At 60.3% G+C, this 56,487-nt stretch carries 55 protein-coding genes (2 of these 55 only partly in view); 23 read left to right on the forward strand and 32 right to left on the reverse strand.

Annotated features, from left to right (window positions below):
- From J3P92_RS20675 to J3P92_RS20710, 8 genes are all read right to left on the reverse strand, one after another.
- Window positions 1-1,029, reverse strand: the 5' portion of a protein-coding gene (locus tag J3P92_RS20675; RefSeq protein WP_434560537.1) for an aspartate aminotransferase family protein. The gene continues 357 nt to the left of window position 1, outside the view; 1,029 of the gene's 1,386 nt are visible here — the first part of the coding sequence; its start codon is at window positions 1,027-1,029; its stop codon lies beyond the left edge, outside the window.
- On the reverse strand, window positions 1,026-2,513 hold the full coding sequence (locus J3P92_RS20680; protein ID WP_434648886.1) for an NAD-dependent succinate-semialdehyde dehydrogenase: 1,488 nt from the start codon (window positions 2,511-2,513) through the stop codon (window positions 1,026-1,028). The genes J3P92_RS20675 and J3P92_RS20680 overlap by 4 nt, the downstream gene beginning before the upstream one ends.
- A 130-nt stretch (window positions 2,514-2,643) precedes the next feature.
- Window positions 2,644-3,123, reverse strand: coding sequence for an Lrp/AsnC family transcriptional regulator (locus J3P92_RS20685; RefSeq protein WP_420765442.1), 480 nt, complete (start codon window positions 3,121-3,123; stop codon window positions 2,644-2,646).
- Between the two features lie 185 nt (window positions 3,124-3,308).
- A complete protein-coding gene (gene doeB / locus J3P92_RS20690) occupies window positions 3,309-4,310 on the reverse strand; it encodes a N(2)-acetyl-L-2,4-diaminobutanoate deacetylase DoeB (protein ID WP_434648888.1) in 1,002 nt (333 codons plus the stop codon).
- A 3-nt stretch (window positions 4,311-4,313) separates the two neighbouring features.
- The gene (doeA, locus tag J3P92_RS20695; protein WP_434648890.1) at window positions 4,314-5,504 is read right to left on the reverse strand and encodes an ectoine hydrolase DoeA; all 1,191 of its coding nucleotides are present in this window, start codon (window positions 5,502-5,504) and stop codon (window positions 4,314-4,316) included.
- Between the two features lie 39 nt (window positions 5,505-5,543).
- Window positions 5,544-6,536 carry an ectoine utilization protein EutC gene (gene eutC, locus J3P92_RS20700; protein WP_434648892.1) on the reverse strand — a complete coding sequence of 331 codons (993 nt, stop codon included), beginning with the start codon at window positions 6,534-6,536 and terminating at the stop codon, window positions 5,544-5,546.
- Window positions 6,537-6,557: 21 nt separating this feature from the next.
- On the reverse strand, window positions 6,558-7,529 hold the full coding sequence (eutB, locus tag J3P92_RS20705) for a hydroxyectoine utilization dehydratase EutB (RefSeq protein WP_434648894.1): 972 nt from the start codon (window positions 7,527-7,529) through the stop codon (window positions 6,558-6,560).
- 307 nt (window positions 7,530-7,836) lie between these two features.
- Complete coding sequence (locus tag J3P92_RS20710) at window positions 7,837-9,231, reverse strand: PLP-dependent aminotransferase family protein (RefSeq protein WP_434607672.1); 1,395 nt, start codon at window positions 9,229-9,231, stop codon at window positions 7,837-7,839.
- Between the two features lie 290 nt (window positions 9,232-9,521).
- Between J3P92_RS20710 and ehuB the strand changes: the two genes are divergently transcribed.
- From ehuB to ehuA, 4 genes are all read left to right on the forward strand, one after another.
- Window positions 9,522-10,379 (forward strand): ectoine/hydroxyectoine ABC transporter substrate-binding protein EhuB, encoded by an 858-nt coding sequence (gene ehuB / locus J3P92_RS20715; RefSeq protein WP_434648896.1) that lies wholly within the window; start codon window positions 9,522-9,524, stop codon window positions 10,377-10,379.
- A 73-nt stretch (window positions 10,380-10,452) separates the two neighbouring features.
- On the forward strand, window positions 10,453-11,112 hold the full coding sequence (ehuC, locus tag J3P92_RS20720; protein WP_434648898.1) for an ectoine/hydroxyectoine ABC transporter permease subunit EhuC: 660 nt from the start codon (window positions 10,453-10,455) through the stop codon (window positions 11,110-11,112).
- Window positions 11,109-11,765 carry an ectoine/hydroxyectoine ABC transporter permease subunit EhuD gene (gene ehuD / locus J3P92_RS20725; RefSeq protein WP_420765449.1) on the forward strand — a complete coding sequence of 219 codons (657 nt, stop codon included), beginning with the start codon at window positions 11,109-11,111 and terminating at the stop codon, window positions 11,763-11,765. The genes ehuC and ehuD overlap by 4 nt, the downstream gene beginning before the upstream one ends.
- Entirely contained in the window at window positions 11,765-12,634 is an 870-nt protein-coding gene (gene ehuA / locus J3P92_RS20730) for an ectoine/hydroxyectoine ABC transporter ATP-binding protein EhuA (RefSeq protein ID WP_420765450.1), read from the forward strand. Before ehuD ends, ehuA begins: the two co-directional genes overlap by 1 nt.
- A gap of 129 nt (window positions 12,635-12,763) precedes the next feature.
- Here ehuA and J3P92_RS20735 read toward each other — a convergent pair whose 3' ends face one another.
- Window positions 12,764-13,498 carry an OmpA family protein gene (locus tag J3P92_RS20735; protein WP_420765451.1) on the reverse strand — a complete coding sequence of 245 codons (735 nt, stop codon included), beginning with the start codon at window positions 13,496-13,498 and terminating at the stop codon, window positions 12,764-12,766.
- Between the two features lie 152 nt (window positions 13,499-13,650).
- Window positions 13,651-14,826, reverse strand: coding sequence for an aspartate aminotransferase family protein (locus tag J3P92_RS20740; RefSeq protein ID WP_434648900.1), 1,176 nt, complete (start codon window positions 14,824-14,826; stop codon window positions 13,651-13,653).
- Between the two features lie 98 nt (window positions 14,827-14,924).
- Here J3P92_RS20740 and J3P92_RS20745 point away from each other — a divergent pair, with 98 nt between their 5' ends.
- The 6 genes from J3P92_RS20745 to J3P92_RS20770 all read left to right on the forward strand — a co-directional run bounded on the left by J3P92_RS20745 (window position 14,925) and on the right by J3P92_RS20770 (window position 20,079).
- Window positions 14,925-15,833, forward strand: coding sequence for a LysR family transcriptional regulator (locus J3P92_RS20745; protein ID WP_434560553.1), 909 nt, complete (start codon window positions 14,925-14,927; stop codon window positions 15,831-15,833).
- An 85-nt stretch (window positions 15,834-15,918) separates the two neighbouring features.
- Complete coding sequence (locus J3P92_RS20750) at window positions 15,919-16,536, forward strand: hypothetical protein (RefSeq protein ID WP_420765454.1); 618 nt, start codon at window positions 15,919-15,921, stop codon at window positions 16,534-16,536.
- The gene (locus tag J3P92_RS20755) at window positions 16,529-17,278 is read left to right on the forward strand and encodes a hypothetical protein (protein ID WP_434648902.1); all 750 of its coding nucleotides are present in this window, start codon (window positions 16,529-16,531) and stop codon (window positions 17,276-17,278) included. The genes J3P92_RS20750 and J3P92_RS20755 overlap by 8 nt, the downstream gene beginning before the upstream one ends.
- A 141-nt stretch (window positions 17,279-17,419) precedes the next feature.
- A complete protein-coding gene (locus J3P92_RS20760; protein WP_434651174.1) occupies window positions 17,420-18,433 on the forward strand; it encodes a sensor domain-containing diguanylate cyclase in 1,014 nt (337 codons plus the stop codon).
- 133 nt (window positions 18,434-18,566) lie between these two features.
- Complete coding sequence (locus tag J3P92_RS20765; RefSeq protein WP_434648904.1) at window positions 18,567-19,253, forward strand: DUF72 domain-containing protein; 687 nt, start codon at window positions 18,567-18,569, stop codon at window positions 19,251-19,253.
- A gap of 121 nt (window positions 19,254-19,374) precedes the next feature.
- A complete protein-coding gene (locus J3P92_RS20770) occupies window positions 19,375-20,079 on the forward strand; it encodes a hypothetical protein (RefSeq protein WP_420765457.1) in 705 nt (234 codons plus the stop codon).
- Between the two features lie 191 nt (window positions 20,080-20,270).
- Here J3P92_RS20770 and cyoE read toward each other — a convergent pair whose 3' ends face one another.
- The 7 genes from cyoE to hmpA form a co-directional block, all read right to left on the reverse strand.
- A complete protein-coding gene (cyoE, locus tag J3P92_RS20775) occupies window positions 20,271-21,158 on the reverse strand; it encodes a heme o synthase (RefSeq protein WP_434607686.1) in 888 nt (295 codons plus the stop codon).
- An 11-nt stretch (window positions 21,159-21,169) separates the two neighbouring features.
- Window positions 21,170-21,505, reverse strand: coding sequence for a cytochrome o ubiquinol oxidase subunit IV (cyoD, locus tag J3P92_RS20780; RefSeq protein ID WP_039591596.1), 336 nt, complete (start codon window positions 21,503-21,505; stop codon window positions 21,170-21,172).
- A complete protein-coding gene (locus J3P92_RS20785) occupies window positions 21,506-22,132 on the reverse strand; it encodes a cytochrome o ubiquinol oxidase subunit III (protein WP_039591598.1) in 627 nt (208 codons plus the stop codon).
- Between the two features lie 3 nt (window positions 22,133-22,135).
- Window positions 22,136-24,166, reverse strand: a complete 2,031-nt coding sequence (gene cyoB / locus J3P92_RS20790) for a cytochrome o ubiquinol oxidase subunit I (protein ID WP_420765459.1) — start codon at window positions 24,164-24,166, stop codon at window positions 22,136-22,138.
- Between the two features lie 3 nt (window positions 24,167-24,169).
- The gene (gene cyoA / locus J3P92_RS20795) at window positions 24,170-25,117 is read right to left on the reverse strand and encodes a ubiquinol oxidase subunit II (protein WP_420765460.1); all 948 of its coding nucleotides are present in this window, start codon (window positions 25,115-25,117) and stop codon (window positions 24,170-24,172) included.
- A gap of 787 nt (window positions 25,118-25,904) precedes the next feature.
- The gene (locus J3P92_RS20800) at window positions 25,905-26,414 is read right to left on the reverse strand and encodes a disulfide bond formation protein B (RefSeq protein WP_434648906.1); all 510 of its coding nucleotides are present in this window, start codon (window positions 26,412-26,414) and stop codon (window positions 25,905-25,907) included.
- Between the two features lie 274 nt (window positions 26,415-26,688).
- Complete coding sequence (gene hmpA / locus J3P92_RS20805; protein ID WP_434648908.1) at window positions 26,689-27,870, reverse strand: NO-inducible flavohemoprotein; 1,182 nt, start codon at window positions 27,868-27,870, stop codon at window positions 26,689-26,691.
- A 150-nt stretch (window positions 27,871-28,020) separates the two neighbouring features.
- Between hmpA and norR the strand changes: the two genes are divergently transcribed.
- The 5 genes from norR (at window position 28,021) to J3P92_RS20830 (ending at window position 33,066) form a co-directional block, all read left to right on the forward strand.
- Window positions 28,021-29,574: a nitric oxide reductase transcriptional regulator NorR gene (norR, locus tag J3P92_RS20810; protein ID WP_434607694.1), complete on the forward strand. Its 1,554-nt coding sequence runs from the start codon at window positions 28,021-28,023 to the stop codon at window positions 29,572-29,574.
- Between the two features lie 134 nt (window positions 29,575-29,708).
- Complete coding sequence (locus tag J3P92_RS20815; RefSeq protein WP_420765465.1) at window positions 29,709-30,611, forward strand: chemotaxis protein CheV; 903 nt, start codon at window positions 29,709-29,711, stop codon at window positions 30,609-30,611.
- A 133-nt stretch (window positions 30,612-30,744) separates the two neighbouring features.
- On the forward strand, window positions 30,745-31,071 hold the full coding sequence (locus tag J3P92_RS20820) for a hypothetical protein (RefSeq protein WP_420765466.1): 327 nt from the start codon (window positions 30,745-30,747) through the stop codon (window positions 31,069-31,071).
- Between the two features lie 76 nt (window positions 31,072-31,147).
- Window positions 31,148-31,894, forward strand: a complete 747-nt coding sequence (locus J3P92_RS20825) for a YkgJ family cysteine cluster protein (protein ID WP_434648910.1) — start codon at window positions 31,148-31,150, stop codon at window positions 31,892-31,894.
- A 200-nt stretch (window positions 31,895-32,094) separates the two neighbouring features.
- On the forward strand, window positions 32,095-33,066 hold the full coding sequence (locus J3P92_RS20830) for a 2-hydroxyacid dehydrogenase (RefSeq protein WP_434648912.1): 972 nt from the start codon (window positions 32,095-32,097) through the stop codon (window positions 33,064-33,066).
- A gap of 44 nt (window positions 33,067-33,110) precedes the next feature.
- Here J3P92_RS20830 and J3P92_RS20835 read toward each other — a convergent pair whose 3' ends face one another.
- Window positions 33,111-34,013: a DMT family transporter gene (locus tag J3P92_RS20835; RefSeq protein ID WP_420765469.1), complete on the reverse strand. Its 903-nt coding sequence runs from the start codon at window positions 34,011-34,013 to the stop codon at window positions 33,111-33,113.
- 136 nt (window positions 34,014-34,149) lie between these two features.
- On the opposite strand from J3P92_RS20835, the gene J3P92_RS20840 reads away from it, so the two are divergent.
- Entirely contained in the window at window positions 34,150-35,025 is an 876-nt protein-coding gene (locus tag J3P92_RS20840; protein WP_434607705.1) for a helix-turn-helix domain-containing protein, read from the forward strand.
- A gap of 61 nt (window positions 35,026-35,086) precedes the next feature.
- Here the strand turns inward: J3P92_RS20840 and J3P92_RS20845 are convergent, their stop codons facing one another.
- Complete coding sequence (locus tag J3P92_RS20845; RefSeq protein WP_039591615.1) at window positions 35,087-35,497, reverse strand: HPF/RaiA family ribosome-associated protein; 411 nt, start codon at window positions 35,495-35,497, stop codon at window positions 35,087-35,089.
- Window positions 35,498-36,004: 507 nt separating this feature from the next.
- On the opposite strand from J3P92_RS20845, the gene J3P92_RS20850 reads away from it, so the two are divergent.
- Window positions 36,005-36,322: a DUF3509 domain-containing protein gene (locus J3P92_RS20850; RefSeq protein WP_420765471.1), complete on the forward strand. Its 318-nt coding sequence runs from the start codon at window positions 36,005-36,007 to the stop codon at window positions 36,320-36,322.
- On the opposite strand, the gene J3P92_RS20855 is transcribed toward J3P92_RS20850, so the two are convergent.
- Entirely contained in the window at window positions 36,319-36,819 is a 501-nt protein-coding gene (locus J3P92_RS20855; protein WP_434560577.1) for a phosphate-starvation-inducible protein PsiE, read from the reverse strand. The genes J3P92_RS20850 and J3P92_RS20855 overlap by 4 nt on opposite strands.
- Window positions 36,820-37,110: 291 nt before the next feature.
- On the opposite strand from J3P92_RS20855, the gene J3P92_RS20860 reads away from it, so the two are divergent.
- Complete coding sequence (locus J3P92_RS20860) at window positions 37,111-37,371, forward strand: YebG family protein (RefSeq protein ID WP_003205410.1); 261 nt, start codon at window positions 37,111-37,113, stop codon at window positions 37,369-37,371.
- Window positions 37,372-37,447: 76 nt separating this feature from the next.
- On the opposite strand, the gene J3P92_RS20865 is transcribed toward J3P92_RS20860, so the two are convergent.
- Entirely contained in the window at window positions 37,448-38,467 is a 1,020-nt protein-coding gene (locus J3P92_RS20865; protein WP_434560579.1) for a Glu/Leu/Phe/Val dehydrogenase dimerization domain-containing protein, read from the reverse strand.
- A 185-nt stretch (window positions 38,468-38,652) separates the two neighbouring features.
- Here J3P92_RS20865 and J3P92_RS20870 point away from each other — a divergent pair, with 185 nt between their 5' ends.
- Window positions 38,653-39,456: a SirB1 family protein gene (locus J3P92_RS20870; RefSeq protein WP_434648914.1), complete on the forward strand. Its 804-nt coding sequence runs from the start codon at window positions 38,653-38,655 to the stop codon at window positions 39,454-39,456.
- Between the two features lie 125 nt (window positions 39,457-39,581).
- Here the strand turns inward: J3P92_RS20870 and maiA are convergent, their stop codons facing one another.
- From maiA to hmgA, 3 genes are read right to left on the reverse strand one after another with little or no spacing between them, the layout of a single operon-like run.
- Window positions 39,582-40,220, reverse strand: coding sequence for a maleylacetoacetate isomerase (gene maiA, locus J3P92_RS20875; protein ID WP_434648916.1), 639 nt, complete (start codon window positions 40,218-40,220; stop codon window positions 39,582-39,584).
- Between the two features lie 9 nt (window positions 40,221-40,229).
- Window positions 40,230-41,534: a fumarylacetoacetase gene (gene fahA, locus J3P92_RS20880; RefSeq protein WP_434648917.1), complete on the reverse strand. Its 1,305-nt coding sequence runs from the start codon at window positions 41,532-41,534 to the stop codon at window positions 40,230-40,232.
- A gap of 3 nt (window positions 41,535-41,537) precedes the next feature.
- Window positions 41,538-42,842, reverse strand: a complete 1,305-nt coding sequence (gene hmgA, locus J3P92_RS20885; RefSeq protein WP_434648919.1) for a homogentisate 1,2-dioxygenase — start codon at window positions 42,840-42,842, stop codon at window positions 41,538-41,540.
- Window positions 42,843-42,993: 151 nt separating this feature from the next.
- On the opposite strand from hmgA, the gene J3P92_RS20890 reads away from it, so the two are divergent.
- Complete coding sequence (locus J3P92_RS20890) at window positions 42,994-43,815, forward strand: IclR family transcriptional regulator (RefSeq protein ID WP_434648921.1); 822 nt, start codon at window positions 42,994-42,996, stop codon at window positions 43,813-43,815.
- Here J3P92_RS20890 and J3P92_RS20895 read toward each other — a convergent pair.
- From J3P92_RS20895 to J3P92_RS20910, 4 genes are all read right to left on the reverse strand, one after another.
- Entirely contained in the window at window positions 43,780-44,481 is a 702-nt protein-coding gene (locus tag J3P92_RS20895) for a hypothetical protein (RefSeq protein WP_434648923.1), read from the reverse strand. The genes J3P92_RS20890 and J3P92_RS20895 overlap by 36 nt on opposite strands.
- Before the next feature lie 174 nt (window positions 44,482-44,655).
- Window positions 44,656-47,208: a LuxR C-terminal-related transcriptional regulator gene (locus J3P92_RS20900; RefSeq protein ID WP_434648925.1), complete on the reverse strand. Its 2,553-nt coding sequence runs from the start codon at window positions 47,206-47,208 to the stop codon at window positions 44,656-44,658.
- 145 nt (window positions 47,209-47,353) lie between these two features.
- Complete coding sequence (locus J3P92_RS20905; RefSeq protein WP_420765481.1) at window positions 47,354-48,721, reverse strand: DUF1329 domain-containing protein; 1,368 nt, start codon at window positions 48,719-48,721, stop codon at window positions 47,354-47,356.
- A 22-nt stretch (window positions 48,722-48,743) separates the two neighbouring features.
- Window positions 48,744-50,537 (reverse strand): DUF1302 domain-containing protein, encoded by a 1,794-nt coding sequence (locus tag J3P92_RS20910; protein ID WP_420765482.1) that lies wholly within the window; start codon window positions 50,535-50,537, stop codon window positions 48,744-48,746.
- Window positions 50,538-51,279: 742 nt separating this feature from the next.
- Here J3P92_RS20910 and J3P92_RS20915 point away from each other — a divergent pair.
- Window positions 51,280-52,044 carry an N-acetylmuramoyl-L-alanine amidase gene (locus tag J3P92_RS20915; protein WP_434560595.1) on the forward strand — a complete coding sequence of 255 codons (765 nt, stop codon included), beginning with the start codon at window positions 51,280-51,282 and terminating at the stop codon, window positions 52,042-52,044.
- 42 nt (window positions 52,045-52,086) lie between these two features.
- Here the strand turns inward: J3P92_RS20915 and J3P92_RS20920 are convergent, their stop codons facing one another.
- The 4 genes from J3P92_RS20920 to J3P92_RS20935 all read right to left on the reverse strand — a co-directional run bounded on the left by J3P92_RS20920 (window position 52,087) and on the right by J3P92_RS20935 (window position 55,422).
- Window positions 52,087-52,998, reverse strand: coding sequence for an SDR family oxidoreductase (locus J3P92_RS20920; RefSeq protein ID WP_420765484.1), 912 nt, complete (start codon window positions 52,996-52,998; stop codon window positions 52,087-52,089).
- Between the two features lie 148 nt (window positions 52,999-53,146).
- Window positions 53,147-54,049 carry an alpha/beta fold hydrolase gene (locus tag J3P92_RS20925; protein ID WP_434648927.1) on the reverse strand — a complete coding sequence of 301 codons (903 nt, stop codon included), beginning with the start codon at window positions 54,047-54,049 and terminating at the stop codon, window positions 53,147-53,149.
- Window positions 54,049-54,831, reverse strand: a complete 783-nt coding sequence (locus J3P92_RS20930; protein WP_434648929.1) for a class II aldolase/adducin family protein — start codon at window positions 54,829-54,831, stop codon at window positions 54,049-54,051. The genes J3P92_RS20925 and J3P92_RS20930 overlap by 1 nt, the downstream gene beginning before the upstream one ends.
- Window positions 54,832-54,963: 132 nt before the next feature.
- Window positions 54,964-55,422 (reverse strand): flavodoxin, encoded by a 459-nt coding sequence (locus tag J3P92_RS20935; protein ID WP_420765487.1) that lies wholly within the window; start codon window positions 55,420-55,422, stop codon window positions 54,964-54,966.
- A 154-nt stretch (window positions 55,423-55,576) separates the two neighbouring features.
- Here J3P92_RS20935 and J3P92_RS20940 point away from each other — a divergent pair, with 154 nt between their 5' ends.
- The gene (locus J3P92_RS20940) at window positions 55,577-56,050 is read left to right on the forward strand and encodes a PAS domain-containing protein (protein ID WP_434560601.1); all 474 of its coding nucleotides are present in this window, start codon (window positions 55,577-55,579) and stop codon (window positions 56,048-56,050) included.
- A gap of 49 nt (window positions 56,051-56,099) precedes the next feature.
- Window positions 56,100-56,487, forward strand: partial view of a hypothetical protein gene (locus tag J3P92_RS20945; RefSeq protein WP_420765489.1) — the 5' portion only. It continues 218 nt past the right edge of the window; only the first 388 of its 606 coding nucleotides appear in the window; its start codon is at window positions 56,100-56,102; its stop codon lies beyond the right edge, outside the window.

The raw sequence follows: 56,487 nt of genomic DNA on the forward strand, positions 1-56,487 counted from the left end.
GATGTCGAGGTTGGCCAACGCCGCCGCCGCGCAGATCGGATGCCCGGAATACGTCCAGCCATGGCCCATGGCGCCTTCGGCCTGGGAGGCTTTTTCAATCACGCTCCAGACCTTATCGCCGATGATCACCGCCGACAACGGTGCATAAGCACTGGTCAGCCCCTTGGCCGTAGTGATCAGGTCCGGCTTCATGCCGTAGCGCTGGCTGCCCATCTTCGAACCCAGGCGACCGAACGCGCAAACCACCTCGTCGGCAATCAACAGCACGTCGTATTTTTTCAGTACGGCCTGGATCGCCTCCCAGTAACCGGCGGGCGGGACAATGATGCCGCCAGTGCCCATCAGCGGTTCGCCGATGAGTGCCGCCACGGTGTCCGGGCCTTCGGCGAGGATCATTTTTTCCAGTTCATCGGCGCAATAACGCACGAACGTCGCTTCGTCCATCCCCGCCGGTGCCTTGCGATACCAATGCGGGCAAACTGTGTGCTTGATCCCCTCTGCCGGCAGGTCGAAATGTTGGTGAAAGGCGGGCAACCCGGTCAGGCTGCCGGTCATGATGCCCGAGCCATGGTAGCCACGGTCGCGGGAAATGATTTTCTTCTTTTGGGGCCGGCCCAGCACGTTGTTGTAGTAACGCACCAGTTTGATCTGGGTTTCATTGGCATCGGAGCCGGACAAGCCGTAATAAACCTTCTTCATCCCCTCCGGCGCCCAGTCCATGATGCGGCTGGACAGCTCGATGATCGCCTCGCTCGAATGGCCTACATAGGTGTGGTAATAGGCCAGTTCCTTGGCCTGCTTGTAGATGGCATCGGCCACTTCGGTACGCCCGTAGCCGATATTCACGCAGTAGAGGCCGGCAAAGGCATCGATGAACTCGCGGCCTTCATGATCGCGAATGCGGATGCCCGACGCGCTCTTGATGATCCGCCCCTTGAGCGCGCCGCTGGCATGGTCATGGGCGTGGGTTGACGGGTGCATGAAATGCGCACGGTCTTGTTCGAACAGCGTGTTGAGTTCTTGGCTCATGCGGACTCTCCTGGGAACTGGCCTTGATGGTGCAGGCAAAAGTATTTGGTTTCGACAAAGGGCTCGAAGCCCTCGCTGCCACCCTCGCGACCGAGGCCCGAGGCTTTCATGCCACCGAAGGGGATCGGGTGGCCGGTGAACTTGACGCCGTTGACCGCAACCATGGCGTGGTCGAGACGGCGGATCAGTGGGTAAATGACATCCAGGCGGTTGGAGCAAATATAGGCGGCCAGTCCGTACTCGGTGTCGTTGGCCATTTCGATGGCTTCGTCCAAGGTGTCGAACGGCAGCACCCCGGCGATCGGCGCGAAGTTTTCTTCACGGTAGATGCGCATCTGCGGCGTGACATCGGCCAGCACGGTGGGTTGGTAGAACAACCCGCCCAAGGCATGGGCCTCGCCACCCACCAGGCGTTGAGCGCCCAACGCCAGGGCGTCGGCCACACGATCGGAGGTCGCATCGAACGCGGCCTGATGCATCAGCGGACCGACGTCCACTTCCTGTTCCTGCTGATCGACCATGGCCGGCCCGACCCGCAAGGCGCGCACCGCTGCGGCGAAGCGAGTGAGAAATGCCTGGTAGACCGGGCGCTGCACCATGATCCGGTTGGCCGCGCAACAATCCTGGCCCGACGTCTGGAATTTCGTCTCGACGGCAACTTTCACCGCCAGCGTCAGGTCGGCATCGGCGCAGACAATGAACGGCGCGTTGCCGCCCAGCTCCAACGCGACTTTCTTCACATCATGGGCCGCCGCTTGCAGCACCAGTTTGCCGACCCGGGTCGAGCCGGTAAAACTCACCGAGCGTACGCGGCGGTCCTTGACCAAGGTCTCCATGACCATTTGCGGCTCGCCCAACACCACGTTGAAAACTCCGGCGGGAAAGCCGGCCTCTTCGGCCAGTTGGGCCAGGGCCAGGGCTGAATACGGGGTTTCGTGGGCCGGTTTGATCACCACGGTGCAACCGGCAGCCAGCGCGGCGGCGGCCTTGCGGGTGATCATTGCCGAGGGGAAGTTCCACGGCGTGAGCAGCGCGCAGACGCCCACCGGTTCCTTGATCGTGCCCAGGTGCGCGTTGGGGATATGGCTGGGGATGTTCTGGCCGTAGAGGCGTCGGGCTTCTTCGGCGAACCAAGGGATAAAGCTGGCGGCATAGGCGATTTCGCCGCGGGACTCGGCCAACGGCTTGCCCTGCTCCAGGCTCAGGATGCGCGCCAGATCCTCGCGGTGCTCGGTGATCAACTGCGCCCAGCGCCGCAGCAACGCGCCACGGCTATCCAGGCCCTGTTCGCGCCACGCTGGGAATGCGCGATGCGCCGCGTCCACCGCCGCGACGATCTGCGGCGGGTCGAGCATCGGCACATGGCCGACGACCGTGCGGTTGGCCGGGTTGTGGACGGCGACGCTGTGGCCGCTGTCGCTGTGGACCCAATGGCCGTCGACGTAGCAAAGCGCTTTGAACAACAGCGGATGTTGGTAAGGCATGGCGTTCACTCCAGAGCGTGTGCGTGAACCCATGCTAGGGCAGCGACGCTTGGGTTTTCGGGTGTTTGAGCAGCGTCAGACCTTGGTTTTTTTCTGGAAAGAACCGGGCGTAAAGTGGTTTCTGCGGTGCTCAGGAGGACGATGCCAGCTCCGCCGGCAACGCACCGGCGGTCTTGATGGTCTTGGTGACGATGTAGGTGAAGTAGCGTTCGATGCCAAGGTCTTCGAGCAGCAATTGGTCGACGAAACGTTGATAGGCATCGACGTCGGGCGCCTGGATCATTGCCAGGTAATCCACCCCGCCGCCGGTGGCATAACAGAACGCAACTTCGGGCGCGGCGACCATGCGCTGTTCGAAACGACGCATGTCCTGGGCGGTGTGCCGGGCCAGGGAAATCTCCACCAACACTTGTTGACGCTTGAACACCGCGCCCCAATCGATCTGCGCCCGATAGCCAACGATCAGGCCCGCCGCTTCCAACTTGCGCACCCGCTCCCAGGCCGGCGTCACCGACAGGTTGATGGCTTCGGCCAGGCTCGACTTGGTGATCCGTCCGTCGTCGGCGAGGATTTGCAGGATCTTCAAGTCGTAGCGATCGAGCTTGTGCATGGGGCAGGGCTCTCCAGACAATTCAAATTTCACACCGTCCCTGTGGCGAGGGAGCTTGCTCCCGCTGGGCCGCGCAGCGGCCCCAATAGCAGCTTCGTAATCGCTCAGATCAAAAAGCGACGACTGCTTCGCAGCCGAGCGGGAGCAAGCTCCCTCGCCACAGTGTGTGTGTCAGTTGAGGTGCATTACGCCAATACATCCGCAATCACCACCAACGTATCGCCACACTGCACCAGCCCGGGAAAATGCCGGGCCGCGAGCAGGCCGCTGCGGGCGGCGCGGTATTCGACCGGGGCGACGCCGCTGCGGGTGGTGTCATGGATGCGCGCCACCACCTCGCCTCTGCTCACGTTTTCACCGAGGTCGCGGCACATCTCCAGCAAACCGTTGTGCTCGCTGGCGATGAAACAACTGGCGTCCGGCATGTCGAGCACCAACGACGGCTGTAACTCGATAGAGCCCCGCAGGATGCCGGCGTGGATCAGCACGTTGCGCACCCCACGCTCGGCAATCGCCACGCTGCGGGCGGTGGACGAACCGCCGCCGCCCAGCTCGGTGGTGACGAACACCTTGCCCTGAGACTCGGCGGCGGTGTCGTACATCGACCCTGCGTCCAGCTCCAGCATGCGCATGCAATACGGCGCGTTGAAGGCCAGCATCCCGGCCTCGCAGCGGGCCTGTTGCTGTTTGTCCGGCAAAACGTGGCAGGCGGCGAATGGCAGGAAATCCAGGGTCCGGCCACCGGAATGAATGTCCAGGACAATGTCGGCCAGGGGCAGCAAGGTGCGGTTGAAGTAGTCGGCGATTTTCTCCGTGACGGTGCCGTCTGGCCTACCGGGAAAGCTGCGGTTGAGGTTGCCCTTGTCGATGGGCGAAGTCCGGCGCCCGGCATGGAACGCCGGGGTGTTCATGAACGGCACGATGATCACGCGTCCGCTGATTTCATCGGCGGTCAATTGCTGGGCCAGTTTGCTCAGGGCCACCGGGCCTTCGTATTCATCGCCGTGGTTGCCACCACTGAGCAGCGCGGTCGGGCCGCTGCCGCGCTGGATCACGGTGATGGGAATCATCACCGCGCCCCAGGCCGAATCGTCCCGGGAATACGGCAGCTTGAGGAAGCCGTGTTGCACGCCTTCGCGGGTGAAATCCACCGTGGCGCTAATGGGGTTGATCGGCAATTCAGTCATGGGTCAGTCCTTCACGAACAATTGACGAGGCACATTGCACAGCGTCTCGACGCCAGTCTCGGTGATCAGGATGCTCTCGGTGATCTCCAGGCCCCAATCGTCCATCCACAGCCCGGGCATGAAGTGAAACGTCATGCCCGGTTGCAACACGCTGTTGTCGCCGGGACGCAGGCTCATGGTGCGCTCGCCCCAATCCGGCGGATAACTGATGCCGATGGGGTAGCCGCAACGGCTGTCCTTATGGATGCCAAACTTCTCCAGCACCTTGAAAAACGCCACGGCGATGTCGCCCGTGGTGTTGCCCGGCTTGGCTGCGTCCAGGCCGGCGGCGATGCCCTCGACCACGGCTTTTTCACCGTCGAGGAAATGTTGCGGCGGCTTGCCCAGGTAAATGGTGCGCGACAGCGGGCAGTGGTAACGCTTGTAGCAACCGGCGATCTCAAAGAAGGTGCCGGCGCCCTTTTCGAACGGCGAATCGTCCCAGGTCAGGTGCGGCGCGCTGGCGTCGGCGCCGGTGGGCAGCAGCGGCACGATGGCCGGGTAGTCGCCGCCATGGCCGTCGGCACCGAGGATGCCGCTGCTGTAGATCTCGGCCACCAGTTCGTTCTTGCGCATGCCCGGCTCGATCCGTTCCAGGATCCGCCCATGCATGTTCTCGACGATGCGCGCGGCGATGCGCATGTAGGCGATTTCCTGAGGCGACTTGACGGCGCGCTGCCAGTTCACCAACCCCGCCGCATCCACCAGCGTCGCGTCGGGCAGATGCTTTTGCAGGGACAGGTAGGCGGCGGCGCTGAAGTAATAGTTGTCCATCTCCACGCCGATGTTCAGGGCGCCCCAGCCACGGGCAATGATCACCTCGCGGGACAGATAGTCCATGGGGTGGCGCTCGCGGGACTGCACGTAGATGTCCGGGTAACCGACGATGTTGTCGGCCTGCATGAACACCGTGCGCCTGGCACCGTTGGCATCCTGGCCGCGACCGAACCACACGGGCTCGCCGTCCAGCGCCAGCAGCACGCACTGATGCACATAGAACGACCAACCGTCATAGCCGGTGAGCCAGGCCATGTTCGACGGATCGGTGACCAGCAACAGCTCCAGACCATGGGCCTGCATGGCCGCGCGAACCTTTGCCAGGCGCTGGGCGTATTCCTCCCGCTGGAACGGAAGATTGACGACTATCTCTGACATCCACCTGCCCTCTGTTGAATGACTCATGAACAAAATGATCTAGCGACCGAACGCAAAGCCCTTGCCCGCCACCCGCGCCCGCTCGAACGCCAGGTTGGCGATGGCGGTGTCCTGGGCGCCGGTGCCGGTGAGATCGCACAGCGTCACTTGCGCGGCATCGGAGCGCCCCAGCCGTTGCCCCGCCAGCACTTGTCCCAGCTCTGTCAACGCCAGCTCATCGCGAACGGTGCCGGCGGCCAAGGCGTGGTGCAGCTCGCCGAGCACGCGGGTCTGGCTCAGGCGATCGGCGACATAGCAATCGACGGCCGCCAACGCTTGCGGGGAGATTTCGTTTTTGTGTTCGGCGTCCGAGCCCATCGCTGTGATGTGCAGGCCGGGATGCAAATGACGGGCTTCGATCAACGGCTCGCGACTGGGGGTGCAGGTGATGGCGATGTCCACGCCTTCCAGGGCGGCGTCAATGGCGTCGCACGGCGTGACGGCAAGCCCGGTGTCACGCGCCAGCGCAAGGCCGAACGCCTGGGCTTTTTGTGCATCACGCGCCCAGATCCGCACCTCGTCGATGGGCCTCACCAGCCGCAACGCCTGAAGCTGCAACGCCGCCTGTTCGCCCGCACCGATCAGCGCCACGCTGCGGCTGTCCTCGCGGGACAGACAACGCGCCGCCACCGCCCCAGCCGCCGCCGTACGGACGGCGGTGAGGTAACCGTTGTCCAACAGCAGCGCTTCCAGCAGGCCGGTGCGCGCCGAAAGCAGCATCATCATGCCGTTCAGGCTGGGCAGGCCGAGCTTGGGGTTGTCGAAAAAGCCCGGGCTGACCTTGATGGCGAAGCGTTCAAGGCCTGGCAGGTAAGCGGTCTTCACATCCACCTCGCCGTTGTGCTCGGGAATGTCCAGCCGCAGGATCGGCGGCATCGCCACGGCGGCGGTGGCCAGCAGCACAAAAGCCTGCTCGACGGCGTCGACGCTGGCCAGGTCGAGGGCCACGCACCTGCGCAGGTCAGCTTCGCTCAATAGGGTGACTTCACTCATGGCAGGCTCCGTTAAAGGGGATCAGGCGTTGGCGCCAGCGATGACGCGGGCATGTTGTTCGGTGTCGACGTTGCGCCCGCTGACCACCAGGACAATGGGTCCACGCGGCTCGACCAGGCCGTCGAGCAGCGCCGCGATGCCCACCACCGCGGCCCCTTCGAGCACCAGGCGTTCATGGTGATAGGCGTGGCGGATGGCATGGGCGATGGACGCTTCCGAGAGCAGGTGCAGATCATCGATCAACTGCCGGGTCATGGCGAAGGTGTAGCGGTTGTCCAGCCCGATACCGCCGCCGAGGGAATCGGCCAGGGTCGACAGTTCTTCGACATCCACGGGCTGCCCAGCGGCAAGGCTGGCGTGCATCGCCGCGCCTCGGGCCATGCTGATGCCGTGGACCTGGGTCGCTGGATTGGCGCTTTTGAGGGCCAGGGCAACGCCGGCGAACAGACCGCCGCCGGACAATGGAACGAGGACCTGGGCCACGTCCGGTTGCTGTTCCAGGATTTCCAGGCCGAGGGTGCCTTGGCCGGCGATGATCGCCGGGTGATCGAAGGGCGGCAGGAAGGTCGCGCCCTGCTCGTTCGCGATGCGCTCGGCTTCGCGCTGGGCATCGTCCTGGGACTGGCCGACGATGCAGACCTCGGCGCCGAGGTCACGAATCGCTTGCACCTTGTTGGATGGCACCAGGTGAGACAGGCAGACAATCGCCCGCACGCCTTGTTGCGACGCGGCGTGCGCCAGCGCCCGGCCATGGTTGCCAGTCGACGCCGTGACCACGCCGCGCGCCTTCTGCTCGACGCTGAGCTGCGCCACCGCATTGCTCGCGCCACGCAGCTTGAAGCTGCCGGTGATCTGAAGGGATTCCAGCTTGAGGTATACGGGCACGCCCATTAGTCGCGACAGGCTAGGGGAATGCTCCATGGGCGTGCGCCTGACCTGCGACTCGATGCGCTGGCGAGCGAGGTAAATGTCCTGAAGCTGCAACCCTGTCATGACCGCGTCCCGAGCAGATGTGTTGGGCGCAGTCTAAGAGGGCCGGATTGTCGTGATGAATGTACTAGGGCAATTTAGTTTGCATTCACTATCGACCAAAAGAGATGACCACAATCCTCAAAGAACACCTCGCTCCCTGTGGCGAGGGAGCTTGCTCCCGCTGGTCTGCGCAGCAGACCCAACTCCTTTCAACCAGACGCACCTGGAGACGTTTAACTGTTTTTACGACTGCTTCGCAGCCGAGCGGGAGCAAGCTCCCTCGCCACAAAAGCACCTGCAACTTTGGAGTAAGCCCACCGCTTGCCCATCAGAAATCATGAATCTGCGGATACTGGTTGAAGATCTCCCGCATGCCGATCAACGCATGGCGCATTTCTTCATCGCTGCATTCGGCACCGACGCACACCCGCACCGCGCGCGGCCTGGGGGTGCCGCGTACAGTGAACGGATCGGGGGACGTGACGGCGATGTGCTTGTGGCGCAACGCCCGCACCAGGCTGTCCACTTCCCAGTGCGGCGGGATGCCGATCCAGGCATTCAAGGCATGAGGATGCTGGGCCAATACATGCTCACCCATGTATTCGGTGACCATCGCCTGGCGTCCGGCCAACAGGCGCCGTTGAAGATGCAGCAGCGAATCGGCGCGGCCGTCGCGGATCCAGCGGGCGGCGATTTCCGAGACCATCGGCGTGGCCATCCAACTGTTGACGCGCAGAATGCTTTCGGTGCGCAGCGCCAGGCGCTTGGGCACCACCAGATAACCGATCCGCAACCCCGTGAGCACGGACTTGGTCATGCTCGTGCAATAGAACGACAGCTCCGGCAGGTAGTGGCTGATGGGCGGCGCGCGGCGTTCGTCCAGCAGCGGACCGTACACATCGTCTTCGATGATATGCACGCCAAACCGTCGGGCGATCTCGGCGATTTCCCGGCGGCGGGCGTCGGGCATCAGGCTGGTGGTGGGGTTGTTCAAGTTTGGCGTGCACACCAGGGCGGTGATGCGCTCGTTGCTGCACATGTCCTCGAAGTGTTCGGGATCGATGCCATGGCGGTCAGTGTCCAGACCCTTGAGGGTAAAGCCCAGCACCTGGGAGTTGCCGATCACGCCGTGGTCGGTCAGCCCTTCGCAGAGCACCACATCGTCGGGCCCGGCGAGGGATGCCAGGGCGAGAAAAATGCCATGGGCGGCGCCATTGGTGATCAGCACATCGTTGCGATCGACCTTCAGGCCTTGGCGCCCGATCCATTGCACCGCCGCTTCGCGATGGGATTCAAAACCGGCTATCGGACGAAACGCATGGATCCAGGGCTGGTCTTCTTCAGTGCTCAGCTCGGCGCAGGTGTCGCGCCATAACTGGTCGTGCTCGCGGGTGTGGAGAATGCGCGTGATGGAAAAATCCACCAGCGCCCGCTCGGGGCTGTCGAGTATGTAAGTGGCGACCCGGTCGCTCATGCGCCGCGAGACGAAACTGCCGCGCCCTACTTCGCAACGTACCAGCCCTTGGCGCTCCAATTCTTTGTAGGCATTGGTGACGGTCTGCACGCTGATGCCCATGGCGTCGGCTACCTGCCGTTGCGGCGGCAGGCGCTGGTCGTTGGCCAAGGCGCCCTGTTCGATGTCATCGGCGATCGCCTGCACCAGGATCTTGTATTTGGATTCACCGCTGCGGGCGAGGTCCAGGGCTGACTTCCATTTATCCATAACGGCTGCGACCGGCGTGAGAACGGGTGCGCACAGCATTGCGCGGCCATCGCGCCAAAGCAATTGTCCTAGTGCAATACAATCCGCGCCGGGGCTTTTGTATGCTCGGTCCAAGGTCATCGTCCAGGCGGGTTCATTACCCCGACAAAAAGCCGGATCGACCTGTACCGGCGCCGCTACCGATTCCAGGCCTCGCCCGGATCCGCCGCCGTACGCTTTGCTCTTGTCACACTGCCTCCTAACACAGAACCGTCCGCTGACGGATCCACAAGAAACAGGAGATTTTATCGATGAGCAATTTTCTTCCCGGCACCTGCGCACCCTTGCGTCGGATGTTGTTGACCTGTGCCGCACTGGGCCTGGCCGGCAGCGTCCAGGCCGCCACGCTGGACACCATCAAAAGCGACAGCAGCATCCGCATCGGCTACGCCAACGAAACCCCGTTTGCCTTCACCGAAACCGACGGCACCGTCACGGGTGAATCGCCGGAGATTGCCAAGATCATCTTCGCCAAAATGGGCATCAAGCAGGTCAACGGCGTGCTCACCGAATGGGGCTCGCTGATCCCTGGGCTGCGCGCGGGTCGCTTCGATGTGATTGCCGCCGGCATGTACATCACCCCGGCACGCTGCAAGCAAGTGTTGTTCACCGATCCGCAATACCAGCTGCCCGATGCCTTGCTGGTGGCCAAGGGCAACCCGAAAAAACTTCACAGTTATGAAGACATCGCCAAGCAACCGGATGTGAAGCTGGCAATCATGGCCGGCACGGTGAACCTGGCGTACGCTCGTGATTCCGGGGTCAAGGATGAACAGATTCTCCAGGTGCCCGACACCACCGCGCAATTGCAAGCCGTACGCGCCGGTCGCGCCGACGCCGCTGTCGGCACCCAACTGACCATGAAAGGCCTGGCCGCCAAGGGCGGTGACAAGGTCGAGGCGATGACTGAATTCAAGGACGACCCGTTCCACATCGGCTATGGCGCCCTGGCCTTCCGTCCCGAAGACAAGGACCTGCGCGACGCGGTCAACGCCGAGCTGAAAAAATGGCTCGGGTCGGAAGAACACCTCAAGGCCGTCGCGCCGTTCGGTTTCGACAAATCCAACGTCACCAGCAAGACCGCGGCCGAGCTCTGCGCTCAGCCCTAATGGCACGCCGAAACGGGCATGACGCGCGGTGCGTGATGCCCGTTCCCTGCTTCATCGGACATCGGGTTGAACCATGGGCGAATTACTTCCGTTATTGATTCAAGGGGCCTGGGTCACACTCCAGGTGACTTTCTTCGGCTCGCTGCTGGCGATTGTCGCGGCGGTACTCGCAGCCCTCGGACGGCTGTCGCCGTGGCCCGCGTTGCGCTGGTTTTCCATCACCTACATCGAAGTGTTCCGAGGCACGTCGCTGCTGGTGCAATTGTTCTGGCTGTTCTTCGTGCTGCCGCTGCCGCCGTTCAACATCGAGCTGAGCCCCTACGCCGTGGCGATTGTCGGCCTGGGCCTGCACATTGGCGCGTACGGGGCCGAGGTGATGCGCGGCGCCATCAGCTCAGTCGCCAAGGGCCAATACGAGGCCTGCACGGCGCTGAACTTCAGCGGTTTCACGCGCTTCAAGCGAATCATCCTGCCCCAGGCGTTGCTGGCGGCCATTCCACCCGGCACCAATTTGTTGATCGAGTTGCTGAAGAACACGTCGCTGGTATCGCTGATTACCTTGTCGGACCTGAGTTTCCGGGCGCGCCAGTTGGATCAGGCAACGTTCCAGACCCTGGAGATCTTCAGCCTGGCGCTGGTGATGTATTTCATCCTCGCCCAGGCCATCAACTTCGGCATGCGCAACATCGAGCGGCGGCTGAGCCGGGGCCGGATGCGTGGAGGTCTGTCATGACACTGTTCGACTGGTCTTACGCCGCGCAAATCCTCCCGGACCTGCTGCGCGCCTCCCTCAACACCGTGGGCATCACCTTGATCGGCTTTGTGATTGCAATCGTGCTGGGGCTGTTCCTTGCGATTGGCCGGCGCAGCCGCCGATTCTGGCTGTCGTGGCCGGCCACGGCGGTGATCGAATTCATCCGCAGCACGCCGTTGCTGATCCAGGTGTACTTCCTCTACTACGTGCTGCCCAACTACGGCCTGAGCCTGACGGCCATGCAGGTTGGCATCGTGGGCATCGGCCTGCACTACGCCTGCTACATTGCCGAGGTCTATCGCAGCGGCCTCGACGCGGTGCCTCGGGCGCAGTGGGAAGCGGTGACAGCATTGAACATCGCGCCATACGACGCGTACCGCAACATCATCCTGCCCCAGGCATTGCGCCCCATCGTGCCGCCGCTGGGCAACTACCTGGTGGCAATGCTCAAGGACACGCCGGTGCTGTCGGCGATCACCGTGGTGGAAATCATGCAGCAGGCCAAGAATATCGGCTCCGAGCACTTCCGCTACCTGGAACCGATCACCCTGGTCGGCCTGTTCTTCCTCGCCCTGAGCCTCGCCTTGGCTTATCTGGTACGGCGCCTTGAAACGCGCATGGAGCTACGCTAATGACTTTACCTCTGTCCACGCCCACCGATCTGTCCCGGCGCAGCACGCTGGCATCGCAGCAGGAGGCCCCGGCCATGAACGTCCCGACACCGTCCCGGCCAATTGTGAGTTTCCAGGACGTGACCAAAAGCTACGGCAGCTTCACAGTGCTCGACCATTTGAACCTGGATGTCGCGCCCGGTGAAAAAGTCGCGATCATCGGCCCCAGTGGTTCCGGCAAATCGACGCTGTTGCGGGTGTTGATGACCCTGGAGGGTATCGACCAGGGCCAGATCCGCATCGAGGATGATTCGCTGACTCACATGCCCAACCGCAACGGCGTGCTGGTGCCCGCGAACGACCGACACATCCGCCGGGTGCGCGGCAAGATCGGCATGGTATTCCAGAGCTTCAACCTGTTTCCCCACATGACCGCGCTGCAGAACGTCATCGAGGCGCCCGTGCAAGTGCTGGGCATGAACCCGAAAGAAGCCCGCGAGCGTGCCGCCGACCTGCTGGAGCTGGTGGGCCTGGGCAACAAGCTAGACCATTACCCGTCGCAGCTGTCTGGCGGCCAGCAACAGCGGGTAGCGATTGCCCGGGCGCTGGCGATGCGGCCCAAGGTGATGCTGTTTGACGAAGTGACCTCGGCCCTGGATCCGGAGCTGTGCGGCGAAGTCTTGAACGTTATCCGCAAACTCGGCGCCGAACACAACCTGACGATGCTGATGGTGACTCACCAGATGGGCTTTGCCCGGGAGTTCGCAGACCGGGTGTGCTTCTTCTACAAGGGCCAGATTCACGAACAGGGCACCCCGGCGCAGATTTTCGAAAACCCGCAGCAGGAGCGTACGTGTGCGTTCTTGAGTGCGGTGAAAGAGGCGAATTGACCCCTAATTACTCAAGTGAACACCTCCGTGGCGAGGGAGCTTGCTCCCTCGCCACAAAAGCCCAAACGCCAGTCGCAAAAAAAGAGGGACCCCATTTTCGGGGTCCCCCTTTCGTTTACAGCCCAGCGATCAAGGATACTGCTGGTAAGTCTGCCCCTGCTGCTCCGGCGCCTGGTACTGCTGCCCCGGAATAGCCTTGAGGTTGACCTCGACGCGACGGTTCTGCGCACGGCCGTTGACGTCGCTGTTGCTCGCCACCGGGTTGTCCGGGCCGGCGCCACGGGCCGAGAGGTTGGCACCGCTCACGCCCTGGGACGTCAGGTAGGTCGCCACGCTCTGGGCGCGGCGCTGGGACAGGTCCATGTTGTGCTGACGGCTGCCAGTACTGTCGGTGTAGCCGACGATTTCGATCTGGTTCTGGTTGAATTCCTTGAGGGAGTTGGCCAGGTTGTTCAGCGGCTGGTAGAAACTGGAGGCGATGTTCGCCGAGTCGGTGGCGAAGGTGATGTTGCCCGGCATGATCAGCTTGATCTGGTCGCCCTGGCGCTGCACCTCAACGCCGGTATTGGCCATGCTCGCACGCAACTTCTTTTCCTGCTGGTCGGCGTAGTAGCCGTAGCCGGCCGCCGAGGCGCCAACCACCGCAGCGCCGATCAACGCACCCTTGCCCCGGTTATCGTGACCGATGGCCGCACCGGCCAGTGCCCCGGCCAGCGCACCGAGGCCACCGTACTTGGCGGTTTTGCTCATGCCCGACGAGTCGGTAGAGGCCTGGCCCTGATTGTCATAGGGGTTGGGCGACGCACAGCCGGACAACAGGGCCACGGCGGTAGCGACAACGATCAAGCGACGCGAGGTGAACATGAAGATGCTCCTGGGATTTTCAGTCTGGTTGCCAAAGTGTAGGCAATCGACTCTGGCGGGCGTTGGAACGCGGCAATCGTTAAAAATTCCGTCCCGTTGCGCTGCGTTTCGCCCTGACTGAACAACACCCGCCGTCGCCAGACCTTGAGCATTCACTCCTGCGCAAGGCTGCGGCTCACACCCCTGGCGATCATCTCCACTTCCCGCCCGTCAATCGTCAGCGGCGGCAACAGGCGGATGGTCTTGCCCCGGATGACGTTGATCAGCAGGCCATGGTCCCGGGCAGCACGAAGGGTCAGGTCACGGACCGGTTGCTTGAGTTCGATGCCAATCATCAACCCTTGGCCTCGGACCTCCAACACGTTCGGGTTATCCGCCAACTCAGCCCGCAGCCGGCTGAGCAACTGTGCGCCCTGACGCCCGGCGTTCACCACCAGGCCTTGCTCCTCAATGATGTCAAGCACCGTGCAACCCACACGGCAGGCCAGGGGATTGCCGCCAAACGTACTCCCATGACTGCCGGGCGTGAACAGCTCGGCGGCTTTGCCCCGGGCCAGGCAGGCACCGATGGGGACGCCATTGCCCAAGCCTTTGGCAAGAGTCATGACGTCCGGCACGATGCCTTCGTGCTGGAACGCAAACCATTGGCCGGTGCGGCCGATGCCGGTCTGGATCTCGTCGAGCATCAGCAACCAGGCGCGCCGGCTGCACAGGTCCCGCAGCGCCCGCAGGTAACCCGGCGGCGCGACTTGCACGCCACTTTCCCCTTGGATCGGCTCCACCAGAATCGCGACGATACGCTCGCCATGGGTTTGCTGGATTTTTTCCAACGCCGCGAGATCGCCAAACGGCACCTTGATGAAATCCCCCGGCAACCGATTGAATCCCAGCCGCACCGATGGGCCGTCGCTGGCGGACATCGTGCCCAGCGTGCGCCCATGGAAGGCGTTGTCCATGACCACCACCAGCGGCTGCTCGACGCCTTTGTGCCAGCCGTGCAGACGCGCCAGTTTCAGTGCGGTTTCGTTGGCCTCGGCTCCGGAGTTGTTGAAAAATGCCCGGTCCATTCCCGACAACTGCGTGAGTTTGCCGGCCAACCGTTGTTGCCAGTCGATGCTGTACAGGTTGGAGGTGTGCAGCAACAGGCCGGCCTGCTCACTGATGGCCGCCACCAGCCGGGGATGGGAGTGCCCGACGTTGGTCACCGCCACACCCGCCACCGCATCGAGGTACTCGCGGCCGTCCTGGTCCCACAGGCGGGTCCCCAGGCCATGGGTGAAACTCAATGCCAGAGGTTGGTAAGTGCTCATCAGGCAAGCGGCGGTCATGACATCTAGCTCCATCGGGTGGTTTTTTCCAGTATGGTTAGCCACTCTCGATGGATAAACGCTGCTTCACTTCAATCATTTATAAGCCGAGCTTGATAATGGACTTGTTCCAGGCAATGACTGTTTACGTAAAAGTCGTGGAGACGGGCAGCCTGACAGCGGCAGCCCTGGCGTGCGAAATGTCCACCACCATGGTAGGCAATCATCTTCGTGCGCTGGAACAACGCCTCGGCGTGCGCCTGATCAATCGTACGACTCGTCGTCAACGCTTGACGGAATTCGGCTCAGCCTATTACCAACGTTGCCTGGAGGTGCTCGGGCTGGTCGCCGACTCAGAGCGCCTGGCGGAACAGACCCAAGGCGACCCCACCGGCACCTTGCGCATCACCGCGCCGCTGACCTTCGGCACGGAGCGCCTGGCGCCAGCACTGGCCGAGTTCAGCCAGCGCTACCCACAGGTCAAGCTCGATGTGGTACTGACCAACCAGCGCCTCGATCTGCTCGACCATGGCTTCGATGTCGCCATCCGACTGGGGCTCCCCGATCCGAAGCTGATCGCCCGCCCCTTGGTGGACTACACCCTGACCATCTGCGCGTCTCCCGTTTACCTTGCTCGGCGAGGCACACCGCGCAAGCCCGACGATTTGCGACACCATGATTGCCTGTCGTTTGCCTATTCCGCCGGCGATGAATGGCGCTTCGCCCAGGAACACTGGCCAATCAACGGCCCGGAAGGCGAAATCAAAATCCCGGTGACCGGCCCGATGCTGATCAATAGCTCTTCGGGCCTGCACCGTGCCGCGCTCGCCGGCATGGGCGTGGTAATGCTGCCCGACGCGCTGGTGGCAAAGGATCTGCAGGAAGGGCATCTGGTGGCGCTGCTCCAGGACTATCAACTGCCTCATCGCCCGATGAGCCTGATGTACGCCCAGGATCGCTACCGTTTGCCGAAGCTGCGCAGTTTTGTCGAGTTTGCCCTGGAGTACTGGGCGAGGCCCGTCGGATAGAGAAATTTGCCTTTTAAGGCTACTATTGTAGAAGTAGCTTTTAAAGGCTACTTTTTAGATTCTAACGACTGAGCACATTCAATCAATGAAGCCAGAAGCGGTATTGACCGGTGACCTGATTCACTCGCAGAGCGCAGGGAATACCCTTGCGTACATCGCACGCCTGGAAAAGGTGTTGGGACAGCAGGAAAAACGCTACCAAGCGAAAGCGGACATTTTTAGAGGTGACGGTTTTCAACTTTTGATGAGCCAGCCCGAACAAGCTTTCCACTGTGCCATCGCCTTGCGAGCCGCCTTGATCGAGGCCAGCCCCGAAGGCGAGCGTTGGGATGCGCGCATCGCCGTGGGCATTGGCTCGGCACGCAAATCGCAAACCTATGGTGAAGCTTTCGTCCTTTCCGGCCAAGGGCTCGATAGCATGAAAAAAAATACGCTGGCCGTGTTCTGCAATCACCAGGAATTCCAAGAGCGCGCAGGATTGGTAACAGAGTTCGTTGCAGCCGTACTGGAGGAATGGACAGTGGTCGAAGCCCAGACCTATGCGCTGCACCTGATAGAGGAAACCAACCAACAAACCATCGCCCACAGCCTAGGCAAGTCCCGGGTCACCATCAACAAAGCTCTGCAGCGCGCCCAAGCGCGTTTACTGGACAAATACCTGGCAAGCACCAGCCGGTGGATCAAGGAGCTGGGCAGTGATTGAATCGTCAAGATTGCTCGTAATCCTGTTATTCGCGCATGTGCTTCTGGACTTCTGGATATCCGGTTATTTCACATCAAAAACCTCCGCCAGCCGTACCCGACAAATCGCCTGCAACCTGATCATGCTAGGTATCTATTTCGCAGTTTTTTCCCTGCTGCTGATACTGGCGGGGCAAACCGGTGCTTTAGCCACTAAAGCCGGATTGTTGATGGCAGCCGCCAAACTGATTACCCTCATCTTTATTCATGACCCTACCAAATCACCGCTATGGGCTCTGCTTGCCCGACAAACTGTTCTAGTTGCCAGCCTGGCCACGATCTGCCTGCTCTCTGACAGCAGTGCTGCGAGTGTTCAAGGCGCTCTGGCAAAACTAATGACCACGACAAATCTTACGGTTGGCCTCGCCTATCTCGCGATGCTACGACCCGCTTCAGCATTGATTGGCACAGTACTCAGTCCATGGATTAAAGAAATCGACACTGTAGGCTCCTTGACCAACGCAGGGACATTGATCGGCTATCTGGAGCGATTACTCATATTGACATTTGTCTTGCTGGAGCAATGGGAGGCCGTCGGTTTTCTTCTCACCGCAAAAAGCATCCTTCGCTTCAATGAAATCCAGAATGCCAAAGTACGGTCCATCAGCGAATACGTATTATTAGGCACCCTACTCAGCTTTGCCTTGAGCATAGGAACAGGGCTGCTCGTCATGAATGCATTAAAGTTGATCGCCGACCAGTAGCCTGAAAAGGCTACTTCTTGATTTGTAGCCTTAAGGCGCTACTTCAGATGCACCATGTCACCCCTAGTGACCCCTAAGCCCATCGGCTACTCTTCACCCTCGGAGAGCATTTTGATATCAGGGCTGATTGAGGGAACAATGATGGACGACGCCTCGAAGATCGATTTGCTGCGGTTCGATTTGTCCGATCTGGACGAAAGCGTGCTGCACACCATCATGGAACTGGTCAGCGATGGCATCTGGGACTGGAACGCCAATACCGGGTTCGTTTATCGCAACCCCGGTTGGTACACCATGCTCGGCTACTCGCCTCATTCGCTGAGCAACACCGTGTTGACTTGGGAGAGCGTGATCCATCCGCAGGATTACTCCCAGGTGATGTCACTGTTCGATGACTACCTTCAACAACGCTCGGCAAAATACCAAGCCGAATACCGCTGTCGCACGCATGACGGCTCGTATATCTGGATCGAAGACCGCGGCTACGTCATCGCTCGCAACCCCGACGGCAGCGTGGCCCGAATGATCGGCGCCCATCGCAGCATCGACGACAAGAAGCGTCTGTTCGAGCAACTTGAACGGCGCAACAAATCCCTGGAAGCGGTCATCGAAGAGCGCACCCGTGAGTTGTCGCGGGTCAACCATCAATTGCAGATCCAACTCGACGAAAACCGCAGGCTCGCCGAAACCGACGCATTGACCCTGGTCGCTAATCGGTATCGCCTGGAGCAGACGCTGCCTCAGGCTTGCGAACGCGCCCAGCGCTTTCGCGAACCGTTGTCGCTGATCGCCATGGACATCGACGATTTCAAGGACATCAACGATCGATACGGCCATGCATTCGGTGATGCGGCGCTGGTGCAAGTGGTGCAGGCGGTCAAGCGTTGTGAGCGCGACAGCGACCTGTTGGTGCGTTGGGGGGGCGATGAATTCATCATGATTTTGCCAAATACATCCTTGGCCGATGCGGTCTTGATGGCCGAAACCATACGCCGCGGCCTGTCCGACCTGCTCCCGGTAGGGGATTTCCAGATCACCATGAGTTTTGGTGTGGTGCAGCGGATCGAAGACGAAACCCAAGAGGTATTGATGGATCGGGCGGACCAGGCGCTGTATCGCTCGAAGATGGCCGGCAAGAACGTGATATGCGACTGACCTCTGCTTGCGAAGAATGAATCCATGAGGCGTTTGTTGCGGTCATAGCTTTGTCCCCGCAATCAGGCCTCCCACATTGGCAACTCGACTCTCACGCTCTTCAATCCTTTTCCTGGGCTGCGCGGGCTGGTCATTGCCCAAGGCGCAATGGCCGTCCTTTCCCGATGAAGGCACCCATCTGCAGCGCTACAGCGCACGCTTTCCAGCCGTGGAGATCAACAGTTCGTTCTATCGCCCGCACCGCCCCGCCACGTATGCAAAATGGGCGGACAGCGTGGCCGCAGAATTTCGCTTCTCGGTGAAAATGCCAAAGCAGATCACTCACGAACGACGCTTGGTCGATTGCGAGGGGCTTGTGGAAGAATTCCTCGGGCAGTGCTCGCAACTGGGGGAAAAACTCGGCTGCCTGCTGATTCAACTGTCACCATCGCTGGCCTTTGACGACGCCCAGGCCGAGACCTTCTTCAAGGTTTTGCGTGATCGTTACCAAGGCGATGCGGTGCTTGAACCTCGACACCCGAGCTGGCTCGCACCACCCGCCATGGCGATGCTGCAGACCCAGCGAATCGGTCGCGTGGCCGCCGATCCCTCGCCGCTGCCGGGGGGCGACCAACCGGCGGGGTGGCCCGGCATTCGTTATTACCGTATGCACGGCTCGCCGAAGATTTATTACACCCCTTACGATGATGTCCGGCTCAAGCAAATCGCCCAAGCCTTGAAAGCCGCCCCGGACACACCGACCTGGTGCATATTCGATAACACGGCCAGCGGCGCAGCGACCCCGGACGCGTTGCGGTTGATGGCGCTGTTGCGCGGATGAAATGCGTACCGGCGACCGGTCCGACCGTGACAACGCCGCCCGCGTCCAATAGATTAGGCGGCCGGAAAAAAGCTCAACCCCTTTCTCGCCATATCCCGCTAACAGAAGTAGTGAAATTTCAATGTCCGATTCCAATACCGCTGAATCCGTAATCACCCTGTCGTCCAAAGCGGAATACGAAAACTCCATCAATCTTTCACAGCATCTGCCCCAGGCCAAAACCATCAGCGAGATGGTCCTGGATGCGTTCCAGTCGAACCGCGAAAGCGACCAGATCCGCGAACTGCGCACCGCCATCCGCCAGGCTCACGACGCGTTCGATGACGACAAGGCCTACGAACTGATGGGCCAGCTCAAGCAACTCAAGGACGCCGAAGCTGCGGATTTTGCTGCTTTGGAAGACCTGAGCAGCCGCTTCCCCATCAGCCGCATTCTCTCCAGCTACAAGGATGATGCGGATTTCCAGGAACTGGTCTACGGCCTGGCCTTGAAAGTGCTGAACCAGACCCACCAGGCGATCAGCAACCCAAGCGGTAGCAAAGGCAAGGCCTCGCGGCCCAAAAAGGAAGCCGAGGTGTTCGTCATCAGCAAGGACGGCATCAGCGTCACCCTGCCCCTGCGCACCCCGCGCTCCAAGCCGAACGTCGACCGCGAGGCCTTCGAGTTCCTGGGTTTCAACTTTGTTGGTGAAGGCGACGAAGCCGAACTGGAAAGCGAGACCTTCCTGGACAATGACGGCACCGAACAACCAGTTACCCGTAAAAGCATCGTCACTGCCCTGCAACAGCAGAAAGCGTTCGACGGCTACAGCATCGCCCAGCAATAAAATAAGCCCGCGTCGAGTCGAGTCCCTTGTGGGAGCGAGCCTGCTCGCGAATGCGGTGGATCATTTGAGGTGATGTTGGCTGAACGGGCGCATTCGCGAGCAGGCTCGCTCCCACAGAAGTCCCAAGTAACACCCAAGAAAAAGCCCCGCACTTCTCTCGAAGGCGGGGCTTTTTTTACTGCCTCTGTCGCTTAAGGCGCGTAAGTCAGCAACAACTCACTCGGCACCTTGAAATCCAGGGACATCATCACGCTCAGGGCAGTGATGGTGAAGATCGAGAACACGAACAGCTTGCGTGCCCAGACCGTGTCATCCACCGCCTTGTAGCCGGTCCAGGCCATGTACAGCCAGTACATGCCCATGGCAGCGGCGACGGCGAGGTAGCTCATGCCGGCGTAGCCGCTGAAGGTCAGCATCAAGGTCGCCACGAGGAAGGCCAGGATGTAGAGCAGGATGTGTTTCTTGGCCACCTGGATACCGCGCTTGACGGGCAATACCGGGATCGAGGCCGCCAGGTAATCATTGAAGCGGAAGATCGCGATGGCATAGGAATGCGGCATCTGCCACAGGCTGAACATCACCAGCAGCGTCACCGCCGCCATGTCGAAGCTGTTGCTGACCGCGACATAACCGATCACCGGCGGCATCGCCCCCGACAGACTGCCCACCAGCGTGCCGTGAACCGACTTGCGCTTGAGGTACAGGCTGTAGAGGCCGACGTAGATGACAAAGCCGATCACCGCGAACAACGCCGCCAGCGGGTTGGCGACCCAGTACAGCAGCGCCACGCCGGCCACACCCAGCACCGTGGCAAACGCCAGGGCCAGTTGCACCGGAATCAGGCCTTGGACCAGCGCCCGGTTCTTGGTGCGTTCCATCTTGATGTCGATGTCACGGTCGATGCAGTTGTTGAACACGCAACCGGACGCCACCACCAGGGAAGTGCCGATCATCGCCGCCAGGAAGATGGCCAGATCGACATGCCCTTTCGAGGCCAGGAAAAACCCGCCCGCCACAGAAAGCACGTTACCGAAAATGATCCCCGGCTTGGTGATTTGGATAAAGTGCTTCAGTGACATCCGGACTTTCCTCAGTGCGCCATCATGTTGGTGTGGATGCTGAACATGATCCACAGCGACAAGCCGACCAGCAGTACGATCACCAGCGCAGCGAAGACAAACGCAATCACGTTGTTACGCTGGGCGGCCGAACGGTCCAGGTGCAGGAAGTACACCAGGTGGACCAATACTTGGACCACGGCGAAGATCAGAATGATCCAAAGCGTCAGGCTCTTGGGCAGCGATGGGTACATCACCAGGCCGAACGGAATGACGGTCAGGATCACCGACAGGATGAAACCGATGGCGTAGGACTTGACGCTGCCGTGGCCGGCGTCGTGGCCATCATGGGAATGAGCGTTAGCCATTTACAGGGTCCCCATCAGATAAACAACGGTGAATACGCAGATCCACACCACGTCCAGGAAGTGCCAGAACAGGCTCAGGCAGCTCAGGCGCGTCTTGTTGGTGGCGGTCAGGCCGTTTTTCTGGACCTGGTACATCATGATCGCCATCCAGATCAGACCGCTGGTCACGTGCAGACCGTGGGTGCCGACCAGGGTGAAGAACCCGGACAGGAAACCGCTGCGGCTCGGGCCGTAGCCTTCGGCGATCAGGATATGGAACTCATTGATCTCCATGGCGATAAAGCCGGCGCCCAGCAGGAAGGTCATCGCCAACCAGCCCAGGACCTGGGTTTTCTTGCCCTTGTACAACGCCAGCATGGCGAAGCCGTAGGTGATCGAACTGAACAGCAGCAGCGCGGTTTCGCCCAGTACATAAGGCAGTTCGAAGATGTCGTGGCCCGACGGGCCACCGGCGACGTTGTTAACCAGCACCGCGTACACCGCGAAGATCGACGCAAACAGAATGCAGTCGGTCATCAGGTAGAGCCAGAAACCGAATACGGTCATCTCGCCCGAGTCGTGGTGATGGTCATCGTGCCCATGGTCATGACCATGGGCGTGTCCAACATTGGTCACTAAGTTCGACATGGTTTAAGCCTGTTCCAACGAGGTTTCAACACGGGTGGCGGTGGCAGGGACTTTCCCGGCCGCGACCAGACGCTTGTGCTGCTCGGCTTCGATGCGTTCGATGACATCCACCGGCACCATGTAGCCCTGATCGTCACGGGCGGCATGGATGGCGAAATACACCACGGTGCCGACCAGGCTGGCGATGGCCAGCCACCAGATGTGCCAGATCATCGCGAAACCGAACACGGTCAACAGCCCGCCCATGACCACACCGGTGGCGGTGTTGTTGGGCATGTGGATCGGCGAGTACTTGGCCGGAGCCTGGTACGCGGTGCCGTTTTCCTTGGCTTCGGTGAACGGGTCGATGACGTCCGCTTTCGGCAGCACGGCAAAGTTGTAGAACGGTGGTGGCGAAGAAGTCGACCATTCCAGGGTATGGGCATTCCACGGGTCACCGTGTTCGCACATGTTTTCCGGCTTCTTGCGGTCACGCACGCTGACGTACAACTGGATCAGCTGGCAGGCGATACCCACGGCAATCATCACCGCGCCGAACATGGCGACGTACAGGTACGGCACCCACTCAGGGTTGGTGGTGGCGTTCAGGCGACGGGTCATGCCCATGAAGCCCAATGCATAGAGCGGCATGAACGCGACGAAGAAGCCCGAGATCCAGAACCAGAACGCTGCCTTGCCCCAGCCTTCGTGCAGCTTGAAGCCGAACGCTTTCGGGAAATAGAACGCAAAGCCCGCGATGTAGCCGAACACGGCGCCGCCGATGATCACGTTATGGAAGTGCGCGATCACGAACAGGCTGTTGTGCAGCACAAAGTCAGCACCCGGAATGGCCAGCAGTACGCCGGTCATACCGCCGATGGCGAAGGTCACCATGAAGCCCAGAGTCCACAGCACATGGCTGGTGAAACGCAGGCGGCCCTGGTAGATGGTGAACAGCCAGTTGAACAGCTTCACACCCGTCGGGATCGAGATCAGCATGGTCGCCAGGCCGAAGAAGGCGTTGACGCTTGCACCCGAACCCATGGTGAAGAAGTGGTGCAGCCAGACCATGAAGCCCAGTACCGAGATCGCGCCCGAAGCGTAGATCATCGAGTGGTGGCCAAACAGTTTCTTGCCGGAGAAGGTCGAGATGACTTCGGAGAAGATACCGAACGCCGGCAGGATCAGGATGTACACCTCAGGGTGACCCCAAGCCCAGAACAGGTTGACGTACATCATCGGATTTCCACCCAGTTCATTGGTGAAAATGTGGAAATCCATGTAGCGGTCAAGCGTCAGCAGAGCCAGTGTAGCGGTGAGGATCGGGAACGAAGCGACGATCAGCACGTTGGCCCAGGTGCAGGTCCAGGTGAAGATCGGCATGTCCATCAGCTTCATGCCAGGGGTACGCATCTTCAGCACGGTGGCCAGGAAGTTGACCCCTGTCAGCGTTGTCCCCAACCCGGATAGCTGTAGCGCCCAGATGTAGTAGTCCACCCCCACGCCCGGACTGTATTGCAGCCCCGACAACGGCGGATAGGCAACCCAACCGGTCTTGGCGAATTCGCCGACACCCAGGGAAACGTTGATCAGCACGACGCCGGAAACCAGCAGCCAGAAGCTCAAGGAGTTCAGGAACGGATAGGCAACGTCACGGGCGCCGATCTGCAGCGGCACTGCGAGGTTCATCAGGCCGGTGAAGAATGGCATCGCCATGAAAATGATCATGATCACACCGTGGGCGGTGAAGATCTGGTCATAGTGTTCAGGCGGCAGGTAGCCGGGCGAGCCCTCGGTGGCCATGGCCAACTGGGTACGCATCATGATCGCGTCGGCAAAACCGCGCAGCAACATGACCATGGCGACGATGATGTACATCACGCCGATCTTCTTGTGGTCGACCGAGGTCAACCATTCAGTCCACAGGTACGTCCACTTCTTGAAATAAGTAATACCCGCAAACAGCGCCAGGCCACCGAGCCCGATGATGGCGAGGGTCACCATGACAATCGGCTCGTGGAACGGGATCGCTTCCCAACTTAATTTACCAAACATCGTTTACTCCTCTGCCCCGGCAGCTGAATGCGAGCTCATGTCCATCCCTTCCATGTTGTGGGCCACTTCCTTCTCTTTCTTCTCGTGATGCATCGGCTTGCCCGGATTCATCCCTTCATACTTATCGATGATGGTCTGGAACAGGTTCGGCGTGACCGACGAGTAGAGTTCGACTGGGTTGTTCTGGCTCGGCTTGGAAAGGGCTTCGTATTCAGCTTTTTCAAGCTGTTTAGGTGCCTTCTTCACTTCGTTTACCCAGGCGTCGAATTCTTCCTGGGTGGTGGCGGTCGCCTTGAACTTCATGCCGGTGAAACCCGCGCCGCTGTAGTTGGCGGAGATACCTTCAAGTTCGGTGTTCTGGTTGGCGATCAGGTGCAGCTTGGTCTGCATGCCCGCCATCGCGTAGATCTGGCCGCCCAGGCCCGGGATGAAGAACGAGTTCATCACGGTGTCGGAGGTGACCTTGAAGTTGATCGGCGTGTGGGCCGGGAACACGATCTTGTTGACCGTGGCGATACCTTGTTCCGGATAGATGAACAGCCACTTCCAGTCCATCGAGACCACTTCAATGGTGATTGGCTTGACGTCGGAATCCAGCGGACGGTACGGGTCCAGTGCGTGGGTCGACTTGTAGGTGATGTAACCCAGGGCAATGATGATCAATACCGGAATGGTCCACACCGCGACTTCGATCTTGGTCGAGTGGGACCATTTCGGGGTGTAGGTGGCACTGGTGTTGGACGCGCGGTATTTCCAGGCGAACAAGAACGTCATGACGATAACCGGCACAACGACCAGCAACATCAGCAGCGTGGCGGTGATGATCAGGTTTCGTTCATCCAGGCCGACCTGGCCCTTGGGATCGAGCAGGGTCATGTTGCAGCCTCCCAGCAGCAACGTGCCGAGCAGCGGCAACAAGCCTAGTAATCGGGGGTACCTGTTTTTACTCATCTCACGACCTCTAAAGCAGCTTGCGCAATGCAGTTGGGTTTTGATCGCCAACACTTCACCCTGCCAAGGGTTGGCATTTTCTTGGATTGAATAAGGGCTGCCCGTCGAACGTCAGCGGCTGTTCGACACATCCCGGGCCAGCAGTGAGTTCTTATTCGTTGGTCAAAGGCCTAGTTCTCAAGCCCAATTCCATTTGGTGCGGGTAGTTGGAGGCACCGACACCTGGGGTCGCATGGGGCGCTGGCGCCCTTCGACCACTCTCGTGCTCAAGCCTGAGCCGGGTCGGAAAATCGGTGCGGGCGATTGTAGTGAGCTGCGGCGTTGGAGACCATGTCTTAACCCGAAATAATTTTTATCCGATCCGGCAACAATCTATCGCCGATATTGCAACGGGCCAGCATGTTATCGAAATACATTCTCAACAAGAACCCCAAAAAACGTAAGGCTACTACGCCCGATTTAGACAGCTGCGTACGTTTTCGCCGGGCTTGCATGACCCGTCAGCGCCCGTTTTACGGGGCCTAGGCGTCACGGCGCTTCGCTGTTAAAAATGCCTGCATGGAAGATGACAATATTGCGGTCGGGGAGGATATCAGGCCGTTTTTTTATTACAGGTTGCAGCGTCAATTCACCGCTTGAAAGGAACGCAGAGGCACGATGTGTGACAACGTGTCGCACATCGTCGCAGGGCATTCCTGCTTCGGATCAAGGCGGGTCCCAAACGGCGCCGAAATAAAAAACGCCCCGGGTCTTGGTGAAAAAACCGGGGCGTCTGTGCAGATCGACTCTAGCGTAGGGCTTTGCGATTACGGGACACCAACAAGGGCACCAGCACGGCGGTCAACACGAATGCCACCAACGCCCACTGCGCCAGCGACAATCCCAGGACAGGGGGATACGGCGTGGAGCAGAAACCATCAACCTGAAAACCCAGCGGGAAGATCTTCGCCAGTGGCAGGTCATCGACAATCGGCTGCAAGACGTCGACGCCACAACTGACCGCCGGAAAGAACTGCGTGTAGACGTGATGCCCCGCCACGCCCGCGCCGGCCAACGCACACAGCACGACCAACCCTTCGAAAATCGTCAGGCTGCGGCGGGTGCGCATGGCCGCACCGATGAAGGCAAAGAGGGCGATCAGCAACAACGCATAGCGTTGCAGGATGCACAGTGGGCATGGCGCCTCACCCAGCACGACCTGCATATACAGCGCGCCGCCGATCAGTGCGAGGCAGATCACCCCCAGCAACACCAGGTAGCGCCGCTCACGGCCCAGGCGCATTATTTGTTCACTCATTGCGTTTCCCTTCATCTGCATGGATCGACGCGCCGCATGACTGTGCTCGGCGCGTTGTCGGATGGCCGAAGTCTACACGCAGATAGTGAACGAGCGGCAGCCGGCAGCATCGAGGGAATAAACAGGAAGGGGGTTAAGCGCGGATTAATTCCAATGGCGCGTCGGCAGAGCTACCGCTATCGCGAGCAGGCTCGCTCCCACAATGTTCATCGCAGCGACACAGTTTTGTGCGCGCCACAATTCCCTGTGGGAGCGAGCTTGCTCGCGATAAAGGCTATTCCAAAGCCGCCGCCGGCCCGAAGAACTCGTAGCGGCTTTGCTCCGCCGGCACGCCCAAGGCCTTGAGATGGCGCTTGATCGCCGCCATGAAACCTTTCGGTCCAAGGAAATAGACGTCCAGGTCACGCTGTTCCGGCAGCCATTGCGCCAGTTGATCCTGGCTCAACAGCCCCACCTTGTCAGCCGCAGGGCTCGTGCCGTCATGCTCGTCGTAGCAATAGAAGCGCTTGAGTTGCGGATGCCGCCCGGCCAGGTCGTCGATCCAGTCGCGGAAGGCATGTACACGGCCGTTGCGCGCGCAGTGGATGAAATGCACCGGGCGTTCGGTTTGCAATGCCGCCTGCAACATCGCCAGGGTCGGAGTGATGCCAACGCCCCCGCTGATCAGCACCAAAGGCTTGTCGCTGTCGGTGAGGTAGAAGTCTCCGGACGGCGGAAACAGCTGGATGCCGCTGCCGATCGAGAAATGGTCGTGCAGGTAGTTGGACACCCGGCCACCCGCCTCGCGCTTGACGCTGATGCGGTACCGACCATTGTCAGCAAGCGCCGACAAGGAATAGTTGCGGCGTACTTCCTCGCCATCCAGGAGCAGCTTCATGCCGATGTACTGGCCTGGCTCCGCTTGCAGGATGGGCCCCTTGTCTGCCGGCTCGAAGTAGAACGAAGTGATTTCCGCGCTCTCCTGTACCTTGTCGACCAGGATAAACGCCCGCTCACCGCGCCAGCCACCCGGTGCCGCGGCCTTCTGGTCATACAGGCCAGCTTCGGCACCGATCAGGATATCGGCCAATTGGTTATAGGCGGCGCCCCATGCCGAAATCACTTCAGGCGTGGCGATTTCTTCGCCCAGCACCTCGGCAATCGCCCGCAGCAGGCAGGCGCCGACAATCGGGTAATGCTCGGGTTGAATCTGCAAGGCGACATGCTTATTGACGATTTTCGCCACCAGGTCGCCCAGTTGGTCGAGCTGATCGATATGCCGGGCGTACATCAGCACGCCATTGGCCAGCGCCCGAGGCTGGTCGCCGCTGGCTTGGTGAGCCTGATTGAACAGTGGGCGCACTTGTGGATATTCGGACAACATCATGCGGTAGAAATGAGTGATGAGCGCTTCCCCGCCGCTCTCGAGCAACGGAACGGTGGAACGAATGATGGCGCGCTGTTCTTGACTCAGCATGGGTAAACCCCTCACGTGACATAGATAACTGATATCTTGCTTATCACATTCCATGCCAGAAAATTTATGCTTGTTTTTCAGTAAGTTGAAAACAACATAGTCATAAAGACACGGCAGCGCTTATAGTCATTACGACCAGATGGAGTCATTATGACCGCGACCTCCCTGCTAACGTCACTGCTGCCACTGGTGGCAGACCTCTCCCGCGAGCTGCCGGAGGGCGAGCGCTACCGCCGCTTGCTCGGCGCCCTGCGCGCCCTGCTGCCGTGCGATGCCGCCGCGCTGTTGCGCCTGGATGGGGATTGCCTCGTGCCGCTGGCGGTGGATGGCTTGAGTACCGATACGCTGGGGCGCCGGTTCCGCATCAGCGAACACCCCCGCTTCGAGGCATTGCTCGGCAATCCGCTACCCACTCGCTTTGCAACCGACAGCGACCTGCCCGACCCTTACGATGGGCTGGTCGAAGGCTTGGACGAGCATCTGGAAGTGCATGACTGCATGGGTTGCCCGCTGTTCGTCGATGAGCAGCCGTGGGGCTTGCTGACGCTGGACTCGCTGGACCCGGAACGCTTTGAGCCTATCGACCTGAGCGCCTTGCAAGCCTTCGCCAGCCTCGCCGCGGCCACGGTCAGCGCTGCCGAACGTATCGAGCGGCTGGCCTTGAAGGCTGAAGACGAGCATCACCGCGCCGAGGTCTATCGTCAGGCGAGCGGCCAGCAGCATCGCGACATGGTCGGCCAAAGCAAGGCCCACAAACGCCTGGTGGAGGAAATCAAGCTCGTGGGTGGCAGCGACCTGACGGTGCTGATCACCGGCGAAACCGGGGTCGGCAAGGAATTGGTCGCCCAAGCCATTCACGCCGCCTCCAACCGTGCCGACCAGCCGATGATCAGCCTCAATTGCGCCGCCCTTCCGGATACCTTGGTGGAGAGCGAGCTGTTTGGCCATGTACGCGGTGCTTTCACCGGTGCCACCAACGACCGTCGGGGCAAGTTCGAACTGGCCGATGGCGGCACGTTGTTCCTCGATGAGGTGGGCGAGCTGTCCTTGACTGTCCAGGCAAAATTATTGCGCGTCCTGCAAAGTGGGCAGTTGCAGCGCCTGGGCTCGGACAAGGAACACCGCGTCGACGTGCGTCTGATCGCGGCCACCAATCGCGACCTCGCCGAAGAAGTGCGCAACGGCCGTTACCGGGCCGATTTCTATCATCGACTGAGTGTGTACCCGCTACAGGTGCCCGCGCTGCGCGACCGCGGACGCGACGTGCTGCTTCTTGCCGGTTTTTTCCTCGAGCAGAACCGTTCACGCATGGGCCTGGGCAGCCTGCGCTTGACCAGCGATGCCCAAGCCGCACTCCTGGCCTACGATTGGCCTGGCAACGTGCGCGAGCTGGAACACCTGATCGGTCGCAGCGCGTTGAAAGCATTAGGCAACCATCCGGTACGACCGAGAATCCTCAGCTTGAGCGCCAATGACCTTGACTTGCCCCATGCCGCGCCGGAAGACCTTCCTACCGCCCGCCCGGCATCCACTTGCACGGTGCCGGTGACAGGGGATTTACGCCAGGCTACGGAGAACTACCAGCGGCAGATGATCAACGCCTGCCTGGAACGCCATCAGCATAACTGGGCCAGCGCGGCCCGTGAGCTGGGCCTGGACCGGGCCAATCTGGGACGAATGGCGAAGCGGCTGGGCTTGAAGTAGCGACACGCCCGCCCTGGTAATCGGCCATCTATGGCTTTCGCCCTAAAGCCTGCCCTCAACACGTCGATAACCCGTTATCAAAAGCTGTCTTGGCGATGTTCGCGCTCGCCCCACCTTTTCAACAGAAGGTTTTTATGTCCTCCAACAAAGCCCGCGCAGATTCTCTTTCGCTTCTGCTCTTTACCTTGCGCAGCGGCAAGCTGATGGCGATCAACCTGCTCAAGGTCAGTGAAATCATTCCCTGTCCGCCCCTGACCAAGCTGCCGGAGTCGCATCCGCACGTCAAAGGCATCGCCACGCTGCGCGGGGCATCGTTGTCGGTGATCGACCTGAGCCGTGCCATCGGCGAGCGGCCGCTCGAAGACCCGGACGGCGGCTGCCTGATCGTGACGGACGTCAGCCGCTCCAAACAAGGGCTGCACGTACAGGCGGTGAGCAAGATCGTCCATTGCCTGACGACAGACATCAAGCCACCGCCCTACGGCTCTGGCGGCGTACGGGCGTTCATTACCGGCGTGACCTCGGTGGATGGCACCTTGGTGCAGGTGTTGGATATCGAAAAAGTCATCCACGGCATCGCCCCGGCGCAAATCGAGACAGCGCCGACCGAGCTGAGCATGGAAGACGCCGAAGTGCTCGGCGATGCTCGAATTCTGGTGGTCGACGACAGCCAGGTCGCGCTGCAACAATCGGTGCATACCCTGCGCAACCTGGGCCTGCAATGCCACACCGCACGCAGCGCCAAGGAAGCCATTGACTGCCTGCTGGAACTGCAAGGCACCGCGCAGGAGATCAACCTGATCGTTTCGGACATCGAGATGTCGGAGATGGATGGCTACGCCCTCACCCGGACCCTGCGCGAAACGCCCGATTTCGCGCATATCTACGTGCTGCTGCACACGTCGCTCGACAGCGCGATGAACAGCGAAAAAGCCCGGCTGGCCGGCGCCAACGGCGTACTCACCAAGTTCTCTTCGCCCGAACTGACCAAATGCCTGATCACGGCGGCCAAGGCCGTTGCCGAACAAGGTCGTTGATTTCACCCGCGCCGATTGCAGGTTTCGTTGTCGCTTTTAGGCACAACGAGACCGCGATCAGCCTCGATAACAGCCCTCTCCTGCAACCTCAGGCATACTCTTGTTTTGGCATCCCAGAACAAGGATTTTCCTGATGAAAGCCCCTACCCTGATTCTTCTCGCCCTGGCCGCGGTGTCTTCGCAGGTTCATGCATCGAGCTCCGATGCCTGGGCCGCCTACGACAAAAAAGTGCTCGCCAGCTGCGTCAAGGCCAGTGGATTGAAGAACGCCGAACCGGTCGGCACCGCCGCTCAATTCGACGACCGGGTCGGCTACACCGCGCTGTTGCTGCAAGGCCAGTACCCTCAGAAACACATGAACGGCGCCACCGGCACCGAGCTGTGCCTTTACCGCAAGAAAACCAAGACCGCGGTCGTGACCGAATGGGACTCGATCCGTCCGGCCGGTCCTGCCCGGTGACTGGCGCATAATTTGCTACGCAGGGCTCAGCCGGCGTTTTTCCGACGCCTTCCAGCCTTTCCCATTCGGTCAGTCAATGAACACAACGTTTTCCTGTGTAGGGTGTGGTAAATGCTGCACCGGTCACCACGTCCCCCTGACCCTCGACGAGGCGCGGATGTGGGCCAATGATGGCGGCCAGGTGATCGTCCTGGCCGAGGCCTTCCTGCCCAATGGCCTCGGCTTGCCGGTGGCTCAACGCGAACATGCCGAACGCCGTTCCACCGTCGTGCGCAGTGGCACGAGCGAAGCCCTGGTGGCGATCACCTTCGCCGCTTATAACGCTGGCCCCTGCCATAACCTGGACGCCGACAATCTTTGCCGTATCTACGAACGCCGCCCCCTGGTGTGTCGTATCTATCCCATGGAAATCAACCCGCATATCCCGCTCAATCCCGCCGCCAAGGATTGCCCGCCGGAGTCGTGGGAAACGGGCCCGAAGTTAATCATCGGTGGGGAGCTGGTTGACCAGGAACTGGCCGGGCTGATCGCTCGTTCACGCCAGGCCGATCGTGACGAAATCGGCACCAAGGCGCGCATATGCGCGTCCCTGGGCATCCACACCACTGCGCTGAAAGGCGACGGGTTTACCGCGTATCTGCCGGACATGGCGGCCTTTGCCGTGGCTATCGACCAGGCCCGTTTGCAGCCACTGGAGCAGCAAGCCGAGTGGCAGTTCCACTTGTCGGGAGATGATATCGCCAGCCAGGTCACGGCCAGTGGCGCAAGCGTGGTCACCGAGGCACCGGCCAATTACGCCTTCATTTCCCTGCGGGCCGCCTGATTTCGTAGAGACTACCAGTGGGAGCGAGCTTGGTCGCGATGGCGATATCTTTGCCAAGCTCCCGGTGCCTGATGCACCGCTATCGCGAGCAAGCTCGCCCCCATAAAGGACTTGCGCTGCTGCGATTACTCCCCGCCTCTCGCCTAACCCGCGCCAAGAATGTTAGCGTGCTTGGTATCCCATGCAGAGAGCCTTGCACGATGAAAAAAACCGTACTTGCCTTCAGCCGTATCACGCCTCCCATGATCGAGCGCCTGCGACAGGACTTCGACGTGATCGTGCCCAACCCATCGAACGGCGACATCAACGCGCAGTTCAACGAAGCCCTGCCCCACGTCCACGGACTGATCGGTGTCGGTCGCAAGCTCGGCCGCGAGCAACTGCAGAACGCGACGAAACTGGAAGTGGTTTCCAGCGTGTCGGTGGGTTACGACAATTATGACCTGGCGTATTTCAACGAACGCGGGATCATGCTCACCAATACCCCCGACGTGCTCACTGAAAGCACGGCCGACCTGGCCTTCGCCCTGCTGATGAGCAGCGCCCGCCGCGTCGCTGAACTGGACGCCTGGACCAAGGCCGGACAGTGGCAGGCGTCAGTCGGGCCGCAGCTGTTCGGCAGCGACGTGCACGGCAAGACTCTGGGCATCGTCGGCATGGGCAACATTGGCGCGGCCATCGCCCGGCGTGGTCGAATGGGCTTCAACATGCCAATCCTGTACAGCGGGAACAGCCGCAAGGTTGATCTGGAAAATCAGCTGGGCGCACAATTCCGCTCCCTGGACCAGTTGCTGGCCGAAGCGGACTTCGTCTGCCTCGTGGTGCCCTTGAGCGAGAAGACCCGTCACCTGATAGGCCAACGCGAGCTGGCCCTGATGAAACCGAGCGCTATCCTGGTCAACATCTCCCGGGGCCCCGTGGTGGACGAGCCGGCGTTGATCGAAGCCTTGCAGAACAACCGCATTCGCGGCGCCGGGCTGGATGTCTATGAAAAAGAGCCACTGGCCGCTTCGCCGCTGTTCCAGTTGAAGAATGCGGTGACTTTGCCCCATATCGGCTCGGCTACTCACGAAACCCGTGAGGCCATGGCCAATCTCGCTGTGGAAAACTTGCGCAGCGCCTTGATGGGCGATCGACCGGCGAACCTGGTCAACCCGCAAAGCTGGAAATAAACACACTCCCAGGCCCGCCCCAGCGGGCCTGCATCCTTGCCCGCTCAGCGGGCACCCAAGGCAACCTTCATAGCGACCGGGCGCACTTTGCGAAACACCAGCACATTGCCCAGCATCACGAACAGCAGCCCAACCAGCGCTGGCGCCGTCCATTGATAGCCTTCGGCGAATGCCGAGACGTTCAGCGCCACCACCGGGAACAGGACCGTGCAATACGCTGCTCGCTCTGGCCCCATGCGGCCGACCAAGGTCAGGTAGGCGGTAAAACCGATGACCGAGCCCGGGATCACCAGGTACAGCAGCGAGCCGACATATCGCACGTTCCATTCCATGTCGAATGGTATGCCGTTGAACAGGCACCATACCGCCAGCATCGTCGCCCCATACGCCATGCCCCATGCATTGGTGGTCAACGGCTTGAGGCCGGCCTTCTGTTGCAGGCTCGAAAGCATGTTGCCCGCCGAGAAACACAAGGTGCCCAGCAGCGCCAACCCCAACCCTAGCAACGTCTGCGGGCTTGCGCTGTGGCCAGCCAGTTCCGGCCAGAACAGCAGCCCCAATCCCAACAATCCCAAGGCTCCGCCCAGCAAGACATTACGGGCGATCCGCTGGCCGAAGAACACCCGGGCATTCAGAGCGTTCCAGAGGGTTGCGGTGGAGAACACCACGGCGATCAGCCCACTGGGAATCCACTGGCTCGCGGTGAGGAAACACATGAAGTTGACGCAGAACAGGCACAGCCCCTGCGCAACGCAAATCAGGTGGCCGCGCCGGTTCATCACTTGCAGGCGCCGGCTGAGCAACAGCATTACAAACAGGATCAGCGCTGCAAGACCGAAGCGGTAGACAATCGACACAGGGATGGCAACGACGCCTAGCTGCAACTTCAGGGCGATCCAGGTAGTGCCCCATATGAGCACGGTGAGCAGATACAACGAAAGGTTCATGACGGTAACTCCTGGCATTGGCCTCCAGTGTCATGCCGACACCTGCCCCGCGCTTGCGCAAACTTGCGGTTTTTACCGGTGACGGGCTGGCACCGGGCTTTCGACAGAGTAGGATGCAAGCGTTGGAGAACCGATCATGGCCACGCTGCAAACCCTACAAGTCTTCCAAGCCCTCAACAGCTCGCCCAATGCTCGCCTCGAGCACAGCGCCGAGCTCGGTGACGGCATGGCGGCTGCCTTGTGGAGCAATCATCACGACGCCCGGGATTACGAGGCGCCGACTCACCATACGCTGTCATGCTACATCGCCGGTGGCACCGGTACGTTTCGTCGCGAGCGGCCCGATACCACCGGGGCGCCGGGCAAGCTCTGCGTCTTGCCGGCCGGCCATGAGTCGGCGTGGGTCATCAATGGCGATATCCGTCTTGCCCATCTGTATTTCAGTTCCGAACAATTTGCCGTCGGTTGCGTCACTTTGCTCGACCGCGAACCCCGGCAGGTGCAGTTGCACGAGGCGACCTTCCTTGACGACCCACAGCAAGCGCGGCGCTTTCATCAGTTGATCAGACTGAACTGGGAAGAGCCCGCCGAACGCCTGCTCTGCACCAGCCTGGCCCACGACCTGCTCGGTCATCTGCTGCTCAGTCAGGTGAGCCCGCGCCAGGGGCTGCGCTTGAAGGGAGGGTTGGCGCCTCATCAACGGCGTCTGCTAGTGGACTACATCGACAGTCATCTGGGCGAGGCCGTCAGCCTTGGGCAACTGGCAGCCCTGTGTGCCTTGTCCGAATACCATTTCGCCAGGATGTTTCGCGAGAGCTTCGGGCTCCCGCCCCATCAGTATCTGCTGGCGCGGCGCCTTTCACGGGCGCGATACCTGCTGCGCACCACCCCACAGCCGTTGGGCGACGTGGCGCTGGCCTGCGGATTCGCCAGTGCGAGTCATTTCGCCAATCGCTTTCGCCAGTCCCTGGGCGCGACGCCCGGAGAATATCGGCAGGCATTTTTGCGCTGAACGTAAACGGGCCTGCGATTGCAGGCCCGTTTTCAGTCAGACGTCTCGATAGACGGAAGGATCAGCCGTTGAGCGCGGCTCGTTCGTTTTCCAGGAATTCTTCCTCCAGCATTGCATCGGCCAGGGCAATCGATTCTGTCTGGCCATTGCTGGCGCCACGCTTGCCGCGTAATTTTCCGAACAGATGCTCCAGCTTATGTTCCAGCTTGGTGGCAGCACCTTCGATGGCAAGTTCCAGCGATTCAGCCTTGTGTGTCACCGAAATTGGCTGATGGCCTTTTGGCCGGGCTTCAAGCTGGCATCGCAAATCGTGGGGACCAGGCTTGTCGCCGTTCTCATCCCCCAAATGAACCTCGACCCGTGTCAGGTCTTCTTCGTAACGTTCGAGCGTGCTTTCAATGGTAGTACGTACCCACTCCTCCAGTCGGATGCTGCTTTGAATATGGTTATCGCTGTTGACTTGGATTTGCATAGTTCATCCCTTATTTCGGCTAGCTCGCCAGGGGCCCATCGACGTTAGCGCAACGGCCCCTTGAATACAGAGTCGGGCTGGCAGCGGAACAATTCAAGCCCCAAAAAAAGATAAATATTCATTTGCAAATAAAGCCGGACAATCGCCAGAAGCGCTGTTAATGTCGGGAGTTGCCTCGCCACGCATCCCTCCCGACAATCCTCTCTTTAGCCTGCACCGCAAGGGAACATCCGCCCCTCGTTGCCCTGAAAAGGGCTACGCCCAGACCTGCATCGCAGAGCATTCGCCAGCCCGCCCCCCGGCTCATTGGTCCGAAGTTATTCCGGCATGCGCCTTGCAAACTTCATGGCGGAGCTGCCGCAGGCAGGGATCTACCGATCCATCGCCTGCCCGGCCCCTCGATTGCTGGATGAACACGAACATGGAATGGCCGACGGTCCGGTGTTGCGAACTAATCCCGATCAAGGCCGGTCAACAACTGCACGTTCAATCAGGCGGTGACGCATCATGGACAATCCTTTTCAGATCATTACGGACGCCTTCGCGCCGCAATACCAAATCAACTTGAGCATCCAGGGCCTGGATGGCAGCATCATGCTGACCCTGTCCAAGGGCGGGCGCATCGTCGCCAAGCGCATGATCAGCGCCCAGCAACGCAACGATCCGGAACGGCTTCGACGCCTGGTGCAAAGCATCCAGTTCGGCATTGCCATCGAACAGGGCCATAGCGCCGTAGCGATTCTCGAGGCCATGACCGGCGGCGACAACATCAAGGTGCCACCACCGCAATCACAAGGCCCGGCACCCTCCGCTGTCGGCGTTTAGATCTCGCCTTTCTCAACCTCCGAATGCTCGCTGGAACCCGCACCGATCTTGCGGTGCGGATGTTCGATCTTTACCGACGGAAACTGCGACGAGGCGTAGCGCACCACCAGAATCGCAAACGCCAGCAACAAAATGCCGCCGCACAGGTAGATGATTCCCAGGTCCGGCGGGCTGTGGTGGGAGACGTTGGAAATCAACAGCCGCGTCAGCGCGGTAATCGCCACGTAGATCAGGAAACGCACCGGCATGTGGTTGGTCTTGAAGTAAATCCCGACCATTGCCCCCAGTTCCAGATAGATGAACAACAGCAAGATATCGTCGATCTTGATGTGCCCCACCTCGATCATCTGCATAAACTCCATCACCGCCGCCCAGGCGGTCACCGCACCGATGGCGAACAACGCCAGGTAATGGAACGTCTCGACGAACAGGTTGCCCAGGGATTCGGCCAGTTGATGCACGTTCTGGCGCAGGTTCTCGGCCCAGTTGATTTTCACGATGTAGTTTCCTTAGGTCGACTCGACCGGATGATGCGGGATGGACGTGACGGTTTTCTGCATGCAGAAAAAAGGCCATTGTCAGAGATGAGATGGCGATGGGCTGGTATTCGACACGTGCTGACTTGAATCGGCCACGCCGAGCACCAACATGGCGTGCGCGACAAGTCTGGAAACCGGTCTACATTAAAAAGCCACTACCCAAAGGGAAAGGATTCGCTTATTCTTTGCCCTGTATATAAATACAGTAGTCACACAGACAAACCAATGTGAAGGCATGTGAGGTGGTGAATGGCCGTCGAAGTGGTATACCGCAGCAGCCGAGATCTGGAGCGCTTGTTCATGGATAAAGCCGAAGCTGACCGTCATGACAAAATGCTGGAGCTCGCCGAATTGCTGGCCGAGGTGTTGCAAAAAGCCGTTCCATCGCTGAGCGAGCAACAGGTGGAGGAAGCAGGAATCTACATGGCGAAGAATCGCGATGTATTCGCCAAGGCATTCAAGAGCCAGCCGGACGCCCTGTCCGAATTGCTCAATCCGTCGGACGAATGAACCAACAGATCGCAGCCTTCGGCAGCGCGTGCATTAGATATTCCATGCACACGCTGTCGAAGGCTGCGATCTTTTTTTATCGGTACAACAAACGCTCCGCCAATTCGTCGGCCACTCGGGCCGGCGAGCGTTTTTCCGCCTGGGCGTGGGCGTAGACTTCCGTGAGCCGCGCACCGATCTTCGACAGGTGCGCGGTGATGGTTGGCAATTCTTCACCGCGGTGCTTCAGGGCGACGTAGATCAGGCCGCCTGAGTTGATGACGTAGTCCGGGGCATAAAGGATCCCGCGCCTTTCCAGCTGATCAGCGACTTGCAGATTGCTCAACTGATTATGAGCCGAGCCCGCCACCGCCGAGCAGCGCAGTTGCGCCACGCTGTGGCTGTTCAACACGCCGCCGAGACCGCAGGGCGCCAGGATGTCGCAAGGGGTACTGAGCAAGGCATCGTTGGCAATGGGATGGGCGCCCAATTGTTCCATTGCCAATTGGACCTTGCCGGGATCGATGTCGCTGACCAGCAATTCCGCGCCCGCTGCGTGCAGTTGTTCGGCCAGGGCATAACCGACATTGCCCAGGCCCTGGATGGCAACCCGCAGGCTCTCCAGGTTATCGCTGCCCAGGCGGGCCATGGCCGTGGCACGGATGCCGGCGAAAACGCCCATCGCCGCGTGGGGCGCCGGGTCTCCCGCGGCGGTGGTGCTAGTGACATGACGGGTCTGCTGGGCAATACAATCCATGTCGGCCACGGACGTGCCGCTGTCGATGGCGGTGATGTAGCGTCCGTCCAACTGCTCGATGCAGCGCCCGAAGGCTTCGAACAGTGCGGCCCGGCTGTCGACATGCGCCGGACGCATGATGACCGCCACTCCCCCACCCACGGGCAAACCAGCCAAGGCGGCTTTATAGCTCATGCCTTGGGCCAGGCGCACCGCATCCGCCACGGCACTTTCGTCGTCGGGGTAGGAAAGATAACGACAGCCACCCAGGGCAGGCCCCGGACGGCTGCAATGAATGGCAATCACCGCCTTCAACCCGGTTGCCGGGTCTACGCTCAAGTGCAGCGATTCAAGGCGGGAGCTTTGCATGAGAGCAAACATCGACAGGCTCCCGAATCACTTTTGTCTGTTTCGCCAGTATAGGCGCGCGGTCGAAATTTGCTGGAGCACGCCGGAATAAGCCCAAGTGTCGCGCAGCTTTTTAGGCATAACCTGTTACTGCGTATTTGCGAGACTGGACGAAAAGCCACGGCAGAGCTAAAACGAGGCATAGTCCGGAGACTGTGATGAAGCCGCGCCAAGCCTTTTTTGACTGTCTGCACCGTTCCCCACCGGCGTTGTTCGAAGCCGCGCTATGGATTGCCGCCGAACACGATCGAGAGGTGGACGTACCGGCGTTGCTGCAGGTGTTTCAGGAGCTGCAACGGCACGTCAGCCATGGCCTGCCCATGCTGCCGCCCAGCGAACTGGGCCAACCGTTGCTTCGACGCCTCAATGACCTGGGTTTCGCACAGGACGACTCCGCCCCGCTACGCCCTCGCGCGGCGTTGCTGGACAAGGTCCTGGCGCGCAAGCACGGCCAGCCGCTAGCCCTGGGCCTGATAGCCTTGGAACTGGCTCGCGGCTTGGAAATCCCGCTGGCGGGCGTCAACTTTCCCGGCCACTTCCTGTTGCGGGTGCCCGGCGCCGATCATCTGCTCGACCCATGCGGTGGACGTCGGTTGTACCCCAACGATTGCCGGGAATTACTGCAACGCCAATATGGCCCGAACCTGCAGCTCAAGGCTGAACATCTGGTCAATGCCCAGCCGATGCAAATGCTGCAACGGTTGTCGCGCAACCTGCGGCAATTGCATCTGGCCAATGATGATTACATTGCGGCACTGATCGACGCCGAACGCGTCTTGGAAATGGGCAACGCCAACGCCGCCGACTACCTGGCGCGCGCCAGCCTCTATCAACGGCTCGACTGCCCCAACGCCGAACGTTTTGACCTTGAGCATGCCTTGATGCTCAGTGAAGATCCAATTCAACGGCTGCGCTTGACCGAGCGACTGGGGCATCTGCCGCCCAATTCGATTGTGCATTGAACGGGCTTTTTGAATCTTGATGATTGTTGTATCGCCATCGCCAGCTCCCACGAAGGGCTTGGGTCTGGCGTGCCCTATGTGGGAGCGAGCTTGCTCGCAACGGCGATAGGCCGCCTTATGCCAAATCAGGCAGGGGTATCGGGCTGGTTCGCCGGATGCGCCCGCTTAAAGGCCTCATGCCCAGCCGCCAACGCCGCGATACGGCGGATTCGCGGGTAGGCTTGCAATGAAACATTGAACCGCTCGGCGGCGTACAGCTGCGGGATCAGGTACACATCCGCCACGCCAGGCAATTCGCCGAAACAGTAGCCGTTGTCACCAATCAATTGCTCCACCGCCGTCAGCCCCTGGCTGATCCAGTCCGCGATCCACTCAGTCACCTGCGCTTCATCGTGTCCCCATTTGCGCAGCTTGTTGAGCACGCTGACGTTGTGCAGGGGATGGATATCGCAACCGATCAGCGCCGCGACGCCACGTTCATGGGCGCGGGTCGCAAGGTCGCCGCTGAACAGCGGCACCTGTGGATAACGTTCCTCCAGGTATTCGATGATGGCCGGCGATTGCACCAGCAACGCCCCCTCATCGGTGCGCAGCGCCGGTACCCGTCCCTGTGGATTGATTGCCAGGTACGCCGGCTGGCGATGCTCGCCCCCCGGCGCGGCGATCAGGTTGACGGGCAGGGCCTGGTAATCCAGGCCCTTGAGCGCCAAGGCAATACGCACCCGGTAGGACGAAGTGGAACGGTAATACGTATAGAGTTCCATTCCCATGCCTCACCGTGCCGACAGGATCTTGCCGCGGCACTCGCCGAAGCCGATGGACGCGACGCCCTCGCGGCTGCAACGGGCGCGCAGGATGATTTCATCGCCATCCTCCAGGAACTTGCGGACTTCGCCAGATGCCAGTTCGATCGGCTTCTTCCCGCCCTCGGTGATTTCCAGCAGGCTGCCAAACTGACCGCTTTGCGGTCCCGACAGCGTACCCGAGCCAAACAGATCGCCCGCTTGCAACTGGCAGCCGTTGACGCTGTGGTGCGCAACCATTTGCGCCACCGTCCAGTACATGTATTGGGTATTGCTCAGGGTCAGTCGATGAGCCGGCAGGTTCTGCTCACGCATGGCTTCGGTCAGCAGCAGCACTTCCAACTCGATGTCGAATGCCCCTTCAGCCTGGTCACGTTTGTCCAGCAAGTACGGCAACGGTTGCGGATCGCCCTCGGGACGCGTTGGCTGCGGACGGCGGAACGGTTCGAGGGCTTCGGCGGTCACGACCCATGGCGAGACACTGGTCAGGAAGCTCTTCGACAGGAACGGCCCCAGTGGCTGGTATTCCCAGGCCTGGATATCCCGGGCCGACCAATCGTTGAGCAGGCAGAAACCGGCAATGTGCTCGGCCGCGTCGCCGATGGCGATCGGCTCGCCAAGGGCGTTGCCTTTGCCGATCCAGATCCCCAGTTCCAGCTCGTAGTCCAACCGCGCGCAGGGGCCGAACGTTGGCTCGGCCTGCCCAGCCGGCAAGGTCTGGCCCTTCGGGCGGCGTACATCGGTGCCCGACGGCCGGACCGTCGAGGCACGTCCGTGGTAACCGATGGGAACGTATTTGTAGTTAGGCAGCAGCGGATTGTCCGGCCGAAATAGCTTGCCGACATTTTGCGCGTGCTCAATGCCGACGTAAAAATCCGTGTAGTCGTTGATTTTCGCCGGCAGGTGCATTTGGCAGTTCGCTGCCAGTGGCAGCAGCTTTTCACCCTGGGCCACGATCTCGTCCCGCCGAGGGCTGCCCTCGCGCAGCAACTCCAGCAACTGTTCACGCAAGGCAACGCGGGCGCCACGGCCGAGGTCGAAGAACGCATTCAACTGGCCGTCTTCCATCGCCCGGATGGCTTCGCCCGCAGCGCCGTCGAACAGGCCTGCTTGCAGCGCCGCCTGCAAGTCGAAAATCCGATCGCCGATGGCAACGCCGCTGCGCGGGGATTCGCCAGCCGGACTGAAAATACCCAGCGGCAGGTTCTGCAAGGGAAAGTCGGCATGGCCGTTGGCGGAGTCGACCCAGCTACGGGTGGATGAAACATGAGTCATGGATTATCTCCGGGTCGGGTCAAAGGTGACCGGCAACGAGGCCCAGCAGGCATCGTAGTCCGTTTGCAATTGTGGGCAGTCCAAGGCGAAACGGCTCGGGCGCAGCACTTGGCTGGTCTCGAACATGAACGCCATGGTGTTGTCGATTTTTGCCGGTTTGAGTTCGGCATTGATGGCCTTGGTGCAAGTTTCGCCGTCGGGACCATGGGCGCTCATGCAGCTGTGCAGCGACGCGCCTCCCGGCAGGAAACCTTCAGCCTTGGCATCGTAGGCGCCCTGGATCAGCCCCATGAATTCATTCATGAGATTGCGGTGGAACCAAGGTGGACGGAAGGTATTCTCGGCCACCATCCAGCGCGGCGGGAAAATCACGAAATCGAGATTTGCCAAGCCATGGACGCTGGTGGGCGACGTCAGCACGGTAAAAATCGACGGGTCCGGATGGTCGAAGCTGACCGTGCCGATAGTGTTGAAACGGCGCAGGTCATATTTATATGGAACGTTGTTGCCATGCCAGGCCACCACGTCAAACGGCGAATGGTCCAGTTCGCAGGTCCACAGCTCCCCGAGAAATTTCTGGATCAACGTAGTGGGTTGGGCGAGATTTTCGTATTGAGCGACCGGCGACAGGAAATCCCTCGGGTTAGCCAGGCCATTGCTGCCGATGGGCCCCAGGTCCGGCAGGCGCAACGGCGCACCATGGTTTTCGGCGATATAACCGCGAGCCTGGGCGTCGAGCAATTCGATGCGGAATTTCAAGCCACGGGGCAATACGGCGATTTCCAAGGGCGCCAGTTCCAGCACGCCCAACTCGGTGGCAATCCGCAACCGCCCTGATTGCGGCACGACCAGCCATTCGCCGTCGGCATTGAAGAAAACCCGCTCCATGGAACGGTTGGCCCGGTAGTGATAAATACTGATGCCAGCCGGTTTGTCCGCGCCAGCGTTGGCGGCCATGCGCACCAGGCCGTCGATGAAATCGGTCGGTTCGCCGGGAATTTCGAGGGGGCTCCAGCGCAGGCGATTCGGCGTGACCTCGCCCAGCGGGCCGCCGACCAGCTGATGTTCCAACCTGGTAAAGGCCGGATGGTTGGCCGATGGCCGGATGCGGTACATCCAGGTTCGCCGCGCTTCGCTGCGGGCCATGGTGAAGGCGGTACCGGAAAACAGTTCGGCATACAGCCCGTACGGCGCTTTTTGCGGCGAGTTCTGGCCAACCGGCAAGGCGCCAGGCAGCGCTTCGCTGGAAAATTCGTTACCGAAGCCAGACTGATAAAGCACGTCCGACGGCGTGGAATCGAGGTTCATGGAGCCTCCTGAGATGCGGCCCGTCACTCAATGAAAAACTTGAGGCGTACCGGGTTGTTTTTATCGTAATCCAATTACGCACAACGTAATTTGCTCGGCGACGACCGTCAAGCTATAAAGACGCCCATTCGCCCTACGGACCCGAACCTCCATGGAAAACCCGCCCGGCAACGGTAAACAGAAAGTCCGCTCCGCTGAGGTCGGCACCGATATCCTCAAGGCCTTGGCCGAGCTGTCGCCGTCCACGTCGCTGTCGCGCCTGGCCGAACACGTGCAAATGCCCGCCAGCAAGGTCCATCGTTATCTCCAGGCGTTGATCGCCAGCGGATTTGCCGAACAGAACACAGCCACCAATCACTACGGCCTGGGTCGCGAGGCCTTGCGCGTGGGCTTGGCGGCGTTGAATGGCATGGATGTATTGCAGGTGGCCGCCCTGCCCTTGGCCGAGTTGCGCGATGACTTGAACGAAACCTGTTTCCTGGCGGTATGGGGTAACCACGGTGCAACGGTGGTGCGACTCGAGCCCGCCGTGCGGGCCGTGACCGTGGTGACGCAACTGGGCTCGGTACTCCCTTTGCTCAGCTCATCCACCGGGCTGGTTTTCAGTGCCTATCTGCCGGAGCGCGAGACCATCGAGTTGCGCGACCAGGAAGTACGCGCCACCGACGGCCATGCCCTGGCCGACGAGCAGGCCTATGCAACGCTGTGCGAACACATCCGCAATCGTGGCCTGCATCATGTGCATGGTTTGCTGATGCCCGGAGTGGATGCGTTGTCCGCACCCGTGTTCAACGCCATGGGCGACGTCGCGGCGGTGATCACGATTGTCGGCCCGACATCGCTGTTCCACGCCGATGAGAACGGCCCGGCGGCGCAGCGCCTGTTGGCGGCGACCCGGGCCGTGAGCTGGCGCATGGGCTACGAGGGCGCCCCGGGATCAGCCCAGCAAGTGCGGCACGATCCGGATCAGTAGGTCGTTGAGGTGGCCAGTGGTCAGCTGCGGATGAGCGTGCCTGGCTTCCCCGCTGAAGGCCACCGTGTACACGGCCTGATGGTCGCCCTTGGCATGAAAGGGAATATTGTCATCATCGAAGTGAGCCAAGAGATAGTCCGCCAACTTCTGCGATGAGGTTATCACCCGGCCGCCCAGACCGTCGGGCGCAAAACCGGTGACATAGGTTTCATTCAGGTCGATGCCTGGCAGGTGGTCCTTCAGGATCGACTCAAGGTCCGCAACGGCGAGTGACTTCAGGCCAGGCCGGGATAGATCCATCGACGGACCGTCAGTCAGGCTGGAGACGATATCGATGACGATCCTCTCAAAGCCGATCACGTCCAATCCCTTGATCCGATCCTCAGCGGCGAAAGAATAACGCTTGCTGAAGACTTCACTAACACCTTGGGTGTAGTGAGGGGCAAGTTGTTTTTCAACGCAAGCCAGCGCTCCATCAAACAAGGTGACGGAAGAAACCACCTCGGCGCCAGAAACATCAGTCAGCGTGTTTAAATAATTGTTGTGGGGATTGACTTCCAGCCCTTCCAGGGCCATTCCCAATAACACCTGCACAGCGAAGTCCACTCGCGTTTTCTTGAGGGCGACGAGCCTTTGCGAATGTGAAGCAAACAATGGAGCGTACATAAAACTTCCTTGTTCTGTATCGAATCAAACTTCCCGTTCGATTCTTGAATTGACGACACTCGTTACGGTGCCGGGGCAGCTGAACTTCAGTCGAACCAACTTCAGCCCGGAACTTATACACCAACACGCTTCGACCTTTCCCCGATGATATGTAAGCGGGCGTAAGTTCTTTATTTAACTCATCACGCCCAAGACCTTGGCTTTGGCGACAGCTTGTGTACGTCGTTGCACGCCCAACTTGCTGTGGATGCGACGCGAATGGGTTTTTACTGTGTGCAATGAGATGAACAGTTGTTCGGCGATCTGTTGGTTAGAATAACCCTGTGCAATTAACTCGAGCACTTCTAACTCACGGTGGCTGAGCACGGTTTCCTCGGGCACCGTGGGTGGCGGTTCGAGTTGTTCACCGGATTGGGCGGCGCGCACCAGATCCGGTTGACGCAGGCACAGCTCGCGCAAGGCTTGTTGCGCCCGCCAGCAGGCAACCCGCTCAAGCCCTTCTTGCATGAGAGCACGCGCCTGGGAGCGATCGGCTGACAGCCAGACGACTTCCGCCAATACCAGTACCAGTTCGGTCTCCAACCCATGCATTTCGCAACGTTGCGCCTGGGCGATCATTTCCCGGAGCCGAGCCTGCGGATCCTGCGCCCGGTGCAGATAGACTTCGGTCAGCACCAGCAAGTATTCGAGGCGCGGAATCAACTCCAGGGTCGCTGGCGGCGCGTGCTTGGCCTGCGGTCCGCGAAAATGCCGCAACACTCGGGTCAAGACTTCATGGGCCAGTTCCGGGCGCCCCTGCTGCAGCCAGAATTGACAGCTGACTTGCAGCAGTACACCACGGTATACCGTCTCGGGGATGTGCCGCTGTTGCATGATCCGTTCGGCGTCGCGAAGCTGCATGAAGGCTTCGCCATAGTCGCCCTGGTTGGCGGCCAGGCTTGCCTTGCCGAGAAAGCCATAGAGCACTTGCTTGTCCTGGCTGCGCAAGCCGGCTTCGAGCCCTGCCTGAAAATGCTCGCCAGCCTGCTCCTCAAGCCCCATGCGCAACGCCAGGCGTCCCCGCCGCAAGGCGATACGTCCCAGCAAAGCAGAGAAATCCTGCCCTGGTTTATCGAGCAACGCCTGAACAGCGCCCAACAAGTGGTCGGCCCGGTGAGGCGCGCCGCGCTGCTCCAGGATTTGCGCGTGGTCCAACTCCAATAGCCCTTCGAACACCAGCGAGCCCCCGGCGCGCGCGACACATAGCGCCTGGCGATTGATCGCCTGCGCCAGCGCCAATTCACCTTGAAGCAGCGCCTGTTGTGTCTGGCCAATCAGGCACAGCACCTTGAGGGCCCAAGCCTCCGGGTCCAGGCCGGCCTGGGCCTGGAAAAAATGTTCGCGCGCCTGTTCGCCGTCTCCGCGCAAGTGCAACAACCAACCACGCAAGACCTGCCAGCGGGCAATCAGCTCTCGCTGCTGACAAGCCAGGGGTTGGGGCAGGAGCCTGGTCAGCTGTTCGATACAGCCTTCAGCCTGGTCGAAGCGTCCGGCGAAGAGCAAGGCGGTCGTGATCACCCCGACCGATTGCGCGGTTCCGAGCGACAGCGCTTCGCCCTGCTGGTCATGCAGGGCTAGCAGCAATTGGGCATTGCTGCCTTGCAGGACATGTTCGAAATGCAAGTGTTGCAGGAGACTGACGGCGGTCTCGAATTCCCCGGCTTGCATGGCCTGTTCGAATGCCATCGGCCAGTCCTGCTCGGCCGCAAACCACTGGCAGGCTCGTCGATGCCAGGAGCGGCCTTGTGGCCAGGGCTCCTCACGCACCAATCGCGCCAGGGGCGGGAAAATCCGCAGCCAGTCCGATGACTGCTCCCAGGGTTCGATAAAACATCCCAGGTCCAGCAGCAACGGAAGGCATTCGGCGCCCACCGTATCGCCGAAAAGATGGGCGCAAAGCTGCCCGTTGAAGCGCGGCAGGTGCGCCAGCACGCGCCAGGCCTGGGCCAACTCCGGGGTCAACGTACCGAACAGTTCGTATTCAAGGTAATCCAGCAAAGTGCCGGGCCGCCCCGGCGTTGCGTGCCGGCGTGCCCATTCACAGCGTTCGAGCAAAGTGATGCGCACGCCGGCACACCAGCCGCCGCTACGCTGTATCACTTCCCGGGCCGTGCGCGCTGCCAGCGGGCCGGGCAGATGCACCAGCAGTTGCTGGACATCGTCGCAAGAAAACGCGAGGGCCGGGGCGTCGACTTCATACAATTCGTCATCGAGCAACAAGCGTGGCCAGTTGCAATGGGGACGACGGCGTCCATTCAACCACAGGTGCAATGCCGGGCTGCTGGTGCTCAACAAACGGTCAAGCAACAGGTCCAGCTCAGGATTGGGCGTGCGGCAATAATCGTCCAGGAACAGCCACGTCGGGATTTGCAAACGCGCCAGATGAGCCAACAGGCTCGTCTCATCCGTCACCGGCAGCCCGAGGGCTTGCGCCAGGCATTCGCACAGTTGCGCGGCGTCCATCACCGCGCCCGCCAAGGGTAGCCAATGCAAGCGGCACCCCGCGGGCGCTTGCAGGAAACACTCGGCGAACAATGCGCTCTTGCCACTTCCCGCCGGTGCGCAAAGCAGTTTTACTCGCGCCTCGGAAGCCAACAGGGGCTCGCTCAACGACCTGCGCGGCACGTGTGTCGAAGACAGGCGAGGCAGCAGCCCTGGACGGTCCGGACACGGGGTCATGGCGGTCATTGCGAGGTCCCTTTTATTGTTGTTCCTTCACCCTAGACCGGTGTCGACTACCTTAGGAGAAGTATTCAGCGCGCTGATTGGCGGCCATAAAAAAAAGACCGGCAACTCGGTTGCCGGTCTTCCTTTCGCTGTCCCGCCAGTAGGCTTACCGGACCCCACTCGAACGCAACGCCGCCGGGGTATAGTCAGCTGCCCGAGCCTCGAACCCATATACGTAGGCGTGTTTCTCTTCGTTCTTCATGCCCAGCGCGATGTAGCGGCCGGCGATGATGTCGTAGAGCGCCTCGAGGGTGTAGCCCGGGTTCTGATGGTCGTAGTAGAACTGGGCATGCCCCTCTGCCACGCGCCACAACTGGCCGCGACCGTCGTAATGGTCCACCAGCGCCGCTTGCCAGCTGTCCTCGTCGATGTACATGTGACGCTTGGCGTAGATATGCCGCTCGCTGGGCTTGACCGTCCCGACCACTTCCCACACCCGGTGCAATTCGTAGCGGGTCAGGTCCTGGTTGATGTGGCCGGCCTTGATCACGTCATCGTACTTGAGGCTTGGCGAATCGAGCTTGTAGCTGTTGTACGGGATGTACATTTCCTTCTTGCCGATCAGCTTCCAGTCGTAGCGGTCCGGCGCGCCGGAGAACAGGTCGAAGTTATCGGAGGTGCGCAAGCCGTCGGCGGCCGTCCCCGGGCCGTCATAGGCCACCTGCGGGGCACGTCGCACCCGGCGCTGGCCGGCGTTGTAGATCCACGCCAGGCGCGGTTCCTTCACCTGGTCGAGCGTCTCGTGTACCAGCAGCACGTTACCGGCCAGGCGCGCCGGCGCCGTGACCTCCTGCTTGAAGTAGGTCAACACGTTGCTGGCTTTTTCCGGGTCGGCGTCCTTGATCAGGAACGGCACGGCGATCTCTTCTTCGAAGCGGATCGGCGTGAAGCTACCGTTGGTCTGTGGCGTGGCCTGGGTGATGACGCGCCGCAGGTTACCGCCGTGGTACCGGGTGATGTGGTTCCACAGCACTTCCACGCCGTTTTTCGGGATCGGAAACGCGTAATACCGGTTGCCGGTGAAGTTGGCCAGGCCGTTGCCGTCGTTGATGGCGTTCACATTGAGCGCGCTGCGCTTGGCCGCCTCATAGATCTCCGGCGGCAGGCCGACACTGCGATGTGTCGGGTAGACCGGGATCTTGTAGGTTTCCGGGTAGCGCTTGAACATCGCGACCTGGCCGTCGGACAGCTTGTCCTTGTATTTGTCCACGGTCGCGGCGGTGATGGTGAACAGTGGTTTTTCATTGGCGAACGGATCGGCCAGGAAGCCTTTGCTGTCCACGGCGCCAGCGTTTTTCGGAATGCCGCCGGTCCAGGCCGGGATCGAGCCGTCAGCGTTGCCGGCCTTTTCCGCGCCCAGAGGCGTAAGGCTGGTGCCCAGCTTATTCGCTTCCTCCGGCGAGACCGCCGCCATCACGTTCACGGCCAGCAGGCTCAGGGCCAGGGCACCGCATTGCAGGATCGTCTTGCGCATTGGGTTTTCCTTGTCAGCCAGATCAGAAGTTCACGCCGAAGCTCAGCGCGAGGAAGTCGCGGTCTTCGAGAACGTTGTAATCGCCGCCGAAGAAGTCGGTGTAGCTCAGACTGGCGGTGTAGGTATTGCGATAATCGGCATCGACGCCGACGCTGACGGCCTTGGCGCCTTCGTTGAACAGGCCGTTGGGCCCATAGCCGGCCACATCGTGGGACCAGGACACGTTGGGCTTGAAGTTGACCCCGCCGATGACGTTGGAGTAGTCGAGAATCGCCCGAGCGCGGTAGCCCCAGGACGTCGACGTGACGAATCCATCGGTGTCACCGTTGAAGCCGTACTGGCCATAGACCGAGTCGCGGCCGTAACGCAGCTCGTCTTTCGACTCGAGACCACCGACATGCACGACCGCCGCCTCGCCTACCACGGTCAGGCGATCGGCGCCCAATACCTGGTCGAAGAAGTGGGTCAGGGTGCTCTGGAGCTGGGTGACTTCCTTGCGGCGGTAGCCGGTGTTGTCGGCGCCCGGCGAGGTGGCGATGGGGGACGCGGCGCCACCGGCGATCGGGTTGACCAAGGCGAGCGTCAGGTCATTGGTGTTGACCTGCACCGGTGCATTGGGGCGATAGCTGATCTCGCCGGTCCACGCAGTGCCTGTCGGCAGCGTGGTGGAGAAGCTCGCGCCGTACAGGCGGATGTCTTCAGGGTATTCAAGATAATACCCACCGCGACCCAGCATTACGCTTTGTGCCAGTCCCGCGCCGCTGCCCGGAGCAATCCCCTCGGCTATCGCAATCATGCCGGGCAGCGCGGACAACGTGGACAGTCCGGCCGTAGTGGTGCCCACGGTAGGCGTACGACTGTGGTAATTCATGAAATACAGGCCGTACTCGGTGTCATCGCCGAGCCAGCGCAACGCCGTCCCCCACTGGCCGGAATCCCGCGCATCGCGGTCACCGCCGCGGGGAATCACAACCCCTTCGCTGGTCACCTGGATGCCCTGGCCAAATGCCTCGGTCAGCGGTACGAACGGCGCAATCGCCGGGCTGCCTACGGTGTAACCAGTGGTGCATCCATCCGCCACCACATCGTTGCCGAAGAACGTACCGCAGTTATCGACGACCGTCTGGTCCCACTCTATCTGGTAGAAACCTTCGACAGTGAGCTTGTCCGTCAAGCCCTGGGAAGCAAACAGCATGTTCACCGGGATCAAGCCTTCCTTGATCTCCGCGCCCGGACGACGGAACGCAGACACGTCCACCGGGTTGATGCTGTTGATGGAGTTACCGATGAAGGTACTTTCACCCCAGCTGACCACCTGCCTGCCGGCGCGCACGGTGCCGGGCAAATCGGCGATGGAATAGTTGTGATAGACAAAGGCATCGAGAATCTGCGCGCCCGATGACTTGGCGCCTTCTTTGCGATTGCTGTCGCTGATGTCCTTGAACTCCCGGTTTTCGTCCTTGAGTTCGAAGTCGTACCAGTACTTGCCGCGCACGAACACACCGGTGTCGCCGTACTTGAGTTCCAGGTCGTGCAAGCCCTTGAAGATTTTCGAGAAGGTCTCGCCTTTCTTGAAGTTAAGTCGCCCATCGTCACCGGTGGAGGATTGCCCTCTCCCCCCGTTGACCGTACCGACCAGATCCTTGTCGGCATCGCGCATGCCCCAGCTCGCGCCGACGGACAGAGAGGAGTCGAACTGCCCCTCGATCTCGCCAATGTTGAAAGAAACGGCCTGCGCCTGGGCACAGCAACCCAAGGCCACCGCGACGGCCAGCGCCTGCGGCTTGAAGATGGCGCGCATTGTTATTGTTGTCATGCGTCTTCCCCGGTGAGTGACAGAGCCTTCACCCTACTGCCGCCGGCATTGGGCGATAAGCGCACCAAGGGGGTATTCGCGCTGTACCCCAAAAGGATTACTGCCCGTGCGGGAACGGCTTATGCGGCAAGCATGAACGGACTGGATGATGGGTCATCAATGCCGCGCATGACCAACATGGTGCTCGCAACTGTTGCGCGCACTGCAACAGTGCATGTCCGTAACCGGACTGTTTCCTACAGCCTGCGCCTACTATGCTGGCCGGGCTTGCAGGACAACGGGCCCGCAAGCACAAGTCGCCTGGCGTCCCCCGCGCCTGACGCACCGTCATTCGGATGGATTGCGCATCAATCCATCGTCCCCGTGTACAACTGACGTTGATTTGTAGCTCCTTTCCAACGTCATGCTTAGGCCGCTGCTTTTGCAGCGGCCTTTTTTATTTGTAGGTTATTTTTCTCGATAAAAACTTCTCGATTCCTACAACACCTAGGTAATCCCTCAGCTGCCGAGTTCATTTAATTAACCATTATCTATTTTCGCGACGGGACGCCAGGAATAGCTATTTCGGCCATTCAAACTCTTCCTATCTATCTAACCCTCACTGCCATTAAAAAATCCTCAACCACCTAGCGCCAGTTCCTACAACAAACCGAGAACCCAACTACGCGCACATAAAAATTTCACTGTTACGCTGAAGTCAATCGCAGCACTTCGCTTCGATTTTCATCAGTGGATTATTGATATGCAGATAAACAATACAAGTTATCGCTCTAGAAAAGGTTTTAATAGCCGCATTCGCTTTCTGGTCTTCCATTACACAGCCGGCAACTTCGCCTCTTCCATCACCGCACTGACCGGTCCTTCGGTCAGTGCTCATTACCTTATCCCCGACTTTGCCGACCCCACTTACTTGAAGGCTGGCTTTAAAGAGCCACAGATCTTCAACCTTGTAGACGAAAACCAGCGGGCCTGGCATGCCGGTGTGAGCAGTTGGGGCAACCGCAGCAATTTGAATGACACTTCGATTGGCGTTGAAATTGTCAACCTGGCCACCGACAACCAAGGCCAATTTACCTTTCCGCCCTATAAGGCCCAGCAAATCGAGGCCATCGAGTATTTGGCATCCGACATTCTCAAGCGATATCCGGACATCAGCCCGGTCAACGTGGTGGCGCATTCGGACATCGCTGCGGGGCGAAAAAGCGACCCGGGCCCGATGTTTCCTTGGCGCGCGCTGTATCTCAAGGGAATTGGGGCTTGGTTTGACGATTGCACCCAGAAAACTTACATGCAGGCATACCAAACCCAGGGAATCCCGCTTCGCGAACAATTGCTGGGATTATTCAGGAGGTATGGCTATGACACGTCGGCGGCCACCACAACCGTAGGCTTTCAACGACTCGTACGCGCCTTCCAACTGCACTTCCGCCCGGCCAAGTATGACGGTGTGATGGACATCGAGACCGCCGCGAACCTGGCTGCCCTGGTGAAGAAATACTTCCCCTGAACCGGTCACCGCTGCTGACGGCAACCGGTCCGGGCGATGGGTTTAAACGGCGTAACGCTGCAGGTTAGCCATCATCTCTTTCAAGGCTTCGAGGTTGTCATTCGGGTGAACAGCATCCTGGAAGTCGCAGATCTGCTGCCAGTGGGCGGCGACGTCTTGCGGCGAGAAACCTTCGCGCGGGTCGAACCCCGCGCCGAGGCTGCGCTCCCAGCGCACCTTGCCCATCCAGCCGCCGCCCACTTCGAACAATCCGGAGGTTTCCTGGCAGGCTTCACTGGCCAGGTACACCACCAGTGGGCTGACCAGTTCAGGCTTGAGTTGCTCGAACACTTGCGGCGGGATCAGGCCTTCGGTCATGCGGGTGCCGCCGGTGGGAGCGATGGCATTGACCAGGATATTGTTCTTGCGACCTTCGATGGCCAGGGTGCGAGTCAGGCCATAGAGACCAAGCTTGGCCATGCCGTAATTGGACTGGCCAAAGTTGCCGTAGATGCCGGACGTGGAAGCCGTGAAGATTACCCGGCCATAATTCTGCTCGCGCAAATGCGGCCAGGCCGCACGAGTAACTTTGTAAGCGCCTTCGACATGAACGCGATACACCAGGTCCCAATCGGCATCGTCCATTTTGTGAAAAGTCTTGTCTCGCAGGATACCGGCGTTGTTGACGACAACATCAACCCTGCCGAACACGTCGAGGGCATTCTGTACTAGCTTGTCGCCATCGGTAACCGAATCGTGATTGGCTTCGGCAACGCCGCCGGCTTCGCGAATTTCACTGACCACCCGATCCGCCGCCGAAGCGTTGGCTCCCTCCCCCTGCGCCGAACCGCCAAGATCGTTGACCAGCACTTTTGCGCCATGCCTGGCGAACAACAGCGCATGGGCGCGACCCAGGCCGCCACCGGCTCCGGTGACGATCACCACTTTATCTTCGAAGCGCACAGAATCATTCATGGGCAGAACTCCAACAGGCCGATAGGACATTGCCACGAGTCTCCTGTACAAGCCGACCAGTCACAATCAACAAGGGAGAAAGTGAATAGCAGCCGATAAGGTGCAGGGATGATGCCCCGGTTGCGCTACGTCGCCCTGAAAGCAAGCGTCAGGAACACGCCAGTTGCCGGGAAGGCGCAGCGATGGCTTCACGAAACGCGAGGTAATGCTTGAGCACCTGTACAGGCGCCTCGGTGTGGGGGTAGTGACCAATATCGGGCAACAACACTGTGTCGGGATTGGGAACCAGGGCTTGGTAGCGCGCCACCATATGCGCGCCGGAAATGGGATCGAACGCCCCATCGATCACCCGCATGGGCACCTCGCCGCGCAGCATCGCGTTGACCCAGCGATCACGCTGCGCGCGCCGCTCCGGGATATAGGCAATGAGTTTGTGCATGATCCGAGGCCCGCGATGGGTTTCGACCAGGCTCCAGTAATCATCCAGTTCACTCTCGGTGGGAGCAGTCCAAGGGCCGAAGATCCGTCGGAAACTCTTGACCAGGCCATCCCTGGAAAACGCCCGGCCGATCAGCCAACCCAGAGGGCTGAGCAACAGTTTTTGCATCAGCACCGGACGATGGGTTTCCGGGAATAAACCGCCATTGAGAAAGGTGCAACTGGCGACATTGGCACGTGCCTCGCCATGCCGGGCGATAAGCTCCTGCGCCACACTGTCGCCGTAGTCATGGGCCAGTATATGGATCGCTTGCGTCACATTCAGGTGGGCCAGCAATGCCTGTTGCAGATCAGCCTGTTCGAGCAGGCTGTAGACATGGTCCACTGGCTTGGCGGAGTCACCAAAACCGAGCATGTCGCAGGCAATCACCCGATAACGTTGTGCCAGCGGCTGCCAAAGGTAGTGCCAATCCCAGCTTGCGGTAGGGAACCCGTGGATTAGCAGCAATGGCTCGCCGTGCCCGGCAGTCCAGTAACGGATAGCGTGGCCACGGAACATGAACGTCTGGCCGCGCTGGCGCCAGATACGCAAGGGGATCTGGACCATGGGCATCAGCTCTTATAACTCGGATCTTGCAGGTCGAGTTTGCGCAGGAGCGCCGGCCAGGCCAACGCGCCTCCCATGCCCTGGCCGCTCTTGGTCACGCCGGCCACCATCGCACGGGCACCGGCCAGCACCTGCGGCTCGATGGCAATCAGCTCGGCGCCGCCGGTCTGGGCAAGGACCTGGATTTCGCAGGCTCGCTGGAAAATGAACATCATCAGGAACGTATCGGCAATCGTCCCGCCGCAGGTCAGCAGGCCATGGTTGTGCAACATCAGGAAGTTGTTCTCACCGAGGTCAGCTTGCAGGCGGACTTTTTCCTCAGGATTCAAAGCCACCCCTTCATAAGGGTGGTACGCCACGCTCGACAATACGAACAACGACTGCTGGCTGATCGGGAGCACTCCTTGCTTCTGCGCCGACACCGCGACGCCGGCGGCGGTGTGGGTGTGCAGCACACACGCCACGTCGTGCCGCACCTCGTGAATCGCGCTGTGGATGGTATAGCCCGCGGGGTTGATCTCGTAGGGGCTGTCCATCAGCTTGTTGCCAGCCTGATCGATCTTGACCAGGTTCGAGGCGGTGATTTCCTGGAACATCAAGCCGTACGGATTGATCAGAAACTCTTCCGTGCCAGGCACCTTCGCAGAGATATGGGTGAAGATCAGGTCGTCCCAGCCATGCAGCGCGATCAGCCGATAACAGGCCGCCAGATCGACTCGGGTTTGCCATTCGGCTGCACTGACCTGATCCTTGATGCCGGCTGCCGATTGAAGGGACGCTACGCTCACGGCTATGACCTCTCTCTGGCTTCTTGTTATAAGAAAACGTCCACTTCTTCGTGAACAAGAAAACCAGTCTAGTCAGCTCCAGCGAGGGCGGTAGTTGCATTGGCAGCCAGCTTACTGGCCGAGCGGGTCACATCAGGCCGGCTTCAATTTGCCGATCAACTCCTTCAGCCAGGGTTCGGCATCCGACTCAGGCGTAACGCTTTCACTGGCATCCAAGCGCAACATAGGCAGTACTTGCTGCACGCCCAGCTCGGCGAACAATTCACACATCTGCTCGCCGCCGCCGCAGAACGTGTCGCCATAACTGGCATCACCCAGGCCGATGACAGCGCCAGGCAAGCCGCGGAACGATGCGGGCAACTGGTCGCGAATCATTGAGTACAGCGGCATGAGGTTGTCCGGCAGCTCACCCATGCCCGTTGTCGACGTTACGGCCAGCAACGCTTGTGGTCCGAAGGACAGGATATCCGCCAAGGTTGCCCGCGGATTAAGGAAGGTTTCGAAATCGGCATCACGCAACATTGTTTCGGCGTGGCGGGCAACTTCTTCGGCCGTGCCGTATACGGAGCCGGAAAGAATCGCGACTTTCATCAATCTGATCCTGAAGCTGAATAGAAGACCGGAATAGTAACAGGCTGCGGGTGAAAGCTGCGATTGACTCTCAACACCAGACAATGGCAAATAGACATCGCTGGACGTTCTTTTTTATAAAGCATTTATTCGGCTGCTCAACAGGGAAGGTTTCATGATCAACGCTCATCTGATGCAATTGGTGATCAACGCTTCGAACGACGGGATCGTCATCGCCGAGAAGGAAGGCGAAGACAACATACTGATCTACGTGAACCCTGCATTCGAGCGGCTGACTGGCTATAGCAGTGACGAAATCCTCTACCAGGACTGCCGTTTTTTGCAGTCGGGTGATCGCGACCAGCCTTCCCTCGAATTCATTCGCACGACGTTGAAGCAAGGCGGCTCCTGCCGGCAAATCCTGCGCAACTACCGCAAGGACGGCACACCTTTCTGGAACGAGTTGTCGCTGTCCACGGTGAAAAACGAGGCTGACGGCCACACCTATTTCGTCGGTGTGCAAAAAGACGTAACGGCCCAAGTGAAGGCTCAACAGCGCATTACCCAACTGGAAGCGGAGTTGGCTGAAGCCCGGGAAACCGTCGCGCGCCTCCATGCGACGAATGGCGAAAACAAAACCGCGAATTAGCGGTCAGTCACTACAATCACCGGTGAAAGTAATTTTTTTCGAGCACCTTATGCAGCGCGACGCCCTTCTCACCCAGGATGAGCTGGATTTCATCCGGACCATGCAGCACAACCCGCAGTTGAACGAGCGGGATGTCACGTCGAGCTTGCTGGTAAACGGTGGGTCGCAGATCCGTGATCTGCTGACACGCCTGGCGGCGAATGAACAGGTCACGCTGCAGGCCAATTTCGAAAATCAACAGATGACCTTTCCGTTACAACTCGTCGAAGATGAATTCCACGCGATGCACCTTCGCCTGGGTGTGCCGAGCATCTATGAAGAGGGGCCGAAGGTGCGCCCGTGGCGCCTGACGCTTGATGAGCCGGTCGCCCTGGAGAACGCCAAGGGCCAGCCAGGGCCCTTATGGGTGCACGAGGTCTCTTGCAAAGGCGTATTGC

The sequence above is a fragment of the Pseudomonas sp. D3-27 genome (genome assembly GCF_051132165.1).
Lineage (GTDB): Bacteria > Pseudomonadota > Gammaproteobacteria > Pseudomonadales > Pseudomonadaceae > Aquipseudomonas.

Coding starts and splice junctions, on each gene's coding strand:
- J3P92_RS20680 (WP_434648886.1), bottom strand. CDS start 2,513: ATGCCTTACCAACATCCGCTGTTGTTCAAAGCGCTTTGCTACGTCGAC.
- J3P92_RS20685 (WP_420765442.1), bottom strand. CDS start 3,123: ATGCACAAGCTCGATCGCTACGACTTGAAGATCCTGCAAATCCTCGCC.
- doeB (WP_434648888.1), bottom strand. CDS start 4,310: ATGACTGAATTGCCGATCAACCCCATTAGCGCCACGGTGGATTTCACC.
- doeA (WP_434648890.1), bottom strand. CDS start 5,504: ATGTCAGAGATAGTCGTCAATCTTCCGTTCCAGCGGGAGGAATACGCC.
- eutC (WP_434648892.1), bottom strand. CDS start 6,536: ATGAGTGAAGTCACCCTATTGAGCGAAGCTGACCTGCGCAGGTGCGTG.
- eutB (WP_434648894.1), bottom strand. CDS start 7,529: ATGACAGGGTTGCAGCTTCAGGACATTTACCTCGCTCGCCAGCGCATC.
- J3P92_RS20710 (WP_434607672.1), bottom strand. CDS start 9,231: ATGGATAAATGGAAGTCAGCCCTGGACCTCGCCCGCAGCGGTGAATCC.
- ehuB (WP_434648896.1), top strand. CDS start 9,522: ATGAGCAATTTTCTTCCCGGCACCTGCGCACCCTTGCGTCGGATGTTG.
- ehuC (WP_434648898.1), top strand. CDS start 10,453: ATGGGCGAATTACTTCCGTTATTGATTCAAGGGGCCTGGGTCACACTC.
- ehuD (WP_420765449.1), top strand. CDS start 11,109: ATGACACTGTTCGACTGGTCTTACGCCGCGCAAATCCTCCCGGACCTG.
- ehuA (WP_420765450.1), top strand. CDS start 11,765: ATGACTTTACCTCTGTCCACGCCCACCGATCTGTCCCGGCGCAGCACG.
- J3P92_RS20735 (WP_420765451.1), bottom strand. CDS start 13,498: ATGTTCACCTCGCGTCGCTTGATCGTTGTCGCTACCGCCGTGGCCCTG.
- J3P92_RS20740 (WP_434648900.1), bottom strand. CDS start 14,826: ATGACCGCCGCTTGCCTGATGAGCACTTACCAACCTCTGGCATTGAGT.
- J3P92_RS20745 (WP_434560553.1), top strand. CDS start 14,925: ATGGACTTGTTCCAGGCAATGACTGTTTACGTAAAAGTCGTGGAGACG.
- J3P92_RS20750 (WP_420765454.1), top strand. CDS start 15,919: ATGAAGCCAGAAGCGGTATTGACCGGTGACCTGATTCACTCGCAGAGC.
- J3P92_RS20760 (WP_434651174.1), top strand. CDS start 17,420: ATGGACGACGCCTCGAAGATCGATTTGCTGCGGTTCGATTTGTCCGAT.
- J3P92_RS20770 (WP_420765457.1), top strand. CDS start 19,375: ATGTCCGATTCCAATACCGCTGAATCCGTAATCACCCTGTCGTCCAAA.
- cyoE (WP_434607686.1), bottom strand. CDS start 21,158: ATGTCACTGAAGCACTTTATCCAAATCACCAAGCCGGGGATCATTTTC.
- cyoD (WP_039591596.1), bottom strand. CDS start 21,505: ATGGCTAACGCTCATTCCCATGATGGCCACGACGCCGGCCACGGCAGC.
- J3P92_RS20785 (WP_039591598.1), bottom strand. CDS start 22,132: ATGTCGAACTTAGTGACCAATGTTGGACACGCCCATGGTCATGACCAT.
- cyoB (WP_420765459.1), bottom strand. CDS start 24,166: ATGTTTGGTAAATTAAGTTGGGAAGCGATCCCGTTCCACGAGCCGATT.
- cyoA (WP_420765460.1), bottom strand. CDS start 25,117: ATGAGTAAAAACAGGTACCCCCGATTACTAGGCTTGTTGCCGCTGCTC.
- J3P92_RS20800 (WP_434648906.1), bottom strand. CDS start 26,414: ATGAGTGAACAAATAATGCGCCTGGGCCGTGAGCGGCGCTACCTGGTG.
- hmpA (WP_434648908.1), bottom strand. CDS start 27,870: ATGCTGAGTCAAGAACAGCGCGCCATCATTCGTTCCACCGTTCCGTTG.
- norR (WP_434607694.1), top strand. CDS start 28,021: ATGACCGCGACCTCCCTGCTAACGTCACTGCTGCCACTGGTGGCAGAC.
- J3P92_RS20815 (WP_420765465.1), top strand. CDS start 29,709: ATGTCCTCCAACAAAGCCCGCGCAGATTCTCTTTCGCTTCTGCTCTTT.
- J3P92_RS20820 (WP_420765466.1), top strand. CDS start 30,745: ATGAAAGCCCCTACCCTGATTCTTCTCGCCCTGGCCGCGGTGTCTTCG.
- J3P92_RS20825 (WP_434648910.1), top strand. CDS start 31,148: ATGAACACAACGTTTTCCTGTGTAGGGTGTGGTAAATGCTGCACCGGT.
- J3P92_RS20830 (WP_434648912.1), top strand. CDS start 32,095: ATGAAAAAAACCGTACTTGCCTTCAGCCGTATCACGCCTCCCATGATC.
- J3P92_RS20835 (WP_420765469.1), bottom strand. CDS start 34,013: ATGAACCTTTCGTTGTATCTGCTCACCGTGCTCATATGGGGCACTACC.
- J3P92_RS20840 (WP_434607705.1), top strand. CDS start 34,150: ATGGCCACGCTGCAAACCCTACAAGTCTTCCAAGCCCTCAACAGCTCG.
- J3P92_RS20845 (WP_039591615.1), bottom strand. CDS start 35,497: ATGCAAATCCAAGTCAACAGCGATAACCATATTCAAAGCAGCATCCGA.
- J3P92_RS20850 (WP_420765471.1), top strand. CDS start 36,005: ATGGACAATCCTTTTCAGATCATTACGGACGCCTTCGCGCCGCAATAC.
- J3P92_RS20860 (WP_003205410.1), top strand. CDS start 37,111: ATGGCCGTCGAAGTGGTATACCGCAGCAGCCGAGATCTGGAGCGCTTG.
- J3P92_RS20865 (WP_434560579.1), bottom strand. CDS start 38,467: ATGTTTGCTCTCATGCAAAGCTCCCGCCTTGAATCGCTGCACTTGAGC.
- J3P92_RS20870 (WP_434648914.1), top strand. CDS start 38,653: ATGAAGCCGCGCCAAGCCTTTTTTGACTGTCTGCACCGTTCCCCACCG.
- maiA (WP_434648916.1), bottom strand. CDS start 40,220: ATGGAACTCTATACGTATTACCGTTCCACTTCGTCCTACCGGGTGCGT.
- fahA (WP_434648917.1), bottom strand. CDS start 41,534: ATGACTCATGTTTCATCCACCCGTAGCTGGGTCGACTCCGCCAACGGC.
- hmgA (WP_434648919.1), bottom strand. CDS start 42,842: ATGAACCTCGATTCCACGCCGTCGGACGTGCTTTATCAGTCTGGCTTC.
- J3P92_RS20890 (WP_434648921.1), top strand. CDS start 42,994: ATGGAAAACCCGCCCGGCAACGGTAAACAGAAAGTCCGCTCCGCTGAG.
- J3P92_RS20895 (WP_434648923.1), bottom strand. CDS start 44,481: ATGTACGCTCCATTGTTTGCTTCACATTCGCAAAGGCTCGTCGCCCTC.
- J3P92_RS20900 (WP_434648925.1), bottom strand. CDS start 47,208: ATGACCGCCATGACCCCGTGTCCGGACCGTCCAGGGCTGCTGCCTCGC.
- J3P92_RS20905 (WP_420765481.1), bottom strand. CDS start 48,721: ATGCGCAAGACGATCCTGCAATGCGGTGCCCTGGCCCTGAGCCTGCTG.
- J3P92_RS20910 (WP_420765482.1), bottom strand. CDS start 50,537: ATGACAACAATAACAATGCGCGCCATCTTCAAGCCGCAGGCGCTGGCC.
- J3P92_RS20915 (WP_434560595.1), top strand. CDS start 51,280: ATGCAGATAAACAATACAAGTTATCGCTCTAGAAAAGGTTTTAATAGC.
- J3P92_RS20920 (WP_420765484.1), bottom strand. CDS start 52,998: ATGAATGATTCTGTGCGCTTCGAAGATAAAGTGGTGATCGTCACCGGA.
- J3P92_RS20925 (WP_434648927.1), bottom strand. CDS start 54,049: ATGCCCATGGTCCAGATCCCCTTGCGTATCTGGCGCCAGCGCGGCCAG.
- J3P92_RS20935 (WP_420765487.1), bottom strand. CDS start 55,422: ATGAAAGTCGCGATTCTTTCCGGCTCCGTATACGGCACGGCCGAAGAA.
- J3P92_RS20940 (WP_434560601.1), top strand. CDS start 55,577: ATGATCAACGCTCATCTGATGCAATTGGTGATCAACGCTTCGAACGAC.